The sequence below is a fragment of the Cytobacillus sp. FSL R5-0569 genome (assembly GCF_038007265.1).
GTDB lineage: Bacteria > Bacillota > Bacilli > Bacillales > Cytobacillaceae > Cytobacillus > Cytobacillus kochii.
This window is the reverse complement of sequence record NZ_JBBOWW010000001.1, coordinates 1-57,671: the sequence shown is the minus strand read 5'-3', so window position 1 is coordinate 57,671 and position 57,671 is coordinate 1. Positions and strand designations below refer to the sequence as shown.

The following is a 57,671-nucleotide window of genomic DNA, read 5'->3' as shown; positions in this document are numbered from 1 at the left end:
TCGGCGTCATGTTCAATTTCATACGAGGAGGCACCTTTTAAATCTTCAATAGTGACTACATCGTTTATCTCTAATTTAGAAATATCCACATCAATTGATTGCGGGATATTGCCAGGTGTACCGGTAACAGTAATCTCATGTAGCGCTTGTTGCAAGACCCCACCTTCTTTAACACCTGGTGAGTCACCGACCGTATTTACAGTAACTTCTGCTGTAATTTTTGTAGATTTATCTACAGATAATAAATCAGCATGTACCACTGTATTTTTTAATGGATCGGCTTGGTATTCTGTTAAGACGACATCTACTTTCTTACCATCAATATCGACTGAGAAGACTCCATTTCTACCAACTTCTTTAATCGTCTTAATAAAATCAGCCTCATTAAAGAATATTGGCTTACTCTCCATCTTCGTGCCATAAACAATTGCTGGAACATTACCATCTGCACGAATTTTAGTTAAAAATGAGTGACGAAACTCTTTTCTTTCCTTCGCTTCTAAAACAGTCATTCTAACGTCCCCTTTCAAAATTTAAGGCTTATTATTAAAAGATTCCCTAATTAACTGAAAGATAAACATCGCTCGACGTTTGTAAGCAAAATGTCCATTATTTAACTAAACGTAATGATCCGATAGATGGCATGATTTGTCAGAATTGTTTTAATCGAACAACACACTTACAGATTGCTCTTCGTGGACACGAATAATTGCTTCTCCAATAAGAGATGCAACAGATAGCTCGACGATTTTCCCTGTTTTCTTCTCTTCATCAAGAACAATAGAGTTAGTCACAACTAGCTCCTTAATTTGTGAGTTTTCAATACGGTCAATTGCCGGTCCAGATAAAACAGGGTGCGTACAGCAAGCATACACTTCTGCAGCTCCATTTTCTACAAGTGCATTTGCAGCTAAAGTGATTGTGCCAGCCGTATCGATAATATCATCAATAAGAATAGCTATTTTCCCCTCAATATTACCAACAATATTCATCACTTCTGCCACATTTGGTCTTGGACGGCGCTTATCAATGATGGCAATTGGCGCTTTTAATTGATCTGCCATCTTACGTGCTCTTGTTACACCACCATGGTCTGGAGAAACGACAACAATATCCCCTTCTACCTTGTTCTTGAAGTATTCAGATAGGATTGGTACACCCATTAAGTGATCGATTGGAATATCAAAGAATCCTTGAATTTGTGGAGCGTGCAAGTCGAGCGTAATCACACGTGTTGCGCCCGCTGTTTCTAATAAATTTGCAGCAAGTTTCGCAGTAATTGGCTCACGTGCACGCGCTTTACGGTCTTGGCGAGCATATCCATAATAAGGCATAACAATATTAATTGTTTTAGCAGATGCTCGTTTTAGGGCATCAATCATAATTAATAATTCCATTAAATGCTCATTTACTGGATTACTAGTTGATTGGATTACATACACATCACAGCCACGAATACTTTCTTCGATATTAATTTGGATTTCACCATCGCTAAAGCGCGTAACCGAACATTTACCTAATTCTACACCGATAAATTTAGCAATTTCACTGGCAAGTCCTTTATTTGAATTTAAAGTGAATACTTTTAAATTGGGATCTAAATACTGATTTGACATGATGCGCCTCCATAAATTTTTATTTCTTTTGATTTAATTGATCTACATAATTCTCTTTGTTTACTTGACGAGCACGTGCAATAGATAAGGCATTGCCTGGCACATCATCAGTAATCGTAGATCCAGCTGCAATATAAGCACCTTCACCAATTGTAACTGGTGCAACCAAGTTTGAGTTACAACCAACAAATACACCGTCTTCTATCTTTGTTAAATATTTGTTCTTTCCATCGTAGTTAACTGTTATCGAACCACAGCCTAAATTAACGTCTTTTCCGACCTCAGCATCACCAATATAACTTAAATGTGAAGCTTTACTACCCTTGCCAAACTTCGCTTTCTTTATTTCTACAAAGTTGCCAATTTTAACTTCATCATCAATTTGCGATTGCGGTCTAATATGGGCAAAGGGACCAATCTTTACTCCCGCACCAATTTCACTATCATGTGCCACTGATTGCCTTATGACCGTTTCACTGCCAACTTGACAGTTTTCAATCTGAGTAGAAGGACCAATCTCACAATCCTCACCAATAATGGTATGCCCCATCAACATAGTGCCAGGGTAAATAATTGTATCTGAACCAATCTCGACATCCACACCGATATAAGTATTTAATGGGTCAACAATTGTTACACCATTTCTCATATGATGTTCGTTGATACGTTTCTTTAAATACATCTCCGCTTGTGATAACGCCACCCGATCATTTACTCCTAAGGTTTCCTCGAAGTCAGGTGTTTGATACGCAGTAACGATTTCACCTTGGGCTTTTAAGATTTCAATGACATCAGGTAAATAATATTCACCTTGGGCATTATCATTAGATACTTGTGATAGCGCTTGGAATAAAGCTTTGTTATCAAAACAATAAGTTCCAGTGTTGATTTCTTCTATCAATCTTTCTTCTTCTGACGCATCCTTATGCTCGACAATTTTCTCTACATGACCAGCAGTATTCCTCACTACACGACCATAACCTGTCGGTTGACCAGTATGCGCTGTTAGTATAGTTGCTTTCGCAGATTGTTCTTCATGATGTTTAAATAACGCTTCCATTGTTTCTGCTTTGATTAATGGTGTATCTCCACAGATAACAAGCGTGACACCTTCTTTATCCTGCAACAAATCTTTCGCTTGAATAACGGCATGAGCCGTACCAAGCTGTTCTTCCTGCAACCGGTACTCACTCGCTTCTCCCAGCTGTGATTGAACTAGATCTGCTCCATGACCAATGACAGTTACAATATCTTTTATATCAAGTGTAGATACTTGATCAAAGACGTGCTGAACCATTGGTTTTCCACAAACAGGGTGTAGCACTTTATATAGCTTAGATTTCATCCGTGTACCCTGACCAGCAGCTAAAATGACCGCATATCGATTAGACATTTAAAGTCCTCCAATTAACCTTTTTATCCATTAAAAAATATATCCTAAATAGCATATGATTTCAAGGAATGAAAGGAAAGTACATATTTTTGTCAATTAGAATGACTTTTTCACACGTCTACACACCCCTATACATTTGAACTAATTTACACACAAAAAAAGAGCCCATACCTAAGATGTATGGACTCCTACCTGCGTGTCTATTTGTCTACGAAGCACCCGCTTCTTCAAATTCTACTTCCTCTAATTCACCTAAACGATGGTACTCTGCTAATACTGCTTCTTGGATTTTACCGCGAGTCCCGGAATTAATCGGATGAGCAATATCTCTAAACTCTCCATCCGGAGTACGTTTACTTGGCATCGCTACAAATAAGCCGTTATTACCATCAATGACACGAATATCATGAACGACAAATTCCTGATCCAAAGTAATAGATGCAATCGCCCTCATGCGGCCATCCGTATTAACGCGGCGTAATCTTACGTCAGTTACTTCCATTCTGTTCACCACCTTTTCCCAGTAGATAAAATCCTTTACTTACAATTCCACATATAATTGCAAACTCCTTCTTAATTAGAAAAAATATTTCGTAATTTTAGGACAAATGGATGATTTCCATTAAAATTCTTCCAAATACCATTTCCTTTTACTATTTCGATTTCATGAAATTCACTTTTGTCTCATAAAAAATACACCATCCTTTCAGAATGGTGTATCCCCCACATGAGATTTACTTCACAAGCGCGATAACTTCTATTTCAATTTTTGCTTCTTTTGGCAATTTTGCTACCTCTACACAAGAGCGAGCGGGTTGGTGGTTATTGAAATACTCTCCATAAACTTCATTCACAGTTGCAAAGTCGTTCATATCTTGGATGAAGACAGTTGTCTTGATGACTGTTTCAAGTGATGCACCTGCTTCTTGTAATACTGCTTGTAAATTTTTAAATACTTGATGTGTTTGATCCTTCACATCACCATCTACCATAACACCTTCTGTAGTTAATGGTATTTGTCCCGAGCTATAAAACATATTATTTACAACAATACCTTGAGAATACGGTCCAATAGCCGCTGGAGCTTCATTCGTTTGAACGATCTTCATTTCAATCTTCCTCCCTCTCCCTACTTAATTCCTTTTGAAGTAGTTTCCTTCAGTTACATTAATACGTTTTTCTCTCACATCTACATCTGCTAACTGGACGAGAGATACATACTCATCAACTAAACGTTCATCTGCATTTTCTGATTCTACTAAGACAGCAATTCCAGCTAGTGTAGCTTTAAATTCATCTAGCATACTAATCATGCCATTAATTGTGCCGCCGGCCTTCATAAAATCATCAACAATAAGTACTTTCGAACCTTCTTCTAAACTTCTTTTAGAAAGAACCATTGTCTGAATCCTTTTCGCAGACCCTGATACATAGTTAATGCTGACTGTAGATCCCTCTGTCACTCTACTATCTCTTCTGGCAATGACAACAGGAACATTAAGATAATTAGCGACTGCATAGGCAAGCGCAATTCCCTTTGTTGCAACTGTCATAACCATATCAATATTTTTATTAATATAAGCCGATGCAATTAACTTACCGCATTTTTGTACAATCATAGGGTCACCTAAAATATCAGTCATATAAAGGTAACCGCCCGGCAAGAGGCGATCAGGACTTGCAATTAACTCACATAGTTCTGCAATGATCGGTTTCGCTTCTTCATCTCGTACCTTCACCTGATATCTCACGCCACCCGCTGCCCCTGGAACTGTTTCTAATGTGCCTATTCCGCGAAGCTCAAAAGTGTCTTTTATTATCGCTAAATCTTCGCTAATTGATGATTTAGCTGAACCATATCTTTCTGAGAAAAAGGTTAAGGATACCAATTGTCTTGGATGCTCTAAAAGATAATGTGTCATATCAATTAGACGTTCACTACGACGAAATTTCATGATTGGCCCTCCTTTTAATTAAAAACCGAATATTATAACGATAATATAACATTATTATACGTCTTTAATCAAGTTTATGCTGTTCTCCAAGGAGTCTAACCGCAAAAACTTGGTCACAAAATCCTCTTAGACCATTATAAATGCGGTGCATACGAGAATCATGCTGTGCTAAACCAAATACAGTCGGGCCACTACCACTCATTAAGACTGCATCAGCACCAAATCTCTGCATCTGTTCCTTAATCTGGTTAACCTCTGGATGCATTTTTAACGTCACACTTTCAAGGACATTAGACAAATGTGCGCAAACATCGCTATAAGACTGATCTTCAATGGCCTTAATCATTGCTAAGGTTTGCGGATGTTTAATTCCCTGCTTATTTAAGCGGCGATACACCTCAGCAGTCGAAACACCGATAAAAGGTTTGGCTAAAATCACCCAGCAAGTTGGTGGAGCTGGTAAAGCTTGAATAAGCTCTCCTCTACCTGTAGCAAGGGCTGTCCCTCCATAAACGCAAAAAGATACATCAGAGCCGATTTCTGCACCGATTTCCGCTAACTCATCAATCGTTAACCCTAATTGCCACAGCTTGTTCAAGCCTCTTAACGCGGCCGCTGCGTCACTGCTTCCCCCAGCTAATCCCGCAGCAACAGGAATCACTTTTTCAATCGCAATACTAACCCCTTGCTTCACATTAAACCTGTTCTTTAGCAAATGTGCTGCCTGATAAGCTAAGTTCCTATGGTCATCTGGAACAAAGCGATTATGTGAAACAATTTTTATCTCATCTTTATCCAATAACGTTAATTCAAGACGATCTGCCAAATCAATGGTTGTCATAATCATTTCTACTTCATGATAACCATCCTCTCGTTTACCGAGGACATCTAGTGATAAATTGATTTTAGCAGGAGCCTTTACTAAAAGTTTCAAACTCTCCACCTACTTTACAAATTTCAGGACGACTCCATTTTTTGTCCTATTTTACCACAAAACAAGAAAAGTAAGACGTATGCAATAATATTATTCAATATTAAGATTAATTTTTTGACATTAGCCTGGGAACAATCAGCATTTTCACGATGAAAAATAAGTAATCGCAAAACGAAATAAAGTAAACTAAGTACTTATGCCCAAGCGGTCTTTGTTATGTACAAGCTGTGTATAACGATTGTAAGAAACAGATTAAAAGGGCGCTCGTCTTACAAATCAGGGGTGACTCTTGATTCGCATTTCCGGGGGATCGTTTTTGTAACCAACATGAAGTATAGCTTTCTGGATCGATTTTATCCGCACCCGGACTAAACTTCTGAAGTTTGTTTTTTTCGATTGGGCTTCTTTTGCCCTAATCTAACTCGATTTCACCTAACCATATCTCCTTCGTTCACCTTCCAGATTCCTGACTGTCGTTCGCCTACGCGTTTGATATTAAATACTTTCCTTCCAGAGAGTTTAAGCATAAAAAAATACTCCTCCATAGGTAGCCAGATATTTGTCTACCTATAGGGGAGCATTAGCCTGATTTCGTATTTGTTTCTTTAAAAAACACAATGAATTATTTTGTCTGATAGGATGCTAAGGCTTTTTCTACTGCTCTTTTCACCATATTGCCAGCATCCTTAGAAGTAATACCGCCCCAGCCTTCTTGTTGAACGGTTTCATAAAAGCCTAATTCTTTAGCGAGTTCTTCTTTCATTCCTTCTGACATGATTCGCCTTCTTCTGCTCATCTTGGAATCACTCCTTATTCATTGCTACTCATAGCTTTCCTCAGAAGTAATTCTTTCATGAAGGTAATTACTAGTAGTTGTTTTAACCTTTCTAAAACACAAAAAAGCAGCAAATTGGCTTGCCGCTTTTATTGATGTTATATAAGGTTAGCTTAAAGCAACTTGTCCTGATGTGTCTTCATAGAAAGTAATTTGAACCGTTTCTGTTAAAACATCCGCATAGCTGTAAGATACGCGTTCAAATGCATTTTCATCTTGATCTAACTCGATGACAAATACAGATGGATACGTTTCAGCTAAAACGCCAGACCGTTCAATTGTCTTTCTGCGTCCGCCATTAGCCTTGAGCATTAGCCTTTTACCAAGATTTGAATCAAGTGCCTTTTTGATATCCAATAATGTTTTTCCCATTCGGTCCACCTCACTATAAAAAGTATACCACTTTACCACAATTAAGTCAAGTAAAATTATTAATTATATCAATAAACAAAAACAGTTGCAACACATTTCGTTCTACTTTTTTTGCTAATTTTCTACATTCCTAACATTCCCCATCTTTTAGGAAATTATGTAAAATTATTGAGAATCTTATTTTTCCTCATAAAAAAGAAGCCCTACCAACATTGGCAAGCCCCTCTAACATCCCCTTATTTTATCATTTTCCCAAAAGGTAAACTCTCTTTTAAAATGACCCAAACGGATCAATAGATTGTTCTTCCTCTTCCTCATAATGGAACGGCATACCCGTCCTAAGCACACCTTTTGTTTCCACCCCACCTAAGCCTCTTTCACCAGATAATGTATTTCTTAACACATCCCAAACACGAATATGCTCATTGTAAGGTGTAAAACTAATCTTACTTACAATATATACGGGATCTAGCGCATGAATATTTACTCTAGAAGGAGAACTAGCAAAATTAGCTCCAGCATGAATCAGGGATTCAAAGTGAGATTGACAAGCTCCAGCAAAGATGACAAGTTGATCTAAATGAGGAACCTTCTTCCTCGCTTCTTTCACCGTTTGCACAAAATGCTTAGAATGGCGGTATGCCTCTATATCTGACTTACTACCCTTTGCCTTTGTATATGCGTCATGGCCAGTAATAACTAAAATATCCGGTCGATAATAATCAACTAACTCCCCAATAACACGAGGCATATCTTTTTCACTTAAGTGTAGTCCAGTAACTGGAATACCGATTTTCTCATAAACCGTTAAACATTTCTTTAAATAACCTGGATCACCATCAAGATGTAATACCTTCCCGGGCAATTGAAAATAATTAGCTGCTTTACTATATCCCTCTGTTACTGTATATTCTCTTTTCTCTTGCAATAGATGAACATCTTGACGGAATAATTCAAGAGATTGTTCTTCAAGTGTGCGGAATTCCTGCATAATTCTTCGCTGATCAGACTGACTCATGATGATAAGATCCTCATAAGGAGCATCTGCAATGAGCCTTATATCTTCTCCATATAATACCGCCATCCTTTTCCCATCATGCTCTCTTATGTCAATAACGCGGAACATAATATCACAATGATAGGAAACCCTCCCAACGATATCCATTAATTTTATAGTCACTGTCGTCACTCCATTTTGGGCCATTTCCCTGAGTCTGTTTCTTTAGTTAAATTATGCGCCAATGCTTGGACCTGTGCTTCTCTATAGCGCCTCTTCACCGTACAAGGAAAAATTGCAAATCCCAAAAGCCAAATAAAAAACGGACTAAACACTTTTAATAAAGTCATTAGTCCGGTTCATATGTGCTAATACCTAATAGATGTTATGAACTGAAGTGAGGTAGTAATGCGTCAGCCAAACGAGCGAATTCTTCTAACCCTAACGTTTCTCCTCTTCTCGTTGGTTCAACCCCCGCTTGATTTAGTGCCTGTAAAATGAACTCTTTTCTTTCTTTCCCCTTCTCTAACTGACTCGTTAAATTATTGAGGATGGTTTTTCTCCTTTGAGCAAAGCTTGCTCTTGTTACTTTAAAGAAGAAGGCTTCATCTTGGACTTTCACTGCTGGTTGATCTAATTTTGTTAAGCGGATAACAGCAGAATCAACATTCGGTTGAGGAATGAAGACAGACTTAGGAACAATCATAACAGTCTCTGCTTTTGTATAATATTGAATTGCAATTGAAAGGGAGCCATAACTTTTAGAGCCAGGACTCGCAGAAATACGTTCTGCGACCTCCTTTTGCAACATACATACAATACCTCTAATCGGGAGCTGATCCTCTAATAACTTCATAATAATTGGCGTAGTGACATAGTAAGGTAAATTAGCAACTACCATTAAATCATCGATATTTGCGAATTCTTGTTGTATCGCCGAAACGATATCAGCCTTTAGCACATCTTCATTAATAACTTTTACATTCGGATATAGCTCAAGTGTATCTGCCAATATTGGTAATAGTCGGTGATCAATTTCAAAAGCTAAAACCTTCTCACTTCTCTTAGCTAATTGCTCAGTTAATGCTCCAATACCAGGACCAATTTCAATTGCACCAGACTTGGATGTTAATTCAGCATGATCCACAATTCGATTTAATATATTCGTGTCTATTAAGAAGTTTTGACCTAAACTCTTTTTAAACGAAAAGCCATGCTTCTCTAAAATTGCTTTCGTTCTTATCGGTGTGGCAATATCCTTATTCATAACCAAGCTCCTTGTCCATTTTAGCTACCGCTGCCAAAAAGTCTTTCTTTGTAATTTGAAACATTGTTAAACGTTTATAAAGTTGCTTGCCATTGGCATAACCTATCTTTAAAATCTTGCCTAGCTCTTCACGGCGCTTCTTTGCGTCACTGCCACCAATTAAGCCTGCGTCCATTAAATCAGCCTGCGTCACTTCAGACACAGCCTCCTCTGTCATGACATAGGCATGGGAGAGCGCCTCTCGTATTACCTCAACAGAAGCATGCTCTACACCTACACCTTTACCATGCTTAGCTATCGCAAATTGTTTATCAATAAAAGCGTGCTTGCATTGTGGGACATGCTTTGTAATCGTATGTCTAATTTTCTCACCAGGAAAATCAGGATCTGTTAAAACAATAACACCTCTCGTTTTTTGCGCCAGTTTTATTTTTTCTAATGTCTCAAAATTTATGGCTGAGCCATTTGTTTCAATTGTATCGGCATCTAATGCCTTTTTAATCGCGACAGTATCGTCCTTACCCTCTACCACGATAATCTCTTTTATTTTCATCTTAACACCTATCCGTTCACTAAAAACTTCCAATTTATACTTATTCAGCAAACTTATTTTAAATAGAATGAATTATTTGCAAAAAAAGTGAAACATTTCTGTAATGTTAATCGTCTAAATATATATAATGATAGTACAGCAAGATTGCATGCATTTTATTATATATGAAACATCCTACGAAAGAAAATGCAAATAATTATAACAGAAAAAGAGCAGAGGATGAATTCCCCTGCTTACAAACACCATCTAATTAAGCACACGTATTTTCACTTGCTTACGTCCCCAACGATAAGCATCAGATTTACTGGAGAAAAATACGTCAATCTTATTCCCTTTAATAGCAGATCCCGTATCGGAAGCTACAGCGTAACCATAACCTTCCACATATACTTTTGTCCCTAAAGGAATAACGCTCGGATCTACCGCTATCACCTTTGCTCCTGGATTAGCTTTTAAATCTAATCCCGTCGCTGTGACACCTGAACAACCATTACAACCTGCAGTATAGGCAGTAGAGCTAACATACATTTCTTTGCCACTAGATTCATTAGTCTCGCCGCGAGATGCCACTTTTGTAACTGGTTGAGATACTTTTGTTCCAACAGCAACTATATGATTTTTTGATTCTTTTACTTTTTCTTCACTAAGTAATTTACGAGAGATTTCTTTTCCATTTTCACGAGTAATTTCAAATTCTTTTTTCAAAAGACCCTCTTGACCTTTTTCAAGAACCTTTTCACTACCCTTTTTCAAGCTATCGTCTTTTTTAGTTACGACCGCATATTCAATTGGTTCTTCCACTACATCGGTGACCTTTTCAACTCTGATGACTTTTATTACGTCATTTTCTTTGACTGTCTCATCCAACTTTGGTTCAACACGATCTAATTTTCCTAGCTTAATATCTTGTTGCGATAAAAAGTCAGCGACCGTAGTCGAAGTTGACCACACTTCTTCGGTTTTATCATTCGCACCGTCTGCTAATTCAATTTTGAACGCGCGATCAATCTTGATGTCCATCTTACCTGTAATTTTATCACCTAATTTAGGCTTTATGGCATCATGTTTACTTAATTCAATATTCTCTTCATCTATCAGCTCTTGCACAGTATCAGCTGTTGTCCATATGACCTCGGAATCTTTTTTGTCGGTAATCTTCACCTGCACTGCAGGGTTCCAAACCACTTCCATATTGTCCTTAACGGCTTTATCTACCGAGGGGTACACATAGTCTTCTGAGCGTAATCCTATATCCATTTCGTCAAATATCTCTTGAATGGTTTTTGCGTGTGTATTTATTGTTTGTTCCTCACCATCTAATGTTAGAGCAACGGTTTTCTTTGTCATTTCAAAGATTAAAAAACCGCTAGCTGTAATCGTAACGATTAGACTAGCAAAGATAACTGCCCATTTTTTCTTGCTCAAAGACTTGGATAACAGGTTTTTCATGTAATTTATCACGATGAAAATTGCCTCCTTTTCTCTCGGAGTGATTATATAGACTATCTTGCTGACTGTCAACACTCACTATCTGATTTTTTGGAGGGAAAGATAAAACGGAACATCCCCAAGTATTCCTCTTCCCCTTATAAAGAGTTCAAGAAAAGAACGTTCACCTTATCATCCACACCCCCTAAAAATACTGAATCAATCGAGCATTTCAGAAGTCAGGCAAACTGATATACCTTCTATTCTCCGAAACACTCTTTTTTCCCTCTTTCCATACAAGAAAAAATTTTTTCTGCACGTACGCTCTATTATGCAGAAAAAGCATTTTTTTGCAAAGTGAGAGATATCGACATGGTTATCCTATGAGGACAGATTCCTGTGTAGAACTTTTTGGTATAAGAAAACATTTGGACAAGCTTCTATTATTTTTGACAATATTTGCTGTCAATTTATAGCGAATAATTTTTTTGCGTTTTCGGTTGTAATTGCTGCAACTTCTTCTACTGGAATGTTTTTAATTTCAGCAATTTGTTCACAGACCAACTTCACATAGCTTGGTTCATTACGTTTGCCACGGAATGGGTGCGGAGCTAAATATGGGCAATCTGTTTCGATCAACAATTTTTCTAATGGAATCTCTGCTGCCACTTCCTTTGGTTTTCTTGCATTTTTAAAAGTAACAGGGCCACCTAATGAAATATAAAAATTCATATCAATGCATTCTTTAGCTGTTTCAGGGCTTCCACTAAAACAATGCATAATCCCACCTACTTCAGCAGCATTTTCTTCTTTTAATATTTCTACGATATCAGCTGTTGCTTCACGGTTATGAATAACAATCGGTAATTTTACCTTTTTTGCCAATTGAATTTGTTGTCTAAACACATCTTTTTGCACATCTTTTGGTGACTTATCCCAATGGTAATCTAATCCCATTTCTCCGATTGCGACTACTTTTGGATGCTTCGATAATTCTTCTATCCAAATTAAATCTCCTTCAGTCATATCAATCGCATCAACCGGATGCCAACCAATGCTCGCATAAAGGAAATCATATTGTTCAATCAGTTCCATTGCTCTTTCAATTGTAGGTCTATCAAAACCAACAACGACCATTTTTTCAACCCCAGCTTCTCTTGCTCGCTTAATCACTTCTTCCAAATCCTCGTCATATTGTTCCGCATTTAAATGAACATGTGTATCAAATAGCATCCTCATTTCTCCTTTTTTATTATTATTTTAGAAAACTAACAACTATAATATTAAATGAACATCTTCCTTCTATATATATAGATAACCTTAATAACTTTATTTAGATATATTATATAAAAATAAAAAACATAGAAATGCATCATCGTCTTTGTAACGGATCACATTTCTATGTTCTAAAAACCTTCTGCTTCCATTAATCGGATATTATTTGACTCTCGCGCCTACTGGTAATGACTCTGCAATTGTAGCTAATGATAATGCGCCATCTTCACTTCCAGCAAGAATCATTCCCTCAGATAATTCTCCACGCAATTTAACAGGTTTAAGATTGGTTACACAAATAACTTTACGGCCAACTAAATCTTCTGGTTTGTAAAACTTTGCGATACCTGAAACAACTTGACGTTTTTCATAACCTAAATCCAATTGTAATTTTAATAACTTATCCGCTTTTTTGACTGGTTCAGCCTCTATAACTTGAGCAACACGTAAATCCACTTTCATGAAGTCATCAATCGTGATTTCCTCACTATCTGGTTTCGCTTGTACTTGCTTCTCTTCTTTTTCACCTTGAGGTGCACTACCCTGCATTTTTTGCTTAATATACTCAACCTCTTCACTAATTTCAAGACGAGGGAAAATAGGGTCGCCCTTTTGTACTTTTATACCTTCGCCAATTTTACCAAATGTCTCAATGCTCTCCCAAGAGATGAGCTCTTCTTTGTTTACATTTAACTGTGTAAAGATTTTCTCTGGTGTTCTAGTTAAGAACGGTTGTAATAGAACGGCGATTCTTCTTAACGATTCTGCTAAGTGGTACATCGTCGTTGCTAATTCCTCTTGTGTACTCTCCTCTTTCGCAAGCATCCATGGCTTTGTTTCATCAATATACTTATTCGTACGACTGACCAATTGCCATACAGCAGACAACGCAACTGAAAACTCCATGTTTTCCATTGCTTCTTCATATTTTCCAACTGTCTCTTTATTCATTTGTACAAGCGCTTGATCAAATTCACCGTTTGAACCACGATAAGTTGGAATTACGCCATCAAAGTACTTATTAATCATAGCCACTGTACGATTCAAGAGATTTCCTAAATCATTGGCTAAATCAAAATTAATACGCTCGATGAAACCTTCAGGTGTAAATACACCATCAGCGCCAAACGGCACTTCGCGCAATAAGTAGTAACGTAACGCATCTAAACCATAACGATCAATTAATGTGACTGGGTCTACTACATTACCTTTAGATTTAGACATCTTTCCATCCTTCATTAATAACCAACCATGAGCGAATACTTTCTTAGGTAATGGTAAGTCTAGTGCCATTAACATAATTGGCCAGTAAATAGTATGGAAGCGCACAATTTCTTTTCCGACTAAATGAACATCTGCAGGCCAGTACTTCAAATACTTACTATCATTATCTGAGCCATATCCTAATGCAGTAATATAGTTTGATAAGGCGTCAATCCATACATAAATGACATGCTTAGGATTACCAGGAACCGGAACACCCCAATCAAATGTTGTACGAGATACAGCTAAATCCTCTAACCCAGGTTTAATGAAGTTATTAATCATTTCATTTTTCCTAGACTCTGGTTGAATAAAAGAAGGGTTGTCTTCGTAATATTGTAGTAACCGATCAGCATATTTACTTACTTTAAAGAAATATGACTCCTCTTTCACACGATGAACCGGTCTCCCACAATCTGGACAGTTACCTTCAACTAATTGTGTTTCAGTAAAATACGATTCACAAGGCGTACAATACCAACCTTCATATTCCCCAAGATAAATATCACCTTGCTCTAATAATTGAGCAAAAATCTTCTCAACTACTTCTTTATGTCTTGTTTCTGTTGTACGAATGAAGTCATCATAAGAAATATCCAACTTTTTCCATAAGTCTTGGATACCACCAACGATTTCATCCACATAACTTTGGGGAGACACGCCTTTTTCTTCCGCTTTTTCTTGAATTTTTTGGCCATGCTCATCAGTACCCGTCAAATACATTACATCATAACCTCTTAGACGCTTATAACGTGCCATCGCATCACCAGCAACGGTCGTATAAGCATGTCCAATATGTAAATTTCCGCTCGGATAGTAAATTGGAGTGGTTAAATAAAAAGTCTTTAATTTTTCCTCCATGTTTATTTCCTCCTCATCTTAAAAAACCCGCCCTTATGACGAGTCTAATCTCTCATATCTGACCATATATTTATTGTTTCTTCTTTGCATGAAAAAAAGAATATATATGAGTCATCTTAGCCTCTATCTTCCTCAAAATATACCTAAAAACTTGAATTTGTGCAACATTTCCGAAGGGAGAAGCGATGGTTTTATTGCAATCTCCGTGTTTTTTCAAAAGCCATAATCAAATTAATCGTTCGACAAAAAATAGACAAATTGATGAAATTTGTCGAATTATGTCGTTTTGTCGAAACGAGGTATGTACGTCTACTGGAAATTGGGTGAGTTTTTATCCATGACTTTTCCATCATAAACGTTGATAAATCAATATTCCTCTTCATGTTAATAATTTCCACACAAAAATAAAATAAAGTAATTGACGATTATGGCAATGGTTGGTATTATAATATCAACAATGATTTTTGTCGAATAATGACGAAAAAGATAAATAATTAGATAGATGACTGGGAGGAGCAATTAATATGAAATCTACTGGTATTGTTCGTAAAGTTGATGAATTAGGTCGTGTAGTTATTCCAATTGAACTTAGACGTACTCTTGGTATTGCAGAGAAAGACGCATTAGAAATCTATGTGGATGATGAAAAAATCATCTTAAAAAAATATAAGCCAAACATGACTTGCCAAGTTACTGGTGAAGTATCCGATGATAACATCTCACTAGCTGGTGGAAAATTAATCCTTAGCAAAGATGGCGCTGAGCAATTAATTAAAGAAATCCAAAGCAATTTTGAACTAACTAAATAAATAAACAAAGAGACTCCTATTTGCGAGTCTCTATTTTTTTACGCTTCATCAATATGATAAATCTTGTATACCTCTCGTTTACTCATATCACGGTCTAGCGCTGTTTGTTTAATGGCATCCTTACTTTTCATACCTTTTTCTTCTATATAATAAGTAATTTGCTCTTCAATAGATAACCCTTCCCACCACTTACTTTCTTCTACTGGCTCTTTGCAACCCTCAATAATTAAACAAAATTCCCCGCGAATTTCAGATTGGCCTGCCCATTCTACTGCTTCTCTTATCGATCCTCTAATAAACTCTTCATACTTCTTTGTCAGCTCCCTACTCAAAACAATTGAACGATCGCCTAAGATATCTAACATGAGCTGTAAGCTTTCCTTCAACCTATGAGGAGATTCATATAGAATGATTGTAGAAGATACTTTTGAAAGCGTCTCTAACTCTGCCTTTTTCTGCTTCTTTTGCCGATTTAAAAAGCCATAAAAGAAAAATGGCTGTGTTGGTAGCCCCGAGGCAATCAATGCTGTAAGTGCAGCATTCGCACCAGGTAACGGGACAACAGTGAGCTTCTCTTCAATGGCACTAGTAACCAGTTCATATCCTGGATCAGAAATGGTTGGCATACCTGCATCACTCACAAGCGCAATTTTCTCTCCATCTTTCAACTTCGCAATTAATTTATAGCCGCTACTCTCTTTATTATGCTCATGGTAACTAATAATGGGTGTCTCTATCTCAAAGTAGTTGCATAGTTTTTTTGTATTCCTAGTATCCTCTGCAGCGATCCAATCGGCTTCCTTTAATATTCTTAAGCTGCGATAGCTAATATCCTCTAGATTACCTATGGGTGTTGGCACTAAGTAGAGAATACCTTTTTCACTCTCCATATGGAAACTCTTCTGTTGTTGCATATTACTCACCGACCTTCTTCTCTTTGGGTATTCATCCATTCAATTTTTTTCTGTCTACTCAATCGCTTAAAACGATATTCCATTTTCTGTGCATCTGACTTACTAGAAAATATTTGATGAAAAATAAGCGTTAGCGGGGCTCTTCCCCTTGTATATTTAGCGCCTTTCCCAGCATTATGCTTTTCAATCCTTTGCATAAGATTATTTGTATATCCAGCATAGAAGGTGCCGTCTTTGCATTCGAGTACGTAAAAGTAATGAGTTTCAGTCTCCATACAACATCAACCTCATTTCCTTTGTATACTCACCCGACGTCTCATAGATATACAATGGCGGCAATATTTTTAAGTCAGGTTTTCCTTTTTTAATGCCTTCCACTAGAAGCACATTCGCTTCTTTTCCTTGCTCAGGATAAACGAGTTGAATCCTTTTTGGTTCTATCTCATACTTTCTCATGAATGTCACGATATCTAACAACCTACCTGGGCGATGAACAAAAGAAACTTTCCCTCCGTGCTTAACTAGTTGACTAGCTGACTGAATTGTATCTTCTAATGTACAGAGAATCTCATGCCGAGCAATCGCATAATGCTCATTTTCATTTTTATGTTTATTGGTATCAACTGGAAAGTAAGGTGGATTGCATGTCACCACATCATACTTAGCATACCCTAATTGCCGAGCAATGCCTTTAACATCTCCCTTTACCACCTTAACTTGATTCTCTAGTTGATTATAATGAATACTTCTATTCGCCATATCAACAAGACGATCTTGTATTTCCACCCCTGTAATCATTCCTTTTGTTCTTGCGCTTAAAAACAAAGGTATCACACCATTCCCACTACATAAATCTATGATATTTCCTTTTTGTATAGGTAAGTAGGTGAATCGAGCTAATAACACGGCATCAACCGAAAATGAAAATACGGAAGGACTTTGAATAATTCTCAATCCCTCTGCTAACAAATGATCTAACCTTTCATCACCCTTTAAAATAACCATTTCTCTTCCTCCATTACTAAAAAGCACACTTCGTATCTATTTATTTTATCGGTTGAAGCCCCTTAAGCCGAAGATTCCTCTACACTTAGAAAACGAAATTTATATCTTTAAAAAAACCTTCCTTGTTTAGAAGGAAGGTATCGATTATTTTTTATTTAAAAATGATAAACAGAACAAGCAATCCCCATCTTTTCTAGGACTACCAAAATGAAGATTACAAATATGGAACCCTTCTTGATATAGTCTAGCCAGGTTGTCATAGCCTTCCCCTATATCAAAGAGTTTTTCTTTCTCTGTTTCTTCCTTCTGCTGTTCATTTTTCTTTTCTCGGTCAGATGTAATCTTTAATCTTCTACGTAAATGTTCATTTTCCAACTTCAATGCATTATTCTCTTCTAACACCTCAGCAAGATGCTGTTTCAACTCACCAAGCTGTATATATAATTGACCGATTTGCGATTCCATATTATCTACAGAGTCAAAGATTTCTTTTTTATCCAAGCATTCCACCTCATTAATCTGTGGATTGAACTGACACGGCATTCTCATTAATTTCGTCTAACGTAAATTCTAGCACTCTTTCCTGTTCCTTTAGGTTAACTTGTAGAATTCTTTCAAGTATATTTAACCCTACTACCCTTCCAGAACCCTCCGGTGTCTTCACCCATTCCCCTACATCTGGGAGCTCTTTTTTAGCTGCTTCATACTCGTCATTTTCATATTTCAAACAGCACATTAAACGACCACATAGTCCAGATATCTTCGTTGGGTTCAAAGATAAATTTTGATCCTTTGCCATTTTAATCGAAACTGGGTCAAAATCACCTAAAAAAGTGGAACAACAAAGCATTCTGCCACATGGACCTATGCCACCAAGCATCTTTGCCTCATCACGAACGCCAATTTGACGAAGTTCAATTCTTGTCCGAAAAATGGCCGCTAAATCCTTTACTAGTTCACGGAAATCCACTCTACCATCAGCAGTAAAGTAAAAGATGACCTTATTGCGGTCAAAAGTATATTCAACATCCACCAATTTCATATCTAATTGATGCGTAGTTACTTTTTCTAAACAAACTTGATAAGCTTCTTTAGCCGCTTGTCTATTCTCTTCTACAATCATACGATCCTTTTGATCACCAATACGTAGAACTTTTTTTAAAGGTAGGACTACATCATGTTCTCCAACCTTTTTAGGAGCAATGACAACTTTACCGTATTCTACTCCTCTTACAGTCTCGACAATGACAAAGTCATCCTTTTGTATTTGAAGATCACCGGGATCAAAATAATATATTTTGCCCGCTTTTTTAAAGCGAACACCTACTACATCATACAAATGAAGATCCCTCCTGCATCTTTAACACTAACTGTTCCATTAACAGCTGCGCATTCATGTTTGCTTGCAGCTTCCTTTTTGCATCTAAAACTGCAGCCATTTGCTCTGTTAACTTTCTATTAGATGTATGAAGCGCGTGTTGTTCTAGCCAGCTTAGCTCATGCGTATAGGCGAGCCTATCACTCTTATCAAGCTGTATATATAACAAATCTTTTAATAAAAGAAGTAATAAGTCTAAACCTAAATCCAGATGTTCTTTCTCCTTAAAATGTGGAAACCACTCTTCTTGGAGAGTGACCATCGCTTGTAACGGATTTTTTTTAAGTACTTCGTATAATTTTAACACTATTTTTTGCGCTTGTACAAACCAATCATCATTACTATATGCTAAAGCATCGTCCAAATTATGGGTAATTTGCGCAAGTAATGGTGCATACTTTTCTTTCACACCATAATCTACGAATTGTTGTACTAAAAATTTTGCAGCTATTGGCTGAAATGAGATCGTTTGACATCTTGATAATATGGTAGGTAACATTCGTTGAGATTGTTCAGTCAATAGAATTGCTGTTGTATCCATATGCGGTTCTTCGAGAAATTTCAGCAAACTATTAGCTGCGTTTGTTGTCATTCGATCAGCATGAACGATAATATATACTTTTCTACTGGATTCGACGCCCCGTTTTGAAAACTCTTCCTGTAATGACCGAATCTGCTGCTTCTTTATTGATTGACCATCCGGCTCAACAAGATGTACATCCGGATGATTAAAGTGATTAATCCTTTTGCAGTTATTACATGTTTCACATGGAACATAGTTATTTATTGGAGCAGTGCAAAAAAGACTCTTTGCTAGAAGCATACCCGTATCTTTTTTTCCTGTTCCTTTCAGTCCTTCAAAAAGGTAAGCGTGGGCAAGGCGTTCCTTACTTAAACTATTTTTAAGCATCTTCAACACGACTGGCTGTAATTCTTCTATTTGATCCCATGTTTTTGTCATGCTGATCACTCACTTACGTATATAAATTTATTAATAATCCTTTGATTTCTCCGATTTTACTAAGAATATCAATGGCACTTTTCTCTTGTAAAAGTAGGTCATCGGCTAGTTGAGCAAGCTTTTCATCAATCGTTTCTACAATTTTCAATGACCTACTTTGTCCTAGTTGATTCCAACTATGGGATTGCTTAATATCCAACCCATACTCAACAGTCTCTTTCACAAAACGCTTAACCAGCATTTTGTATTTTGCTAAATCTTTAAAGCTCCTGGACTTAGCTACCCTCTGTCCAGCTGATTCTATATCACCTAAAAGCATTTGCATTTGTGTCATCTGCATTTTTTGACCACTTTTTTGCACAAGATCATTAAAACGCACTTGCGATCCAATAGGATGCTTACTGTCTTGCCTTCTATTATCTATATTAAGACGTAAATCTTGATTGATCTTCATTTATGCCTCCAAATAGGTTTAGAAGTGATGGAATTGTTCTACTGGAAGAACAAATACAGTTGCTCCACCTACTTCTACTTCAACAGGGTAAGGAATATATGAATCGGCATTACCACCCATTGGTGAAACCGGCGCAACAAGTTGCTCTCTCGATTGGCAATTATCCTTAATGACCTGTAAGCATTTGTCTACTCGAATATCTTCCGTACCAATTAAAAAGGTTGTATTACCCGACTTTAAAAATCCCCCTGTACTGGCTAATTTGGTTGCACGAAAATTATGATCTACTAATGCTTTAGATAACTTATTACTATCTTGATCTTGTATGACTGCTAATACGAGCTTCATCATACCACCCTCCTATATCTTTACTTTCTTCTATTATATCAGTTATTCTATGCACAAACAGAGATATACTGACCAAATTTTTCGCCAAGTAGCTTAATCCTTATTTTGAAGTGCTTTTCTAACAATGTCCATCGTTTGTTCAAATACTTTTTCAACAGAGGCATCGGCATTTACAGTTTGAATGCGATTAGAAGATTGCTTCCGAACAATTTCATACCCTTCATATACCTTTTGATGAAACTGTAAATCTTCTAAATCTAAACGGTTTACTTCCCTGCCCTTATTTTGATTAATTCTCTGTAACCCTCGTTCTGGTGCGATATCGAAGTACAAAGTCAATTGAGGCATGGCATTTTCAATGGCAAACTGATTGATGGACCAAACTTCCTCAATACCAATCCCTCTTGCAAATCCTTGATATGCAATAGAGCTATCAACAAATCGATCACATAGTACAATCTTACCCATTTCAAGGGCTGGTAAGACCTTTTCAACTAAATGTTGTCTTCTTGCCGCGGCATAAAGTAACGCCTCTGTTCTTGCATCCATTTTTGTATTCTTCGGATCCAGTATAACAGCCCGGATCTGTTCAGCAATAGCAATTCCACCAGGCTCTCTCGTATGTACTACATTATATCCTTCTGTTTCTAATTGTTCCTTAACCATTTCTGTAATCGTCGTTTTTCCTGCCCCGTCTGGACCTTCAATTGATATAAAGTAACCTTTAGTCATCCTTGTCCCTCGCTGTCTTATATATTTCTATGTATGATTGATTTAAGTTTTTCCTGTTTTGAATTCGTGCACCTTTATTTAAATAACCTTCCAAACTAGTGATATGCTCTTTTGTAATTCTTTCACCTTTATATATTAAAGGAATACCAGGCGGGTATGGGGTCACCATTCGTGCGCTAATTTCACCAATCGCACTTGCAAAAGGAACTGTAACAATCATTGCTCCCTCTGGTACCTCTACTAATTCTGAATGCGATGGAATTGGATTCACCTTTTCCTCTTTTTCTGCATTGGGAATGTCAGTACTAACTTCTTGCAATGCATCGATAATTTTACTAAAACGATCCTCATCGGCACACCTTAATAATGGAAGTACAAATAAAACATTTAACGGATCAGCTAACTCTGTATAAATACCTCGTTTCTCTAGCAGCTCTTGTAGTTGATAACCACTGATATGTTTAAACTGTAATCCCAGTTTCAATGGATCATCTGTTGGCATAATAGCTAGTCCAGCAATATTACTTAATTTCCCCTTCAATTCTTTTATCCGTTGGACTAAATGTTTACCATCTTCTTCTGTATATTGACTGACAAAGAATCTAGCCATATCTAATGAAGCCATAATAACATAAGATGGGCTACTCGATTGCAACATACTTAAATATTCCTGTATGCTGTCTTCATCCACCCGATCACCTTGAATATGAAGAAAGGCCCCCATTGTCAATGCTGGCAATGTTTTATGGGCAGATTGTATAACGACATCTGCTCCTAATTGTAAACTTGAGGGTGGGAAAAATCTTGTACTCGCTATAAAATGGGCACCGTGTGCTTCATCAACTAAAACTAATACTTTTTTTTCACGGCATAGTGCAATAATATCTTCTAATGGATACACTGTACCATAATAACTCGGGTAAGTAAGAATAACAGCTTTAATATCTTCATACTTACTTAATGCCTCTTCAATATGAGTATAGGAGACACCTTCATTAATGCCCCATTCCTGGTTAAATTCAGGCAGGATAAAAATGGGTTCAGCTCCAATAAGTCTCAGGCCATTTAAAATAGACTTATGACTATTCCGTTGAACAAGCACACGGTCTCCCCTTTTTAATGTGCCACAAATCATCGCTAAATTACCTACAGTAGAACCATTTATAAGAAAAAAACTTCTTTTAGACCCATATAAAGCGGCAAGCAAGGATTGAGCTTCTTTGATTACTTCTTCAGCGGAATGAAGATCATCAAACCCGCTGATTTCTGTCAAATCCAATTGTAAAAGTTGTCGAAAATAATCATCAACCTCATTCACTCCGGTGAGCAGACTCCCCCCTTTATGACCAGGTACATGATAATTCTCAGGCTTTCTTTTTATATGCTGTATTAATTTTTCAACTAACGGCATTTGTTTCTGATCCATTGAACGCAAATCCTTTTTATAAATTTACTGTATAGACATACACCTATTGGTGATTACAAACATAAACTGTTAACAACTCACTTATGAGAGTAAAATTCTAAATATTGTATATATTTTATCATCATTGGCTATGATTGAATGTACGGAGGTGACATTGTGAAAACGTTTAATGAAAAAACATGTGTAATCTGTGAACAATCACAATCTACTGGTATCCATTTATATACTTCTTTTATTTGTATGCAGTGTGAGGAACAAATCGTGAATACCGAAACAGATGATCCTCATTATAATTATTATGTCCAACAATTAAAAAGAGTCACTACACCTGAAATTTTATCTTAAATTCCCTTTTGCTTCTATACTTATCTTATGATTTTCTCTATTATTTTAACAAATATTAGGGAGTTTTTTTACTTTGGGAAACTATCTACAGTGTTGCTTTTCGTCATACGGAGCACTATGCATAAATCAACTTCTTCAAGGAATCTGTAGGTTCAATTGTTGAAAGATAAAGAGATCGTAAAAGTCCGAATTACATTCTTGCTCTTTCTTTACTCACATGTGATGAGCTAACGAAAGTTAATTTAATGCCTTTCTAAACGAGCCAACAGTTTTCTGACTAAGATAATGCTGATTTCCAAATCCTTTATATCAATTTGCCTTACTACAAGGAACAATTTATCGTGGCAGTATTGAATCAAACCACCATAGTCATTTGCGTATCACTTGAAAGCCATATTGACCACTATTAGTATCTAAAACATTACCTCATTGGGTTATAACCAAATGAGGTTCCATTCAATCATTCATTTTTTGATCTTCTATTAAACCCTCAAACTCAATAATTTATACTTAATGTTATGATTTTCTCAATGTTATTTTTTTGGGGAGCATATATTTACTAACTCATATACACAAAAAAGAGCACATACAAATGATGTGCTCTTTTATATTGCCCGGCAACGTCCTACTCTCACAAGGGGACAGCCCCTAACTACCATCGGCGCTGAGAAGCTTAACTTCCGTGTTCGGTATGGGAACGGGTGTGACCTTCTCGCTATCGCCACCGGACTATGAAATTGTAAGGGAATCGTTCCCTCAAAACTAGGTAATGTTGAAGAAGATATTTATTGAGTAATCGCCTGTTTGGTTAAGTCCTCGATCGATTAGTATTAGTCAGCTACATGTGTCGCCACACTTCCACCTCTAACCTATCAACCTGATCATCTTTCAGGGATCTTACTAGCTTGCGCTATGGGAAATCTCATCTCGAGGGGGGCTTCATGCTTAGATGCTTTCAGCACTTATCCCTTCCGCACATAGCTACCCAGCGATGCCTTTGGCAAGACAACTGGTACACCAGCGGTGCGTCCATCCCGGTCCTCTCGTACTAAGGACAGCTCCTCTCAAATTTCCTGCGCCCACGACGGATAGGGACCGAACTGTCTCACGACGTTCTGAACCCAGCTCGCGTACCGCTTTAATGGGCGAACAGCCCAACCCTTGGGACCGACTACAGCCCCAGGATGCGATGAGCCGACATCGAGGTGCCAAACCTCCCCGTCGATGTGGACTCTTGGGGGAGATAAGCCTGTTATCCCCGGGGTAGCTTTTATCCGTTGAGCGATGGCCCTTCCATGCGGAACCACCGGATCACTAAGCCCGACTTTCGTCCCTGCTCGACTTGTAGGTCTCGCAGTCAAGCTCCCTTGTGCCTTTACACTCTACGAATGATTTCCAACCATTCTGAGGGAACCTTTGGGCGCCTCCGTTACTCTTTAGGAGGCGACCGCCCCAGTCAAACTGCCCACCTGACACTGTCTCCCATCCCGATAAGGGATGTGGGTTAGAATTTCAATACAGCCAGGGTAGTATCCCACCGACGCCTCCACCGAAGCTAGCGCTCCGGCTTCTAAGGCTCCTACCTATCCTGTACAAGCTGTACCAAAATTCAATATCAGGCTACAGTAAAGCTCCACGGGGTCTTTCCGTCCTGTCGCGGGTAACCTGCATCTTCACAGGTACTATAATTTCACCGAGTCTCTCGTTGAGACAGTGCCCAGATCGTTACGCCTTTCGTGCGGGTCGGAACTTACCCGACAAGGAATTTCGCTACCTTAGGACCGTTATAGTTACGGCCGCCGTTTACTGGGGCTTCGATTCAAAGCTTCGCGTGAGCTAACCTCTCCTCTTAACCTTCCAGCACCGGGCAGGCGTCAGCCCCTATACTTCGCCTTGCGGCTTCGCAGAGACCTGTGTTTTTGCTAAACAGTCGCCTGGGCCTATTCACTGCGGCTCATCAAGGCTTTAACACCCTAATGAGCACCCCTTCTCCCGAAGTTACGGGGTCATTTTGCCGAGTTCCTTAACGAGAGTTCTCTCGCTCACCTTAGGATTCTCTCCTCGCCTACCTGTGTCGGTTTGCGGTACGGGCACCTTATTCCTCGCTAGAGGCTTTTCTTGGCAGTGTGGAATCAAGAACTTCGGTACTAAATTTCCCTCGCTATCACAGCTCAAGGTATGTGACCATGGGATTTGCCTCATGGTCCCTCTAACTGCTTAGACGCACATCCAATAGTGCGCTTACCCTATCCTCCTGCGTCCCCCCATCACTCAAACAGAATACGGTGGTACAGGAATATCAACCTGTTGTCCATCGCCTACGCTTTTCAGCCTCGGCTTAGGTCCCGACTAACCCTGAGCGGACGAGCCTTCCTCAGGAAACCTTAGGCATTCGGTGGATGGGATTCTCACCCATCTTTCGCTACTCATACCGGCATTCTCACTTCTAAGCGCTCCACCAGTCCTTACGGTCTAGCTTCAACGCCCTTAGAACGCTCTCCTACCACTGAACATCAACGATGTTCAATCCACAGCTTCGGTGATACGTTTAGCCCCGGTACATTTTCGGCGCGGAGTCACTCGACCAGTGAGCTATTACGCACTCTTTAAATGGTGGCTGCTTCTAAGCCAACATCCTGGTTGTCTAAGCAACTCCACATCCTTTTCCACTTAACGTATACTTTGGGACCTTAGCTGGTGGTCTGGGCTGTTTCCCTCTTGACTACGGATCTTATCACTCGCAGTCTGACTCCCATGGATAAATCTTTGGCATTCGGAGTTTGTCTGAATTCGGTAACCCGATGAGGGCCCCTAGTCCAAACAGTGCTCTACCTCCAAGATTCTTACGCATGAGGCTAGCCCTAAAGCTATTTCGGAGAGAACCAGCTATCTCCAAGTTCGATTGGAATTTCTCCGCTACCCACACCTCATCCCCGCACTTTTCAACGTACGTGGGTTCGGGCCTCCATCCAGTGTTACCTGGACTTCACCCTGGACATGGGTAGATCACCTGGTTTCGGGTCTACGACCACATACTCATTCGCCCTATTCAGACTCGCTTTCGCTACGGCTCCGTCTGTCCAACTTAACCTCGCATGTAATCGTAACTCGCCGGTTCATTCTACAAAAGGCACGCTATCACCCATTAACGGGCTCTAACTACTTGTAGGCACACGGTTTCAGGATCTCTTTCACTCCCCTTCCGGGGTGCTTTTCACCTTTCCCTCACGGTACTGGTTCACTATCGGTCACTAGGGAGTATTTAGCCTTGGGAGATGGTCCTCCCTGCTTCCGACGGGATTTCTCGTGTCCCGCCGTACTCAGGATCCACTCTGGAGGGAACGAAGTTTCAACTACAGGGCTTTTACCTCCTATGGCGGGCCTTTCCAGACCTCTTCGTCTATCTCGTTCCTTTGTAACTCCGTATAGAATGTCCTACAACCCCAAGAGGCAAGCCTCTTGGTTTGGGCTAATCCCGTTTCGCTCGCCGCTACTCAGGGAATCGCGTTTGCTTTCTCTTCCTCCGGGTACTTAGATGTTTCAGTTCCCCGGGTCTGCCTTCCATACCCTATGTATTCAGGTATGGATCCTATCCCATAACGGATAGGGGGTTTCCCCATTCGGAAATCTCCGGATCAAAGCTTACTTACAGCTCCCCGAAGCATATCGGTGTTAGTCCCGTCCTTCATCGGCTCCTAGTGCCAAGGCATTCACCGTGCGCCCTTATTAACTTAACCATTGTTCGGCTTGCGATAAGCTACGCATTTCGGCGTCAGCTCACTCGTCAACATCCTCATGTGCACAAGACGCACACTCCGGTGTTTCCTCGCTCGCTTCCTTGAACTGCTTGCTTCTCACAACCCTCTCGGTTGTGTTTATTAAAAAAGTTTAGTATTTTAAATCAATCTATAATATATAGAGAGAAAAAATAACTAAGGTGGCGATTACTCGGTAATCTTCTTCATTACATTATCTAGTTTTCAAAGAACGATTGAATTGAGAGATTATACTCTCAAAACTGAACGAACAGTCTAACATCAAGTTAATTCCGTATATTCCTTAGAAAGGAGGTGATCCAGCCGCACCTTCCGATACGGCTACCTTGTTACGACTTCACCCCAATCATCTGTCCCACCTTAGGCGGCTGGCTCCAAAAGGTTACCCCACCGACTTCGGGTGTTACAAACTCTCGTGGTGTGACGGGCGGTGTGTACAAGGCCCGGGAACGTATTCACCGCGGCATGCTGATCCGCGATTACTAGCGATTCCGGCTTCATGTAGGCGAGTTGCAGCCTACAATCCGAACTGAGAATGGTTTTATGGGATTGGCTAAACCTCGCGGTCTTGCAGCCCTTTGTACCATCCATTGTAGCACGTGTGTAGCCCAGGTCATAAGGGGCATGATGATTTGACGTCATCCCCACCTTCCTCCGGTTTGTCACCGGCAGTCACCTTAGAGTGCCCAACTGAATGCTGGCAACTAAGATCAAGGGTTGCGCTCGTTGCGGGACTTAACCCAACATCTCACGACACGAGCTGACGACAACCATGCACCACCTGTCACTCTGTCCCCCGAAGGGGAAAGTCCTATCTCTAGGATTGTCAGAGGATGTCAAGACCTGGTAAGGTTCTTCGCGTTGCTTCGAATTAAACCACATGCTCCACCGCTTGTGCGGGCCCCCGTCAATTCCTTTGAGTTTCAACCTTGCGGTCGTACTCCCCAGGCGGAGTGCTTAATGCGTTTGCTGCAGCACTAAAGGGCGGAAACCCTCTAACACTTAGCACTCATCGTTTACGGCGTGGACTACCAGGGTATCTAATCCTGTTTGCTCCCCACGCTTTCGCGCCTCAGCGTCAGTTACAGACCAGAAAGTCGCCTTCGCCACTGGTGTTCCTCCAAATCTCTACGCATTTCACCGCTACACTTGGAATTCCACTTTCCTCTTCTGCACTCAAGTTCCCCAGTTTCCAATGACCCTCCACGGTTGAGCCGTGGGCTTTCACATCAGACTTAAGGAACCGCCTGCGCGCGCTTTACGCCCAATAATTCCGGACAACGCTTGCCACCTACGTATTACCGCGGCTGCTGGCACGTAGTTAGCCGTGGCTTTCTGGTTAGGTACCGTCAAGGTACCGGCAGTTACTCCGATACTTGTTCTTCCCTAACAACAGAGTTTTACGATCCGAAAACCTTCATCACTCACGCGGCGTTGCTCCGTCAGACTTTCGTCCATTGCGGAAGATTCCCTACTGCTGCCTCCCGTAGGAGTCTGGGCCGTGTCTCAGTCCCAGTGTGGCCGATCACCCTCTCAGGTCGGCTACGCATCGTCGCCTTGGTGAGCCGTTACCTCACCAACTAGCTAATGCGCCGCGGGCCCATCTGTAAGTGATAGCAGAACCATCTTTCAATCTAATTATATGTATAAATAGATATTATCCGGTATTAGCCCCGGTTTCCCGGAGTTATCCCAGTCTTACAGGCAGGTTGCCCACGTGTTACTCACCCGTCCGCCGCTAATCTTTGGGAGCAAGCTCCCTCAGATTCGCTCGACTTGCATGTATTAGGCACGCCGCCAGCGTTCGTCCTGAGCCAGGATCAAACTCTCCAATAAAGTGTTTGATTAGCTCATTTGCACCTATGGTGCTTTGTTGCTGATAAATCAGCTTTTTTAGAATTACGCTTGACGTTTTACGTTCGTTCAGTTTTCAAAGAACAATCTCATTCGCTTCAGAAGCGACTTTACTAATATATCATCCTACGCATTATATGTCAATGCTTTTTTAAAAAAGTTTTTTCTTTAAAGTTTTAAAGGATGTTGTGTCGTTGTGACGACTCTTAATATATTATCAGCATGATATTAATATGTCAACAATATTTTAAAAGAAAAAATCAGTTACTAGAAATACGTAACTGATTACCTATTCCATTATACTTTGACACTTATATTACATACATTTCTATTGCCACTAGCGCGCATATACCCGGCACACCTAATATCCCACTAATGGCTACAGTAGCTATATTAATAGGCAAATGAATACCAAATTGATTTCCTACTGTATTTAGTACAAATAATAAGAGTGCACCAATGATTACTTTTATAAGGCCTTGTCCAATCCACTTAATTGGTCGAAACGAGGCACCTGCTACTAATAGAAAGAGAATGAGAATACCTAACCCTGAGATAATCCAAACTGGCTCCAAATAAAAAACCCCCTCTATTTAAGGAAACTTGTACAACCAATGTATGAACAAGCACCTAAAAAAAGACCTTGAGGAGGTATAAAAATTAATATCGAACACTAACGTTTCTTTTTTTTGCTTCCTTGAACAGATAAAAATATTTTGCCTCAGCAAGCTTAGCTTCACTAATTGCTTCTGCTGAAGGATCAAAACTTTTTTCAATTAGAGATTTTTGATTCTTCCATTCATCCTTTAATTCTTTTAACTGATCTAATAACTTCTCATCATATTCCTTACGAAGCCATCCTTTTTTACGAAAGAACATCGCATACACCTCTCACTATACTTCTCTTCTTCCCTCTAAAGCTTTTGAAAGTGTTACTTCATCAGCATATTCAAGGTCTCCTCCTACTGGTAATCCGTGAGCTATGCGGCTCGCCTTAATACCAGAAGGTTTAATGAGACGAGAAATATACATTGCTGTTGCCTCGCCCTCAATATTAGGATTGGTAGCCAAGATGACTTCTTGGACGGTTTCATCCTGTAATCGTTTTAACAAATCGGGAATATTAATATCTTCTGGGCCGATACCATCCATTGGTGAAATAGCACCATGCAAAACATGGTACAAACCATTAAACTCCTTCATTTTTTCCATGGCGATAACGTCTTTAGGGTCTTGCACAACACATATGACTGATCGATCTCTCCTTTGGTCTTCACATATATAACAAGGATCCTGATCTGTTATATGGCCACACACAGAACAATAAGATAGATTTCTCTTCGCATTCACTAATGCCTTAGCAAAATCTAGTACAGTGTCTTCTTTCATACTTAATACAAAAAAGGCCAACCGAGCGGCTGTTTTCGGTCCGATTCCTGGAAGCTTCATAAAACTATCAATCAGTTTTGATATCGGTTCAGGATAATGCATATCTGTCTCCCCCTCTTTCATCAAAGACGAGAGCATTTGACCGAGAGACGTTTAACAACAAACTCTTTCTCATATAACTCTTCTCTTTGACTCCTAGTCTGATAGTGAATGCTTTAAAAAACGCCGCTCAGGAAAACCAGCGGCGCTTCTTTTCGTTTATCCGTATTAAAACATCCCTGGCAAGTTCATACCTTTTGTGAATTGCCCCATTGTATTATTTGTTAATTCATCACATTTTTTTATCGCGTCATTTGTTGCTGCTAACACTAAATCTTGAAGCATTTCGATATCTTCAGGATCAACAACTTCCTCTTTAATATTTACTTCTAAAACTTCTTTATGACCTGAAACAATGACAGTTACCATGCCACCGCCAGCTGTTCCTTCAATTCTTTCTTCTCCTAATTCTTCTTGCGCTTGCGCCATTTTCTTTTGCATTTTTTGCATTTGCTTCATCATATTTTGCATATTACCCATACCACGCATAGTTCCTTACCTCCTAATATTTATTTAATCTTTAATTTCAATAAGATCTTCACCAAATAATTTCATTGCCTCAGATACAACAGGATCTTCTTCCTCATTTCCCATATCCTCTGCTGTATCATCTCCATTCGCCTTTTGATACTGAAGAAATGATTGGCGAATGGACTGCCATTGTTCATCTGGTAAACCTAAGACCTGAAACCTCTTTCCGCTTAGTTCAAACAAAGATTGCGTTAGGGTTTCAATAAATTTATGATTCTCCATCGCCATTTGACAATGAATTTCATATTTGAATTTTATAATAAAAACTTGATCAGATGCAGCAACAGGCTCTGCTTCGTTTAGTAATGCTGCTTGTGAGCGCATTTGATTGTGTACGAGGCGTTCTAACATTTCACCCCAATGACTTTTGACCATCATTAAGTCCTGTTTTGTTGCCTGCTTCAACACCTCATTTATTCGACCTACAGGCGCTTGATATCCTTTTTTAGATACACGCTGTGGCTTTTTCGCTTGAGGTGCTACTGATTCTTCTGATACTTTAACACCTTGCGCTTTTATTTGTGATAACTCTTTTTCTAATTGATCAATCCGTGTAATTAATGGTTGAACATCTTCAGCACTTTGCCCTTTAATTTGTTCTTGCTGACAAAGTTTCACAATTGCTACTTCTAAAAAAATTCTTGGATGATTCGTCCAGCGCATCTCTTGCTGTGTTTTATTTAATTGTTCGATCAAGTGATAAATTTGTTCTTGTGACACCTTTTCTGCTAACTCAATGAATGTTTCTTCTAAAAGAACTCTTTCCATCGATTCTTCAAGATTAGGTGCTGCTTTATATAATAGCATATCTCTATAATAAAGAATAAAATCTTCTACAAATCGTGTAGGATCTTTCCCTTGAAAAAGAAGTTCGCCTAATATTTCTAAGCCGTTAGCTGCATCATGATCAACGATAGCTGTTGCTAACTGATTAAGGAAACCTTGGGAAACAGCACCTGTAACAGCTAGAGCATCATCAACTGTTACACTCTCATCACTAAATGAAATTGCTTGATCCAATAAACTCAAGGCATCACGCATACCACCTTCAGCAGCTCTGGCAATAATTTGTAGTGCTTGGGTATCACAATGAACACTACTTTCATCTATAATCATTTGCATACGATTCACAATCGAAGTCGCAGTAATTCTTTTAAAATCAAAGCGTTGACATCTAGAAATGATTGTCAGTGGAATCTTATGCGGCTCTGTTGTTGCTAATATAAAAATAACATGCTGGGGTGGTTCTTCTAATGTTTTTAGGAGCGCATTGAATGCTCCCATTGACAACATATGCACCTCATCAACAATATAAACTTTATACTTAACCGCACTTGGTGCATATTTCACTTTATCTCTTATATCTCTAATCTCTTCTACACCATTATTAGATGCGGCATCAATCTCAATGACATCTGGTATGGACCCATCAGTAATCCCTTTACACGCATCACATTCATTACATGGTTCATTAATTGGTGCTCTTTCACAGTTTACGGCCTTAGCTAAAATTTTCGCCGCACTCGTTTTACCGGTTCCTCTTGGTCCAGTAAAAAGATAAGCATGCGAAATTTTTTCCTGAAGCAGGGCGTTTTGCAATGTTTTTGTTACATGCTCTTGCCCTACTACATCAAGAAATGTTTGTGGGCGCCATACACGATACAATGCTTGATAACTCAATTGGCACGCCCCCTTCTTTTAGTGTCGTATTTATTATAACGTATCTATTTTCTATTTTACAAAAAAGGATAGGAAAAAAACAAAAAACTCATTCTTCATGAATGAGTTTTATAATTATATGTATATAACTGCCGTGCACCTATCTTCGACTGACGCCCATAAGCGTTACTTTAGCAGTTAGCTCAGCTCAGGCAACCCTGCGGCACATGAGAGAGTCCACTTAATGCTGCTTCCTTCCGGACCTGACATGGTTCATGGGTTCCCATTGCGCAGGACCCAAGCGTCAACACCACTTACTAAAGGCAGACCCTACAGGACATCAGCCTCAGAATAGGAATTCAGTCTCGCTAGAGCGGATTGCGAGTACAGGACACCGCTACCTTCCCACCTAGCACGGCAAAATTGATACCAATATTTAAGTTGCGTCATTTCGACGCATATTCAGTATACTGTTTTTAAATTAAAATTGCAATGCCTAACATTCCTCTTGCTTCTTTTGTTCTTTTAAAAGCTTCTTTTCAGCCTTTTTTCTAGCTCGTAATTGTGAAAAAAACGTGGATAACAGTTCCCCACATGCATCACCCATTACTCCAGCAACCACCTCACATTGATGATTAAACCTTGAGTCATCTAACAAATTCATTAATGTCCCGCAACATCCACCTTTTGGATCAGTCGCTCCGTAAACCACCCGTTTCACTCGTGAAAGAACAATAGAACCCGCGCACATCGGACAAGGCTCGAGTGTAACATAAAGGGTTGTGTCCTCTAATCGCCATGTACCGAGCTTCCCACATGCTTCTTCTATCGCAAGTAATTCTGCATGCGCAGTCGCTTTTTGTGCCGTCTCCCGTAAATTATACCCACGAGCAATTATTTGTCCATCTAATACAATGACAGCACCAATTGGAACTTCATTAATCTCTCTTGCTTTTTCTGCCTCTTTTATCGCTTCTAACATAAATTGTTCATCTATACTCATTTACTTCATTCCTTTAAATACCATAGCGTTTCTTTCAGTGTAATTCTCTTTGCTTTTACAAACAATAAAAAAACGTAAAAGCTCACCTTTTATCTCAACAGGTAACGTTTCAAATCCTTATATCTTTTCTAATTAAAAGGGGTTGATTTTGATTGAATTTAATAACCGAGAAGCAAACGGCATTAATTATTATTGACATGATTAATGATTTTCAATTTAAACATGGCGAAGTACTGGCTAAAAAAGCTTTAAAAATGACCACAAGCATTAATCTTATCAGAAACCAATTTCACCAACACAAGTTACCGGTAATTTATATCAATGACCATTATCAGCTCTGGAAAGCTGATATTGAAAAGATAATGGCCTACTGCAACAATCCTATAAGTTCACCAATTATCCAAACAATAAGACCATCAAGTGACGATTACTTTCTAATCAAACCGAAACATTCTGCATTCTACGGTACTGCACTTAATACACTCTTAAATCAATTAGCCATCGATAAATTAATAATGGTTGGTTTGGCAGGAAACATTTGTGTGCTTTTCTCTGCAAACGATGCTTATATGAGAGAATATAAACTACATATACCCGCTAACTGCATTGCTTCTAATGATGACCACGATAACGAGAACGCCTTGATTATGATGAAAGATGTGTTGAAAGCAAATATTGACCCTTTGCCATGAATGTATCATGTATTGGCCACTCCCTTCATAAGTTATTTATAGTGTAATTAAATCATTAAATTATGAATGTCTGTATTTGATCTATACTGAAACATTTAGGGAGGGTTTTACTTGCAAATACATGTGGTAAGACAGAATGATTCGTTAAGTGGTATAGCGATGGCCTATAGCACAACCATACAAGATTTAATCGATGCGAATGAATTACAGAATCCTAATCAACTTGTGGTCGGTCAAACGCTTGTTATACCAATCATTGGTAGCTTTTATTGGGTACAGCCTGGCGATACACTCTATTTAATTGCACAACGATACGGCCTCACGGTGGAAGAGCTTGTAAATATCAATCAAATCTCGCAAACAAACCCATTAAGGGTTGGTCTACGTTTATACATTCCCGAGCGTCCAAAAACATCTGCCGAAATAAATGCCTATGTTGAGCCTAGAGGGGACACCGTCTCGGAAAACTTAATAGAAGCTTCAAGAGGTGCAGCACCCCATCTTACTTATTTAGCACCATTTAACTTTCAAGCGCTTAGAGATGGTTCATTGCAAGAGCCGCCTTTAGATGAATTACCTGCTATCGCTGAACAAAATCAAAATGTCCTCATGATGGTCATATCTAATCAAGAAAACGCACAATTTAGTGATGAGCTAGCAAGCATACTTCTCAACGATCAAGACATTCAAAACACATTCCTCGACAATATTGTTGCAACAGCAAAAAAATACAATTTTAAAGATATCCATTTTGATTTTGAATTCATTCGACCTGAAGATAAAGAAGCTTATAACCAATTCCTAATAAAAGCACGCGATCGCTTCCACCAAGAAGGCTGGCTCATATCAACTGCCCTTGCCCCTAAAACTAGCGCAGATCAAAAAGGGAAATGGTATGAAGGCCACGATTATAAAGCACATGGCGAAATTGTCGACTTTGTCATCATCATGACATATGAATGGGGATATAGTGGAGGACCTGCTATGGCCGTTTCACCTATTGGACCCGTGAGAGATGTCCTTGAATATGCAATAACAGAAATCCCGCCTGAAAAAATTATGATGGGGCAAAATCTATACGGCTATGATTGGACGCTTCCTTTTGTTCAAGGAACGATTGCACGTGCTATTAGTCCACAACAAGCTATACAGATTGCCCTAGAAAATAATGTGGCCATTCAATACGACCAAGAAGCACAAGCACCCTTCTTTTTATACACAGACAACGAAGGAAAAAGACATGAGGTTTGGTTTGAAGATGCCCGTTCCATTCAAGCGAAATTTGATTTATTGAAAGAGTTAAAGCTAAGAGGAGTAAGCTACTGGAAACTCGGTCTAGACTTTCCACAAAACTGGCTCCTCATTGATGAAAATTTTAATGTCGTAAAACGTTAAATCTATTTTAATCTCCTGTCTATTTTTTCATTCTTCATAGAGGTCTGACCTGTGTTAAAATGGAAGTTATGTTAGCTTAGGGGGAGACAAATAGATGAATCAAGTACCTTTTATTACAGTGGAAGGGCCGATTGGCGTAGGCAAGACCACGCTAGCTACAGCCCTTTCCACCCATTTTAACTACCATCTATTAAAGGAAATCGTCGATGAAAATCCATTTCTCGGAAAGTTTTATGAGAATATCGATGAGTGGAGTTTTCAAACTGAAATGTTTTTCTTATGTAATCGATATAAACAGCTGAAAGATATAAAAGACCGTTATATTTTGAATGATATGCCTGTCGTAGCTGATTATCATATTTTTAAAAACTTGATTTTTGCTAGTAAATCTCTTGAAGCACCTGAATATGAAAAATATGAGCAAATCTATCATATTTTAACGGATGATATGCCGAGACCAAATATCATTATTTATTTGCGGGCAAGCTTAGATACTTTACTAAAAAGAATTGAAAAGCGTGGACGCGAAATAGAAAAAAATATAAGTCCTCTCTATCTTGAACAATTATCCATTGATTACGATCTTAAAATGCAGGCATTTGAAAAACAACATCCAGATATCCCTATCCTTCACCTTGATGGTGATCAATTGGACTTTGTTCATAATAAGAATGACCTGCAATACATTATTGATATGGTAACAACGAGTATACAAACAAGGAGCACAAAAGCATGAATAGAAATAACTACGGCATACCAAATAACGCAATCATCACTGTAGCAGGAACGGTTGGTGTCGGAAAATCAACAATGACCAATTATTTAGCAGAAGCACTTAACTTCCGCACTTCTTTTGAAAAAGTGGACACAAATCCTTATTTAGACAAGTTTTATGCCGACTTTGAAAGATGGAGCTTTCATTTACAGATTTATTTTCTTGCTGAAAGATTTAAAGAACAAAAACGGATGTTCGAATATGGTGGAGGATTCATTCAAGATCGATCTATTTATGAAGATACCGGCATTTTTGCTAAGATGCATTATGAAAAAGGAACAATGTCACCAGTTGATTATGAAACATATACAAGCCTTTTCGAGGCAATGGTTATGACACCCTATTTCCCACACCCTGATATTTTAATTTATTTAGAGGGCTCCCTAGAAGATATACTGGCACGCATTAAAGAACGTGGGCGTCCAATGGAACAACAAACCTCCATTGATTATTGGAAAGAGATGCACGAGCGTTACGAAACCTGGATTGATCAATTTAGTGCATGTCCTATTTTACGATTAAATATTAATGAATATGACCTTGTCTCTAATCCATCAGACATCGATCAAGTACTCGAAAAAGTCGGCCACACATTAAAACAAACAATATAAAATATTTGCCTGTACTTAAATGGTACAGGCTGATTTTTGCTTAAAAATAAAAAAAGCCGCTACTATAAAGTAGCGACTCCATATCTCCAATTAATTATGCGCATGTTAAAAGTTATAATGGCGGAGGAAGAGGGATTCGAACCCCCGCGGGCTTTAACACCCCTGTCGGTTTTCAAGACCGATCCCTTCAGCCGGACTTGGGTATTCCTCCGTTTCGACAAGAAATAATATATCATCTATTGAAATAGAAGTCAATAGATTTTTTGCATAAATTCACAAACATGCATGTTAGAACTTTAAAAATAGGATCTGTCCTAAGAAACAGACCCTATCATCTTACTTATTTTGCTGGATTTATCACTTCTTTATTCCCCATATAAGGGCGAAGTACTTCTGGAATAACCACACTACCATCAGCTTGTTGATAATTTTCTAATATCGCAGCGACTGTACGTCCCACTGCTAACCCAGAGCCATTTAATGTATGAACATTCTCCGGCTTACCTTTAGCATCACGACGGAAGCGGATATTTGCACGTCTCGCTTGGAAAGCTTCAAAGTTACTACAAGAAGAAATTTCTCGATAATTATCGTAGCTAGGCATCCATACTTCAATATCGTACTTCTTCGCAGCTGTGAATCCTAAATCAGCAGTGCACATACTCATGACGCGATAAGGTAAACCAAGCAGTTGTAATACCTTCTCTGCATTTTTTGTTAATTTCTCCAACTCGTTATAAGAGTCTTCTGGTTTAACAAACTTCACAAGCTCAACCTTATTAAACTGATGCTGACGAATAAGACCTCTCGTATCACGGCCAGCTGAGCCAGCTTCAGAACGGAAGCACGCACTAAATGCGGCGTAATTAATTGGTAATTGATCAGCACTTAAAATTTCATCGCGATGCATATTCGTGATTGGTACCTCTGCCGTTGGAATAAGGAAATAATCCTCACTCTCAATTAAAAATGCATCCTCTTCAAATTTTGGTAATTGTCCTGTACCTGTCATACTTGCACGATTAACCATATATGGTGGTAGCACTTCTTCGTATCCATGTTCTTCTGTATGGAGGTCCAACATAAAGTTATACAATGCGCGCTCTAATCTAGCACCTAACCCTTTATAAAATACAAAACGACTGCCAGTTACTTTTCCTGCTCGTTCAAAATCTAATATTCCAAGCTCAGTCGCTATATCCCAATGCGGTTTAAATTCAAAATCAAATCCCTTTACTTCTCCCCATTGCCAAGCTAAGACATTGTCATCCTCTGTCTCCCCAACGGGTACACTTTCATGTGGGATGTTTGGAATACTGAGTAAGATAAGCTCTAATTCAGCTTCTACTTCACGTAACTCATGGTCTAAATCCTTAATTTGGTCGCCAACTTGCCTCATTTCAGCAATTAATTGGTCCGCATCTTTTTTCTCTCGTTTTAAAACAGCCACTTGCTGTGATACTTCATTTCTTTTGCTTTTAAGCTCTTCCGTTTTTACAAGTAATTCTCGGCGTTTTACATCCAAATCCTCAAACTTCTCAAGATCAGAAATATCTTCCCCACGGTGTTTTTCTAGTTTTTCTTTTACTTCAGCAAAATTAGCTCTTAAATATTTGATATCTAACATAGCCTTTCCCTCCATATTCAATTTGTGAAAACAAAAAACTCCCGTCCCCTATAAAGGGACGAGAGTTACCCGCGTTGCCACCCTAGTTAAAAGTATAGTCCATACTTTTCACTTTAAATCTTTAACGAGGTTTACCCGAGAGCTTTTACTTACAAAAAATGTGTTCCAAGCTCTACGCAAAGGATGGATTCTCAAGTGCTTTTGTCTGGTTTGCACCAACCACCAGCTCTCTATGGCAAAAGTGTACTTGATACTACTTCCTTCTTTATGCTTTCTTTTATTCAACTTATTAGTAATACATAATTTACTATAATTATAAGCCAAATGCAACTACATTATTCAAGAAAACCAACCTTTAACAGTAGATGCAACACTGTCCCAAACATCTCCAAAGAATCCACCAACACCACGCATAGATAAAACGAACCAGTTCGCTTTTTCAACCGATTCAGAAGCGATGACATCAACTCTTGTTTGGTTAGCATTTAAAAATTCAATCGCATTACCATCTTTATCTTCAACCGTTAAATAACCAACAACATCACCTTTTTTTACAGGAGCTGTTAATTGACCTTGATCATTTAATAAATCTTCATTAATCACAAGCTTTGGTTGATAATTCTCTTCTTCACCATTTTTAACAGTTAATGTAATGGCCTCTTTTGATTCAATCGCTACTGCATTTTCTTTCCCTTTTTCAACGGCAAGTTTTTCTTTATCTTTCACTTGATAGCCAGCAGGAACGATCTCTTTTTTATCAAAATTAGAGAACGCGTAATCAAACATTTTCTTTGTTTCGTCGAATCTAGCTTGATTATAACCAGAATCGCCGCCACCTTTAGCATTCATAACAACTGTTACATATCTTTTTCCATCACGTTCAGCTGTTCCTGTAAAAGAAGAACCTGCAAAATCAGTTGTCCCTGTCTTTAACCCATCTACACCTTCATAGCCGTAGACCAGTTCAGGTAACATCCAGTTCCAATTTTCCATATCAATTTTATCTTCAGTGCCTTCTCTAAATGTTTTTCTAGGAATGCTTGCTGTTTCTAAAACTTGAGGAAAATCCGTGAGGAGCGTTGTCGCTAGTTTAGCTGTTGCTCTAGCAGACATCACATTTTCTTCATCTTCATTACCTGTCGAATGGTAACCTTTTAAATCCTTGTTATTTAAACCAGAAGAATTGACGAATTTATAATCTTCTAACCCTAATTCCTCTGCTTTTTCATTCATCATTTGCACAAAGTTCTTTTCAGATCCAGCAATTGTCTCAGCAATGGCAATTGTTGCTCCATTTGCGGAATAAATAGTCATTGCTTCAAATAATTCCTTAATGCTGTATGTCCCATCTCTTCTAAGAGGAACATTCGAAAGCGCTGTGTCATGAGACACTTTCCAAACGTACTCACTTACAGCATACTCTTGATCCCATGATACTCGACCTTCATCAATAGCTTCTAATAAAAGATACTCGGTCATCATTTTTGACATACTTGCAATACCAAGCACCTTATCAATGTTTTTCCCGTATAAAACTCTACCTGTTTCTGCATCTACTAGAATAGCTGCATCTGCATTAATATTAAGTATATCTTCTTTTGCACTTGCTTTATGTACATTTGGAAGAATGCCTAACACCATAATCAACACCAAGAAACTTGCAACAACTTTACGATATCCTTTTCTTCTCAATTCCAAAGCCCTCCAACTTTTTTTTCAGCTTTTGTTATTTTATCATAAGATGTCCTTCATGGATACAAACAACCTTTTCCTAATCTTGGCGTTTTCATGAACATCCCTTTTCTTTCTCTATTCCTTAGGTCAATCCGCCTGAGAAAACATTGTGCGTTTTGCTAACAATGACGAAAGTCTGATATCTTTCCAGGCAAAAAAAAGTAAGAGGACCAGCCCTCTTACTTTTTAAAAAAAATTATAATGAATAATTTGGTGCTTCTTTCGTAATTTGGATATCATGTGGGTGACTTTCTTTAAGACCAGCACCTGTCATACGGATAAACTGTGCATTTTCTCTTAAGAATTCTAAATTTGCTGCCCCGCAGTAACCCATACCAGAGCGAACGCCACCAACTAACTGATAAATCGTATCTGCTAATGAACCTTTAAATGGAATACGTCCTTCAATGCCTTCTGGAACGAATTTCTTATTATCTTCTTGGAAGTAACGATCCTTTGATCCTTTTTCCATAGAAGTAACGGATCCCATTCCACGATAAACTTTAAATTGACGTCCTTGGAAAATTTCAGTTTCACCTGGACTTTCAGATACACCAGCTAACATACTTCCTAGCATAACTGCATGTCCACCAGAAGCTAATGCTTTCACGATATCTCCTGAATACTTAATCCCACCATCAGCGATAATCGCTTTACCATGTTTACGTGCTTCTGTTGCACAATCATATACCGCTGTAATTTGTGGCACGCCAACACCTGCTACCACACGAGTTGTACAAATAGATCCAGGTCCAATACCTACCTTTACAACATCAGCTCCAGCTTCAAACAATGCACGTGTACCTTCAGCAGTAGCTACATTACCTGCTACAACTGTCAGGTCAGGGTATTTGTCTTTAATTTCTTTTACTGTATTAATAACGCCCGCTGAGTGGCCGTGAGCCGTATCGACTACTACTACATCAACTTGAGCTTTAACAAGTAACTCTAATCTTTTCATTGTATCTTTTGTTATACCGATTGCTGCACCAGCAAGTAAACGACCTTGTGCATCTTTCGCTGAGTTAGGGAACTCAATGACTTTTTCAATATCTTTAATAGTAATAAGTCCTTTTAAAACACCATTATCATCAACAAGAGGTAATTTCTCAATTTTATACTTTTGCAGAATTTTTTCTGCTTCTTGTAGCGTTGTACCTACTGAAGCAGTTACTAAGTTTTCTTTCGTCATTACATCAGAGATCTTAATAGAGAAATCTTGAATGAAACGAAGGTCACGGTTTGTAATAATACCAACAAGTTTTTGTTCGTCAAGATTATTTACAATTGGAACACCTGATATACGATATTTGCCCATTAAATGTTCAGCATCATACACTTGTTGTTCGGGAGTAAGGAAAAACGGATCAGAAATAACGCCACTCTCAGAGCGTTTGACTTTATCAACTAAATCTGCCTGTTGCTCAATGGACATGTTTTTGTGAATAATACCTAATCCACCCTGGCGTGCCATTGCAATAGCCATTTCAGCTTCAGTTACTGTATCCATACCAGCACTGATAATTGGAACATTCAATTTTACCTTTTCAGACAGTCTCACCGACAAATCGACATCTTTCGGCAATACCTCAGATTTAGCAGGGACAAGTAGTACATCATCAAAAGTTAAACCTTCTTTTTCAAATTTAGTTTCCCACATTTTTTTGACCTCCTGAACATGAAAATATTATTAGTAGGTTATCAATTGGACAAAATACTGTCAAGGACACTGCTATAAGTTGGATTTTTCAGATTATTTGGAGGTTGTATATTTTGAAGCATTCTTACAACAATTGGCAATCATATTTACCCTTTTTTTCAACAGAAACAACCAAAGCATTTTTAGAAAAAAGTTATCAAAACGAAGGAATTGAACAAGCATCACAAAAGAGTTTTGAAAATACTTATCCGTTTATATATTACATTGAACACGGTAAGGTTTACTATGAACAAGCCGCCGCTGCCCCGTTAATCATTAAACCTATTCTTTATTTCTACGGCCTAGTTCATCTAATAAAAGCTTGTATTTTAACTATTGACCCTCTTTATCCAGATACGACCTCCGTACTGGCTCATGGTGTTTCGACAAGAAAAAAGAAAAAGCAGCAATACCTCTTTTTAAAAGATGAAGTGAAACTACAAAAGAGTGGCTTATTTCCATATATGGCAGAAAAAATGTTCCATATGAAACATCTAGAAGGGGATAAATTTTATATGGTTGATTTATTGAGACAAATCCCAGAGATGGAAATAATGTTTCAGTCTATCCAAAAAGAAAAAACATTTATTGATATAAAAAAAGAAAAAGATAACTTCTTTGTCCCAATAACCATTCTTAATCATTATCATATGACTGAATCGAGATTTTCTACTTTTCTTTCCGAAAAACTACAAGTGGATAAAAAGGATATTCTCTATACGAAGGAACATATAAAATTTCCTCAAAACAAAGAGATCAATCGATATTTCAAATATAATATTGTAAATAAAAATTATTCATTACCTATCGAAAGAAGTCCATTAAATGATTATCCAGAATTATTTTCCCATTACTTATTACTCTATAATTTAAGCATGATTGCAAGATATGAAACAGAATGGTGGAATGAATGCATTAAGTTAATGACAAATAATGATTATCCATTTATTCACCAGTTCCTCGATTTGACGGAACAGAAAAGCCCATTTCTCATTTATAATTTTCTTGAATCAAGAAAATTTCATTGCCAAGGAAATAAAAAGAGATGATAGAAGATTCACATTGGAAATAAAAAATCACAAAAAAGAGCACATACAAATGATGTGCTCTTTTATCTTGCCCGGCAACGTCCTACTCTCACAAGGGGACAGCCCCTAACTACCATCGGCGCTGAGAAGCTTAACTTCCGTGTTCGGTATGGGAACGGGTGTGACCTTCTCGCTATCGCCACCGGACTATGAAATTGTAAGGGAATCGTTCCCTCAAAACTAGGTAATGTTGAAGAAGATATTTATTGAGTAATCGCCTATGCGTTGCTGACGCGACTACTTACGTAGTGCTGTCTAGCTGCGGCGCCTAGGTGCTCGAGGTCATAAGCCAAATTTGTCATGAGGTTAAAGAACAACCTCCTGTCAAATTTGGCTTATGCTTGTCGCACCTGGGCAAGGCGCCTCCGCATTTCGAATTGGTTAAGTCCTCGATCGATTAGTATTAGTCAGCTACATGTGTCGCCACACTTCCACCTCTAACCTATCAACCTGATCATCTTTCAGGGATCTTACTAGCTTGCGCTATGGGAAATCTCATCTCGAGGGGGGCTTCATGCTTAGATGCTTTCAGCACTTATCCCTTCCGCACATAGCTACCCAGCGATGCCTTTGGCAAGACAACTGGTACACCAGCGGTGCGTCCATCCCGGTCCTCTCGTACTAAGGACAGCTCCTCTCAAATTTCCTGCGCCCACGACGGATAGGGACCGAACTGTCTCACGACGTTCTGAACCCAGCTCGCGTACCGCTTTAATGGGCGAACAGCCCAACCCTTGGGACCGACTACAGCCCCAGGATGCGATGAGCCGACATCGAGGTGCCAAACCTCCCCGTCGATGTGGACTCTTGGGGGAGATAAGCCTGTTATCCCCGGGGTAGCTTTTATCCGTTGAGCGATGGCCCTTCCATGCGGAACCACCGGATCACTAAGCCCGACTTTCGTCCCTGCTCGACTTGTAGGTCTCGCAGTCAAGCTCCCTTGTGCCTTTACACTCTACGAATGATTTCCAACCATTCTGAGGGAACCTTTGGGCGCCTCCGTTACTCTTTAGGAGGCGACCGCCCCAGTCAAACTGCCCACCTGACACTGTCTCCCATCCCGATAAGGGATGTGGGTTAGAATTTCAATACAGCCAGGGTAGTATCCCACCGACGCCTCCACCGAAGCTAGCGCTCCGGCTTCTAAGGCTCCTACCTATCCTGTACAAGCTGTACCAAAATTCAATATCAGGCTACAGTAAAGCTCCACGGGGTCTTTCCGTCCTGTCGCGGGTAACCTGCATCTTCACAGGTACTATAATTTCACCGAGTCTCTCGTTGAGACAGTGCCCAGATCGTTACGCCTTTCGTGCGGGTCGGAACTTACCCGACAAGGAATTTCGCTACCTTAGGACCGTTATAGTTACGGCCGCCGTTTACTGGGGCTTCGATTCAAAGCTTCGCGTGAGCTAACCTCTCCTCTTAACCTTCCAGCACCGGGCAGGCGTCAGCCCCTATACTTCGCCTTGCGGCTTCGCAGAGACCTGTGTTTTTGCTAAACAGTCGCCTGGGCCTATTCACTGCGGCTCATCAAGGCTTTAACACCCTAATGAGCACCCCTTCTCCCGAAGTTACGGGGTCATTTTGCCGAGTTCCTTAACGAGAGTTCTCTCGCTCACCTTAGGATTCTCTCCTCGCCTACCTGTGTCGGTTTGCGGTACGGGCACCTTATTCCTCGCTAGAGGCTTTTCTTGGCAGTGTGGAATCAAGAACTTCGGTACTAAATTTCCCTCGCTATCACAGCTCAAGGTATGTGACCATGGGATTTGCCTCATGGTCCCTCTAACTGCTTAGACGCACATCCAATAGTGCGCTTACCCTATCCTCCTGCGTCCCCCCATCACTCAAACAGAATACGGTGGTACAGGAATATCAACCTGTTGTCCATCGCCTACGCTTTTCAGCCTCGGCTTAGGTCCCGACTAACCCTGAGCGGACGAGCCTTCCTCAGGAAACCTTAGGCATTCGGTGGATGGGATTCTCACCCATCTTTCGCTACTCATACCGGCATTCTCACTTCTAAGCGCTCCACCAGTCCTTACGGTCTAGCTTCAACGCCCTTAGAACGCTCTCCTACCACTGAACATCAACGATGTTCAATCCACAGCTTCGGTGATACGTTTAGCCCCGGTACATTTTCGGCGCGGAGTCACTCGACCAGTGAGCTATTACGCACTCTTTAAATGGTGGCTGCTTCTAAGCCAACATCCTGGTTGTCTAAGCAACTCCACATCCTTTTCCACTTAACGTATACTTTGGGACCTTAGCTGGTGGTCTGGGCTGTTTCCCTCTTGACTACGGATCTTATCACTCGCAGTCTGACTCCCATGGATAAATCTTTGGCATTCGGAGTTTGTCTGAATTCGGTAACCCGATGAGGGCCCCTAGTCCAAACAGTGCTCTACCTCCAAGATTCTTACGCATGAGGCTAGCCCTAAAGCTATTTCGGAGAGAACCAGCTATCTCCAAGTTCGATTGGAATTTCTCCGCTACCCACACCTCATCCCCGCACTTTTCAACGTACGTGGGTTCGGGCCTCCATCCAGTGTTACCTGGACTTCACCCTGGACATGGGTAGATCACCTGGTTTCGGGTCTACGACCACATACTCATTCGCCCTATTCAGACTCGCTTTCGCTACGGCTCCGTCTGTCCAACTTAACCTCGCATGTAATCGTAACTCGCCGGTTCATTCTACAAAAGGCACGCTATCACCCATTAACGGGCTCTAACTACTTGTAGGCACACGGTTTCAGGATCTCTTTCACTCCCCTTCCGGGGTGCTTTTCACCTTTCCCTCACGGTACTGGTTCACTATCGGTCACTAGGGAGTATTTAGCCTTGGGAGATGGTCCTCCCTGCTTCCGACGGGATTTCTCGTGTCCCGCCGTACTCAGGATCCACTCTGGAGGGAACGAAGTTTCAACTACAGGGCTTTTACCTCCTATGGCGGGCCTTTCCAGACCTCTTCGTCTATCTCGTTCCTTTGTAACTCCGTATAGAATGTCCTACAACCCCAAGAGGCAAGCCTCTTGGTTTGGGCTAATCCCGTTTCGCTCGCCGCTACTCAGGGAATCGCGTTTGCTTTCTCTTCCTCCGGGTACTTAGATGTTTCAGTTCCCCGGGTCTGCCTTCCATACCCTATGTATTCAGGTATGGATCCTATCCCATAACGGATAGGGGGTTTCCCCATTCGGAAATCTCCGGATCAAAGCTTACTTACAGCTCCCCGAAGCATATCGGTGTTAGTCCCGTCCTTCATCGGCTCCTAGTGCCAAGGCATTCACCGTGCGCCCTTATTAACTTAACCATTGTTCGGCTTGCGATAAGCTACGCATTTCGGCGTCAGCTCACTCGTCAACATCCTCATGTGCACAAGACGCACACTCCGGTGTTTCCTAGCTCGCTTCCTTGAACTGCTTGCTTCTCACAACCCTCACGGTTGTATGTTTTTAAAAAAAGTTTAGTATCTCTACTCTATTATATAGAGAGAAAATAACTAAGGTGGCGATTACTCGGTAATCTTCTTCATTACATTATCTAGTTTTCAAAGAACAATTTGTTGGTGGAGCCTAGCGGGATCGAACCGCTGACCTCCTGCGTGCAAAGCAGGCGCTCTCCCAGCTGAGCTAAGGCCCCGTATTAAAGTTAAAATGGTGGGCCTAAATGGACTCGAACCATCGACCTCACGCTTATCAGGCGTGCGCTCTAACCAGCTGAGCTATAGGCCCACATAACTTCACGGTAAAGTATTTAATCATATCAAAGAGATTGCACTCTCAAAACTGAACGAACAGTCTAACATCAAGTTAATTCCGTATATTCCTTAGAAAGGAGGTGATCCAGCCGCACCTTCCGATACGGCTACCTTGTTACGACTTCACCCCAATCATCTGTCCCACCTTAGGCGGCTGGCTCCAAAAGGTTACCCCACCGACTTCGGGTGTTACAAACTCTCGTGGTGTGACGGGCGGTGTGTACAAGGCCCGGGAACGTATTCACCGCGGCATGCTGATCCGCGATTACTAGCGATTCCGGCTTCATGTAGGCGAGTTGCAGCCTACAATCCGAACTGAGAATGGTTTTATGGGATTGGCTAAACCTCGCGGTCTTGCAGCCCTTTGTACCATCCATTGTAGCACGTGTGTAGCCCAGGTCATAAGGGGCATGATGATTTGACGTCATCCCCACCTTCCTCCGGTTTGTCACCGGCAGTCACCTTAGAGTGCCCAACTAAATGCTGGCAACTAAGATCAAGGGTTGCGCTCGTTGCGGGACTTAACCCAACATCTCACGACACGAGCTGACGACAACCATGCACCACCTGTCACTCTGTCCCCCGAAGGGGAAAGTCCTATCTCTAGGATTGTCAGAGGATGTCAAGACCTGGTAAGGTTCTTCGCGTTGCTTCGAATTAAACCACATGCTCCACCGCTTGTGCGGGCCCCCGTCAATTCCTTTGAGTTTCAACCTTGCGGTCGTACTCCCCAGGCGGAGTGCTTAATGCGTTTGCTGCAGCACTAAAGGGCGGAAACCCTCTAACACTTAGCACTCATCGTTTACGGCGTGGACTACCAGGGTATCTAATCCTGTTTGCTCCCCACGCTTTCGCGCCTCAGCGTCAGTTACAGACCAGAAAGTCGCCTTCGCCACTGGTGTTCCTCCAAATCTCTACGCATTTCACCGCTACACTTGGAATTCCACTTTCCTCTTCTGCACTCAAGTTCCCCAGTTTCCAATGACCCTCCACGGTTGAGCCGTGGGCTTTCACATCAGACTTAAGGAACCGCCTGCGCGCGCTTTACGCCCAATAATTCCGGACAACGCTTGCCACCTACGTATTACCGCGGCTGCTGGCACGTAGTTAGCCGTGGCTTTCTGGTTAGGTACCGTCAAGGTACCGGCAGTTACTCCGATACTTGTTCTTCCCTAACAACAGAGTTTTACGATCCGAAAACCTTCATCACTCACGCGGCGTTGCTCCGTCAGACTTTCGTCCATTGCGGAAGATTCCCTACTGCTGCCTCCCGTAGGAGTCTGGGCCGTGTCTCAGTCCCAGTGTGGCCGATCACCCTCTCAGGTCGGCTACGCATCGTCGCCTTGGTGAGCCGTTACCTCACCAACTAGCTAATGCGCCGCGGGCCCATCTGTAAGTGATAGCAGAACCATCTTTCAATCTAATTATATGTATAAATAGATATTATCCGGTATTAGCCCCGGTTTCCCGGAGTTATCCCAGTCTTACAGGCAGGTTGCCCACGTGTTACTCACCCGTCCGCCGCTAATCTTTGGGAGCAAGCTCCCTCAGATCCGCTCGACTTGCATGTATTAGGCACGCCGCCAGCGTTCGTCCTGAGCCAGGATCAAACTCTCCAATAAAGTGTTTGATTAGCTCGTTTGCACCTGTGGTGCTTTGTTGCTGATAAATCAGCTTTTTTTAGAATTACGCTTGACGTTTTATGTTCGTTCAGTTTTCAAAGAACAATCTCGTTCGCTTCAGAAGCGACTTTATTAATATAACATATCGTGTCATCTGAGTCAACATCTTTTTTTGATGTCAATCAATCTTTCATGTCTTCCTCTTGCTGACTTGAATAAGTATATCAGCAGTAACCACTATTTGCAAGCATTATTCATCAATTATTTTTATAAAATAATTTATTGACCATTTCATTCATAGTTAACACCAAAAAATACTTCCATTGATACTCCTAAAAGAATCTATAAACCCCTATTAGTATAGTCTGTAGTAGTGTGCTAAAGGTAGTCATTAAAATTATCTCATCCTAATAAAAAAGCCGAACACAATTCAATTTTGAAACTTGAATTGTGTCGGCACTCATTTGATTTAAACGATTTGTTTATTCTCTTTCATCTTCACTGTCGATAGATCCTTCAGGCAATTCCTCTGCAGTTTCAAGTGGCTTTGCTCGCTCTTCTCCATCTTTTTCTTCTTCCTTTTCAACCTTTGCTACAGTAGAGACGAATTCATTCACACTTTCATCGATTCGAATAAGTCTTACACCTTGCGTGTTTCTTCCCATAGTTGAAATATCTTCTACTCCCATACGGATAATGACACCGCCAGTAGTAATCAACATGATGTCTTCCTCACCACGTACAGCTTTCATCGTAACGAGATCACCAGTTTTTTCAGTAATATTGGCCGTTTTAATTCCTTTACCACCACGACCCTGAATACGATAATCATCAGCTGGTGTTTGTTTACCATAACCTTTTTTCGTAACTACTAGAATGTTGTCCCCTTCTTCTAGAACTTCCATTCCAACCACTTCATCTTCTTCACTCAGAGTGATCCCTTTTACACCAGTAGCTGTACGTCCCATAGAACGGACCGCATCTTCAGGGAAACGAATAAGGAGACCATTTTTTGTACCGATGATAATTTCTTTATCTCCATTTGTAAGACGTACAGAGATTAATTCATCTTCTTCTTTTAAACCTAAAGCAATTAAACCGTTTGTACGGATATGAGCAAATGAAGATAACGGTGAACGTTTAGAAATGCCTCGTTTTGTTGTGAAGAACAAGAACCAATCATCCACAAAATCCTCTATCGGAATAACAGCATTAATCCATTCATCCTTTTCAATACCTAACAAGTTAATGATAGGAATCCCCTTCGCTGTTCTACTAAATTCAGGAATTTCATACCCTTTAGCTTGATACACTTTTCCTTTATTCGTAAAGAAAAGGAGATGATCATGCGTTGAGGTAGTCAATAGGTGTTCAACAAAATCATCTTCATTTGTTCCCATTCCTTGTATCCCTTTTCCACCTCGTTTTTGGGCACGATAAGTAGATACCGGTAATCGCTTAATATAGCCTTTATGTGTAAGTGTAATAACAATGTTCTCTTGAGGAATCAAATCTTCATCTTCTAGATGCTCAAGACCACCGGAAACAATTTCTGTACGGCGTTCATCATTAAAACGGTCTTTTAGTTCTGTAAGTTCTTCGCGAATAATGTCTAATACTTTTTCATCACTTGCTAAGATTGCTTTTAAATCTGCAATTAATTGAATAAGACTAGCATATTCTTCTTCGATTTTCTCACGCTCTAAACCAGTTAAACGCTGTAGACGCATATCCAAAATCGCTTGCGCTTGCTTCTCCGAAAGGTCAAATTGTGTCATTAAACCTTCTTTGGCAATATCTGTAGTTCTTGACGCTCTGATTAATTTAATGACTTCATCTAAATGATCTAAGGCAATTCGTAAACCTTCTAAAATATGCGCTCTTGCTTCCGCTTTCCGCAATTCGAATTCTGTTCTTCTTCTTATAACGACAACTTGATGGGCTAAATAATATTCTAAGCATTGTTTTAAATTCAATACTTTAGGTTGTCCATCCACTAAAGCAAGTAAATTAATACCGAAGCTTGTCTGTAGTGCCGTATGTTTATATAAATTATTTAAAAGCACATTTGCATTGGCATCTTTACGGACTTCAATAACAATTCGTAAACCATCTCTGTCAGATTCGTCACGTAAATCTGTAATACCATCAATCTTCTTATCACGTACAAGGTCAGCAATTTTTTCAATCAATCTTGCTTTATTCACTTGGTATGGGATTTCATTAACAATGATAACTTCTTTCCCATTTGATTTCTGTTCGATTTCAACCTTTGCTCTAAGAGTAATAGAGCCTCTTCCTGTTTCATAAGCTTTCCTAATTCCACTACGGCCTAAAATAAGTCCTGCAGTCGGAAAGTCTGGTCCAGGAATGATTTCCATTAACTCTGGAATCGTAATTTCCGGATTTCTACTTAATGTAAGTACACCATCAATGACTTCGCCTAATTGATGAGGAGGGATATTGGTAGCCATTCCTACAGCAATACCTGATGTACCATTTACAAGCAGATTAGGGAACCGAGCAGGAAGCACGACCGGTTCCTTTTCCTCTCCATCATAGTTGTCTTGATAATCGATGGTATCTTTATTAATATCTCTTAACAATTCCATTGATATTTTTGACATACGGGCCTCTGTATAACGCATGGCAGCAGCAGAGTCGCCATCAATTGATCCAAAGTTACCGTGTCCATCAACAAGCATATATCTATAGTTAAAGTCTTGTGCCATTCTTACCATTGTTTCATATACTGCTGAATCACCATGTGGGTGGTATTTCCCGATAACATCTCCAACAATACGGGCAGACTTTTTAAACGGTTTATCTGAGTGCATGCCAAGATCATGCATTGCATAAAGTATTCTTCTGTGCACAGGCTTTAGCCCGTCACGTACATCAGGTAGGGCTCGGGAAACGATAACACTCATTGCATAATCCAAGAATGACGTTCTCATTTCCTCACTTATATTAATTTCTTTAATTTGGGACTTAGGCGTATCAGCCATCTATAGGTACCTCCCTATCGCACAAAGCTTATTGCTTAGGCTACATTTTATTGACAATATCTATGTAAAAGCAGGATAGAACCAACTCTATCCTGACTTTCATTAAATATCTAAATTCTTCACATACTGCGCATTTTCTTCGATAAAGTTACGGCGTGGTTCTACTTTATCTCCCATAAGGATTTCAAACGTTTCATCTGCTTCAATCGCATCTTCTAAGCTTACTTGTAAGAGCGTACGCGTTTCCGGATTCATTGTCGTTTCCCATAATTGATCTGGGTTCATCTCACCTAAACCTTTGTAACGTTGGACATTTGGTTTCGGCGTAGCCGGAAGCTCTTTCATAATCTCGTCTAATTGGCGATCGTTATAAGCATATGAGATTTTCTTCCCTTGTTGAACTTTATACAAAGGTGGCTGCGCAATATATATATAGCCCGCATCTAAGATTTGTCTCATATAACGATAAAAGAATGTGAGTAATAGTGTTCGAATATGCGCCCCATCTACATCGGCATCTGTCATAATAACGATTTTATGATATCTTGCTTTCGTAATATCAAAGTCTTCACCGATTCCTGTTCCAGACGCAGTAATCATTGCTCGTACTTCATTATTAGATAATATTCGATCTAACCGTGCTTTTTCTACGTTTAGGATTTTTCCTCGAAGTGGTAGAATTGCTTGGAAATGCCTGTCTCGTCCTTGCTTAGCTGAACCACCCGCTGAATCACCCTCAACGATATATAGTTCCGAAATAGACGCATCTTTTGAAGAACAATCAGCAAGCTTACCAGGAAGACTAGAAACTTCTAAAGCACTCTTTCTTCTTGTTAGCTCTCTCGCCTTTTTAGCTGCTGCTCGAGCTCTTGAAGCCATCATACCTTTATCGACGATTTTCCTTGCAACAGATGGATTTTCCAATAAGAATTTTTCAAAGGCTTCCGAAAAAGCCGTATCTGTTGCCGCTCTTGCTTCTGAATTGCCTAATTTCGTCTTCGTTTGTCCTTCAAACTGAGGGTCAGGATGTTTAATTGAAACAATCGCTGTTAAACCTTCCCTGACGTCTTCACCTGTAAGGTTGGCATCATTATCTTTAAACACGCCATTCTTACGAGCATAATCATTAATCACCCTCGTCAGCGCTGTTTTAAATCCAGATTCATGTGTTCCACCTTCATACGTATGAATATTATTGGCGAAAGAATAGATATTACTTGTATAGCTATCGTTGTACTGCATTGATATTTCAACAGAAATACCATCTTTTTCGCCTTCAATATAAATCGGCTCTTCATGAAGTACTTCTTTATTTTTATTTAAATGCTCTACATAAGACCTAATACCACCTTCATAGTGGAATTCTTTGGTCTTATTCTCTTCACGTTCATCTGAAAGAGTAAGCTTTAATCCTTTATTTAAAAAAGCTAATTCGCGGACCCTCGTTGCTAATGTATCAAAATCATATTCTAATGTTTCAGTGAAAATCTCACCATCCGGCTTAAAAATTGTGGTTGTGCCAGTTACTTCTGATTCACCGATTACTTTTAAGTCTGCGCTCGGTACACCACGTTGATATTTCTGATAGTAGATTTGCCCGTCACGATGAACATAGACTTCTAACTGAGTAGAAAGAGCATTAACAACAGATGCACCAACACCATGAAGACCACCAGAAACTTTGTAGCCTCCGCCACCAAATTTTCCTCCGGCATGTAAAACAGTCATAATGACTTCTACAGCAGGTCTTCCCATTTTTTCTTGTATCCCAACAGGAATCCCCCGTCCATTATCAACGACCTTAATACTATTATCCTCGAGAATACTTATATTAATTTCATCACAATATCCAGCAAGTGCCTCGTCAATACTATTATCGACAATTTCCCATACTAAATGATGTAATCCTTTTCCACTCGTTGATCCGATATACATACCTGGACGTTTTCTAACTGCTTCAAGACCTTCTAATACTTGTATCTGGTTCTCATCATAGGATTGTTGCCCCATTGCTTCCTGATCCATTGACACATCGATCACCTACACTTTCCATTTTGCATATCATTCTTTTTCACTCTATTAGCTCATCATCGACATTAAACAATCAATTTCCTCGTCCTCTTTTTTAAAGTAGACGAAGCAAGAGGAGAGTAATATATATGATCGGTTGTAATCACAACTGATTTGTACACACCTTTAGCCAAATTGGTATAAGAAGCGTCATCACGCTGCAAAAACTCTTCTGCATTTATAGAAGAGCCGACACTTTCTTTATCAATAATGGCTACCAAATCTTTTGTACGTATTAATACATCCTCGCCAATATGAATATACAAGGCCTCACCTCATTGAATTTTTTTAAGGCTGCCCGCCTTCACTTCATACGCAGCTGCTTCTTTTAAAGTCTGATGATCTATTCCATCGACACTAGTGGTCGTTACAAATGTTTGTACTTTTCCTTGTATCGTATTAAGCAAATGCGATTGCCGGTAATCATCCAATTCCGATAGTACATCATCTAATAAAAGAATAGGGTATTCTCCAATTTCAGCGTGAATCAGTTCGATCTCAGCAAGTTTCACTGATAATGCTGTGGTTCTTTGTTGACCTTGAGAACCAAAAGTTTGCACATCTCGCCCATTCACTTGAAATAACAAATCATCTCTATGAGGGCCGAACAATGTAACGCCTCTTTCAATTTCTCTTGTTTTTGTTTTTTCATACTTTTCTAGGTATATATTCTTCATTTTCGACAAATCTTGTTCTTCTGATACATCAACAGAAGGCTTATACTGAATTTTTAACGTTTCAAGTCCCCTAGAAATACCTTCATGGATTGGCATTGCCCACTTTTCTAGCAAATAGATGAACTCGAATCTCTTAGCGATTATTTTAACAGCCATCTCAATAAATTGTTCAGTTAAAATATCAAGCATAGCCTGATCAGTCTGTTTACGTGACTGTAGCAACTTTAAATAATGATTTCGTTGTTGGAGTATTTTCTGAAACTGATTAATGTCATGAAGATAAACGGCGGATACTTGTCCAATTTCCATATCAATAAAACGACGCCTTACTTGAGGGCTCCCTTTTACTAAATGGAGATCTTCAGGCGCGAACATCACAACATTCATATTACCGACATATTGGCTAAGCTTTTGTTGTTCAATATGGTTACACTTTGCTTTTTTACCCTTTTTAGATATCACAAGCTGCATAGGTAGAGAACCATGTTTATTTACTACTCTACCTTCTATTTTAGCATACTCCTGATCCCAACGAATAAGATCTTTATCATTTGAGGTGCGATGAGACTTAGCCATGGCTAAAACATAAATAGATTCCATCACGTTTGTCTTACCTTGTGCATTCTCACCTAATATGACATTGACCTTATTATCAAACTGTACCGACAGTTCATTGTAATTGCGATAATCCTTTATTTGTAATTGCTCTATATACATAGGCGGTTACATCCTTAATTGTTCGAAATTGTAAATGTGCCATGATCAGGTATTTCGATTACATCGCCTGCTCTTAGCTTTCTCCCACGACGCTGATCTTGTTCCCCATTAACAAATACAACATATTCACCTAAAAACCATTTCGCCATTCCCCCTGACTGAATTAAATCAGCTACTTTGAGAAATTGCCCTAAAGTAATATATTCCGTTTCAATTTGTATTTTGTTCATCATTGCACTCTTTCTAGTTATTTGACATCGTACTTCTCTATTTTTTAGTATCTAATAGTTTATTTTACTAAATTATTGTGTGATACACAAAGTAAATCTTTTATTAAGTATTGAAGTCATTTATTGCGAAAATTCTGGAAGTAAATTCAAAACAGAATGAGTTAAATAAAAAAATCCGAACACACTCTTCCTTGAATGATTGTTCGGATTTCTATTTACCTAAAGCTTTAGTATGTTCTAACTGGCAAAATCAATTGCAAGATTGAATCATCATTAAGTGGTGTGATAATAAATGGTCTCATCGCACCCGTAAAGCTAATTTTTATTTCTGTACCCTCTAATGTTTTTAAAGCATCCATCATAAATTTCGCGCTAAACGAAATTTTAAGGTCTTCTCCTTCTTTCGAAATGCTCGGAAGCTCCTCGATAACTTTACCGATTTCTGGAGAATTAGATGAGATCTCAATGACTTGATCATCAACAGTAGAAAGTTTAACGACATTATTTTTACCTTCTCGTGCAAGTAAAGAAGCACGATCAATGGCTTGTAAAAATGCTTTCGTAGTAACAACGACATCCGTCTTACTTTCATTTGGAATCAATCGTGATGTATCTGGGTAATTTCCTTCTAGTAATCTAGAGAAGAATAATAAATTTTTCGCTTTAAATAAAACTTGGTTCTCTGTAATAACAATTTGAATTGTATCGTTGTGATCGTCGAGAATTTTGCTAAGTTCACTCAAACTTTTCCCAGGAATAACCACATTATAAGATGCTTCTGATGCTGTTTCGATCGTTGCTTTTCTCAATGCTAAGCGGTGGCTATCTGTTGCAATACAGGTTAAAGCACTTCCTTCAATCTGCCAGTTTACACCTGTCAAGATTGGGCGTGTTTCTGAGGTGGACACTGCGAAAACTGTCTGCCTAACCATTGCTTTTAGAAGGTCAGTCGGAATAGAAAAAACATTATCTTCTTCAATTTGCGGTAAATGAGGATATTCATCAGCATCAATACCGTTTAGATTGAATTGAGATTTACCAGAAGTAATAACTGTTTGTAAATGATTTTCTACTTGAATTTCTACTTGGTCTGTTGGCAATTTCTTTACGATTTCACTAAAGAACTTTGCTTGTAACACAATTGAACCTGGTTGTTCAATGTTAACTATGACCTCATCTTCTTCTGTTTTAGGAATAAATGACTCAATAGAAATATCAGAGTCACTACCTGTTAAAGCTACACCTTCGTCAGATGCAACAATTTTAATTCCAGTTAAAATGGGAATTGTTGTTCTACTAGTAACTGCCTTCATAACATCTTGAACGCTTTGAACTAAGCGATCTCTCTGAATCGTAAATCGCATGATTAACCTCCAATGTATATACATATATTTTTTATTTTAAAATAATAGAAGTATTAGTAGGGCTTGTTAACATGTGGATAACTAGAAAAATGAATGGAAACACAGCCTATCCACATGTGGACAGACTGTGCATAATCATTCGGTAGTTATTCACAATTATACTTTAAGTAATTCATTAATTTCTTTTAATTGCTGTTGAAATTGTGTGTCTGCATGAAGTAATTTAGAGATTTTTTCGTGGGCATGAATCACTGTTGTGTGATCTCGGCCCCCGAATTCCTCACCGATTTTCGGTAGAGAGAAATCGGTTAATTCTCTAGATAGGTACATAGCAATTTGCCTAGGAAAAGCAATAGACTTTGTCCGTTTTTTCGCACTAAAATCTTCTAATTTAACGTTATAATAGCCTCCGACAACCTTTTGAATCTCATGAATAGTAATAACTTTAGGTTTTGAACTCGGAATAATATCTTTTAATGCTTCTGCAGCTAAATCTGCATTAATATCTTTATTTATAAGTGATGAGTAGGCAACAACACGAATAAGTGCTCCTTCTAATTCACGAATATTAGAATCAATTTGATTGGCAATATATAACATGACTTCATTAGGAATGTCTAACCCTTCAGCTTTTGCCTTTTTACGTAAAATCGCAATTCTTGTTTCTAAATCTGGTGGGGTAATATCTGTAATCAGTCCCCATTCGAAACGAGAACGCAGGCGATCCTCAAGTGTCGGAATCTCTTTTGGAGGTCGGTCACTCGAGATGACAATCTGCTTTGATTCTTCATGTAATGTGTTAAACGTATGGAAAAATTCCTCTTGGGTTGATTCTTTTCCGGCAAGGAATTGAATATCATCTATTAATAGCACGTCTACTTTTCTATATTTATTGCGGAAATCAATGGTTTTATTATCTCTAATAGAGTTAATAAATTCATTGGTAAATTTCTCAGAAGATAAATAGACAACTTTCGCATTTGGATTATGATCCAATACATAGTGACCAATTGCATGCATTAAATGTGTTTTCCCTAAACCAACACCACCATAAATAAACAGTGGATTATAGGCCTTAGCAGGTGCTTCTGCTACTGCGAGTGAAGCAGCATGGGCAAATCGATTCCCAGAACCAATAACAAATGTATCAAAAGTATTTTTCGTATTTAACAT

The 57,671-nt window shown here is 39.4% G+C and carries 48 protein-coding genes, 3 tRNA genes, 6 rRNA genes, 1 other RNA gene and 1 other annotated feature (1 of these 59 running past the window's edge); of the genes, 7 read left to right on the top strand and 51 right to left on the bottom strand.

What is annotated here, in order from left to right:
* The 15 genes from MKX78_RS00290 to metG all read right to left on the bottom strand — a co-directional run.
* On the bottom strand, positions 1-512 hold the 5' portion of the coding sequence (locus tag MKX78_RS00290) for a 50S ribosomal protein L25/general stress protein Ctc (RefSeq protein WP_095371282.1). Its footprint begins 97 nt before the window's first position; 512 of the gene's 609 nt are visible here — the first part of the coding sequence; the start codon lies at positions 510-512; its stop codon lies beyond the left edge, outside the window.
* 150 nt (positions 513-662) lie between these two features.
* On the bottom strand, positions 663-1,616 hold the full coding sequence (locus tag MKX78_RS00285) for a ribose-phosphate diphosphokinase (RefSeq protein WP_095371283.1): 954 nt from the start codon (positions 1,614-1,616) through the stop codon (positions 663-665).
* A 19-nt stretch (positions 1,617-1,635) separates the two neighbouring features.
* Positions 1,636-3,009, bottom strand: coding sequence for a bifunctional UDP-N-acetylglucosamine diphosphorylase/glucosamine-1-phosphate N-acetyltransferase GlmU (gene glmU / locus MKX78_RS00280; protein WP_095371284.1), 1,374 nt, complete (start codon positions 3,007-3,009; stop codon positions 1,636-1,638).
* 208 nt (positions 3,010-3,217) lie between these two features.
* Positions 3,218-3,511 (bottom strand): septation regulator SpoVG, encoded by a 294-nt coding sequence (spoVG, locus tag MKX78_RS00275; RefSeq protein WP_095371285.1) that lies wholly within the window; start codon positions 3,509-3,511, stop codon positions 3,218-3,220.
* Between the two features lie 232 nt (positions 3,512-3,743).
* On the bottom strand, positions 3,744-4,118 hold the full coding sequence (locus MKX78_RS00270; protein WP_307319225.1) for a RidA family protein: 375 nt from the start codon (positions 4,116-4,118) through the stop codon (positions 3,744-3,746).
* A 24-nt stretch (positions 4,119-4,142) separates the two neighbouring features.
* On the bottom strand, positions 4,143-4,964 hold the full coding sequence (gene purR / locus MKX78_RS00265) for a pur operon repressor (protein WP_095371287.1): 822 nt from the start codon (positions 4,962-4,964) through the stop codon (positions 4,143-4,145).
* 64 nt (positions 4,965-5,028) lie between these two features.
* A complete protein-coding gene (gene ispE, locus MKX78_RS00260; RefSeq protein ID WP_442342021.1) occupies positions 5,029-5,907 on the bottom strand; it encodes a 4-(cytidine 5'-diphospho)-2-C-methyl-D-erythritol kinase in 879 nt (292 codons plus the stop codon).
* A 613-nt stretch (positions 5,908-6,520) separates the two neighbouring features.
* Complete coding sequence (locus MKX78_RS00255) at positions 6,521-6,694, bottom strand: small, acid-soluble spore protein, alpha/beta type (protein ID WP_307319231.1); 174 nt, start codon at positions 6,692-6,694, stop codon at positions 6,521-6,523.
* 147 nt (positions 6,695-6,841) lie between these two features.
* Positions 6,842-7,105, bottom strand: coding sequence for a biofilm formation stimulator Veg (gene veg, locus MKX78_RS00250; protein ID WP_095371290.1), 264 nt, complete (start codon positions 7,103-7,105; stop codon positions 6,842-6,844).
* A gap of 271 nt (positions 7,106-7,376) precedes the next feature.
* Entirely contained in the window at positions 7,377-8,285 is a 909-nt protein-coding gene (yabG, locus tag MKX78_RS00245; protein WP_095371291.1) for a sporulation peptidase YabG, read from the bottom strand.
* A 202-nt stretch (positions 8,286-8,487) separates the two neighbouring features.
* Complete coding sequence (rsmA, locus tag MKX78_RS00240; RefSeq protein WP_341049291.1) at positions 8,488-9,369, bottom strand: 16S rRNA (adenine(1518)-N(6)/adenine(1519)-N(6))-dimethyltransferase RsmA; 882 nt, start codon at positions 9,367-9,369, stop codon at positions 8,488-8,490.
* Entirely contained in the window at positions 9,362-9,922 is a 561-nt protein-coding gene (gene rnmV / locus MKX78_RS00235; protein ID WP_095371293.1) for a ribonuclease M5, read from the bottom strand. Before rnmV ends, rsmA begins: the two co-directional genes overlap by 8 nt.
* 246 nt (positions 9,923-10,168) lie before the next feature.
* A complete protein-coding gene (locus MKX78_RS00230) occupies positions 10,169-11,371 on the bottom strand; it encodes a G5 and 3D domain-containing protein (RefSeq protein ID WP_307319253.1) in 1,203 nt (400 codons plus the stop codon).
* A 444-nt stretch (positions 11,372-11,815) separates the two neighbouring features.
* On the bottom strand, positions 11,816-12,583 hold the full coding sequence (locus MKX78_RS00225; protein WP_307319236.1) for a TatD family hydrolase: 768 nt from the start codon (positions 12,581-12,583) through the stop codon (positions 11,816-11,818).
* Between the two features lie 204 nt (positions 12,584-12,787).
* Positions 12,788-14,749 (bottom strand): methionine--tRNA ligase, encoded by a 1,962-nt coding sequence (gene metG / locus MKX78_RS00220; protein WP_095371296.1) that lies wholly within the window; start codon positions 14,747-14,749, stop codon positions 12,788-12,790.
* A gap of 518 nt (positions 14,750-15,267) precedes the next feature.
* Between metG and MKX78_RS00215 the strand changes: the two genes are divergently transcribed.
* Entirely contained in the window at positions 15,268-15,558 is a 291-nt protein-coding gene (locus MKX78_RS00215) for an AbrB/MazE/SpoVT family DNA-binding domain-containing protein (protein ID WP_180317054.1), read from the top strand.
* 38 nt (positions 15,559-15,596) lie between these two features.
* On the opposite strand, the gene rsmI is transcribed toward MKX78_RS00215, so the two are convergent.
* From rsmI to MKX78_RS00165, 10 genes are all read right to left on the bottom strand, one after another.
* Positions 15,597-16,472, bottom strand: coding sequence for a 16S rRNA (cytidine(1402)-2'-O)-methyltransferase (rsmI, locus tag MKX78_RS00210; RefSeq protein ID WP_095371299.1), 876 nt, complete (start codon positions 16,470-16,472; stop codon positions 15,597-15,599).
* Between the two features lie 5 nt (positions 16,473-16,477).
* Positions 16,478-16,747, bottom strand: coding sequence for a GIY-YIG nuclease family protein (locus MKX78_RS00205; RefSeq protein WP_095371300.1), 270 nt, complete (start codon positions 16,745-16,747; stop codon positions 16,478-16,480).
* A complete protein-coding gene (locus tag MKX78_RS00200) occupies positions 16,737-17,477 on the bottom strand; it encodes a tRNA1(Val) (adenine(37)-N6)-methyltransferase (RefSeq protein WP_307319242.1) in 741 nt (246 codons plus the stop codon). Before MKX78_RS00200 ends, MKX78_RS00205 begins: the two co-directional genes overlap by 11 nt.
* 144 nt (positions 17,478-17,621) lie before the next feature.
* On the bottom strand, positions 17,622-17,978 hold the full coding sequence (gene yabA / locus MKX78_RS00195; protein WP_095371302.1) for a DNA replication initiation control protein YabA: 357 nt from the start codon (positions 17,976-17,978) through the stop codon (positions 17,622-17,624).
* Positions 17,979-17,991: 13 nt separating this feature from the next.
* Complete coding sequence (locus tag MKX78_RS00190; protein ID WP_341049287.1) at positions 17,992-18,816, bottom strand: PSP1 domain-containing protein; 825 nt, start codon at positions 18,814-18,816, stop codon at positions 17,992-17,994.
* Complete coding sequence (holB, locus tag MKX78_RS00185) at positions 18,809-19,816, bottom strand: DNA polymerase III subunit delta' (protein ID WP_095371304.1); 1,008 nt, start codon at positions 19,814-19,816, stop codon at positions 18,809-18,811. Before holB ends, MKX78_RS00190 begins: the two co-directional genes overlap by 8 nt.
* A 13-nt stretch (positions 19,817-19,829) precedes the next feature.
* A complete protein-coding gene (locus tag MKX78_RS00180) occupies positions 19,830-20,270 on the bottom strand; it encodes a YaaR family protein (RefSeq protein WP_095371305.1) in 441 nt (146 codons plus the stop codon).
* A gap of 18 nt (positions 20,271-20,288) precedes the next feature.
* Positions 20,289-20,618: a cyclic-di-AMP receptor gene (locus MKX78_RS00175; protein WP_095371306.1), complete on the bottom strand. Its 330-nt coding sequence runs from the start codon at positions 20,616-20,618 to the stop codon at positions 20,289-20,291.
* A 93-nt stretch (positions 20,619-20,711) separates the two neighbouring features.
* Positions 20,712-21,350: a dTMP kinase gene (gene tmk / locus MKX78_RS00170; RefSeq protein ID WP_095371307.1), complete on the bottom strand. Its 639-nt coding sequence runs from the start codon at positions 21,348-21,350 to the stop codon at positions 20,712-20,714.
* On the bottom strand, positions 21,343-22,776 hold the full coding sequence (locus MKX78_RS00165; RefSeq protein WP_341049283.1) for an aminotransferase class I/II-fold pyridoxal phosphate-dependent enzyme: 1,434 nt from the start codon (positions 22,774-22,776) through the stop codon (positions 21,343-21,345). The genes tmk and MKX78_RS00165 overlap by 8 nt, the downstream gene beginning before the upstream one ends.
* 156 nt (positions 22,777-22,932) lie before the next feature.
* Here MKX78_RS00165 and MKX78_RS00160 point away from each other — a divergent pair, with 156 nt between their 5' ends.
* Positions 22,933-23,121 carry a sigma factor G inhibitor Gin gene (locus MKX78_RS00160; RefSeq protein ID WP_233435334.1) on the top strand — a complete coding sequence of 63 codons (189 nt, stop codon included), beginning with the start codon at positions 22,933-22,935 and terminating at the stop codon, positions 23,119-23,121.
* Between the two features lie 612 nt (positions 23,122-23,733).
* Here the strand turns inward: MKX78_RS00160 and rrf (MKX78_RS00155) are convergent.
* From rrf (MKX78_RS00155) to tadA, 10 genes are all read right to left on the bottom strand, one after another.
* A 5S ribosomal RNA gene (gene rrf, locus MKX78_RS00155) occupies positions 23,734-23,850 on the bottom strand.
* A gap of 75 nt (positions 23,851-23,925) precedes the next feature.
* Positions 23,926-26,858, bottom strand: a 23S ribosomal RNA gene (locus tag MKX78_RS00150).
* A 326-nt stretch (positions 26,859-27,184) separates the two neighbouring features.
* A 16S ribosomal RNA gene (locus tag MKX78_RS00145) occupies positions 27,185-28,733 on the bottom strand.
* The 16S, 23S and 5S rRNA genes sit together here, the layout of an rRNA operon.
* A gap of 329 nt (positions 28,734-29,062) precedes the next feature.
* A complete protein-coding gene (locus tag MKX78_RS00140; protein ID WP_095371310.1) occupies positions 29,063-29,326 on the bottom strand; it encodes a pro-sigmaK processing inhibitor BofA family protein in 264 nt (87 codons plus the stop codon).
* An 85-nt stretch (positions 29,327-29,411) separates the two neighbouring features.
* Positions 29,412-29,630 carry a YaaL family protein gene (locus MKX78_RS00135; RefSeq protein ID WP_095371311.1) on the bottom strand — a complete coding sequence of 73 codons (219 nt, stop codon included), beginning with the start codon at positions 29,628-29,630 and terminating at the stop codon, positions 29,412-29,414.
* Positions 29,631-29,645: 15 nt separating this feature from the next.
* Positions 29,646-30,242 carry a recombination mediator RecR gene (recR, locus tag MKX78_RS00130; protein ID WP_224939297.1) on the bottom strand — a complete coding sequence of 199 codons (597 nt, stop codon included), beginning with the start codon at positions 30,240-30,242 and terminating at the stop codon, positions 29,646-29,648.
* 165 nt (positions 30,243-30,407) lie between these two features.
* Positions 30,408-30,728, bottom strand: coding sequence for a YbaB/EbfC family nucleoid-associated protein (locus tag MKX78_RS00125; RefSeq protein ID WP_095371313.1), 321 nt, complete (start codon positions 30,726-30,728; stop codon positions 30,408-30,410).
* A gap of 24 nt (positions 30,729-30,752) precedes the next feature.
* Positions 30,753-32,450: a DNA polymerase III subunit gamma/tau gene (dnaX, locus tag MKX78_RS00120; RefSeq protein WP_307319479.1), complete on the bottom strand. Its 1,698-nt coding sequence runs from the start codon at positions 32,448-32,450 to the stop codon at positions 30,753-30,755.
* Positions 32,451-32,581: 131 nt separating this feature from the next.
* An RNA gene (gene ffs / locus MKX78_RS00115) (signal recognition particle sRNA large type) lies at positions 32,582-32,847 on the bottom strand.
* A gap of 78 nt (positions 32,848-32,925) precedes the next feature.
* A complete protein-coding gene (tadA, locus tag MKX78_RS00110; protein ID WP_307319482.1) occupies positions 32,926-33,432 on the bottom strand; it encodes a tRNA adenosine(34) deaminase TadA in 507 nt (168 codons plus the stop codon).
* 161 nt (positions 33,433-33,593) lie between these two features.
* On the opposite strand from tadA, the gene MKX78_RS00105 reads away from it, so the two are divergent.
* The 4 genes from MKX78_RS00105 (at position 33,594) to MKX78_RS00090 (ending at position 36,905) form a co-directional block, all read left to right on the top strand.
* On the top strand, positions 33,594-34,124 hold the full coding sequence (locus tag MKX78_RS00105) for an isochorismatase family cysteine hydrolase (RefSeq protein ID WP_095373566.1): 531 nt from the start codon (positions 33,594-33,596) through the stop codon (positions 34,122-34,124).
* Positions 34,125-34,235: 111 nt separating this feature from the next.
* Positions 34,236-35,519 carry a glycoside hydrolase family 18 protein gene (locus MKX78_RS00100; protein ID WP_307319485.1) on the top strand — a complete coding sequence of 428 codons (1,284 nt, stop codon included), beginning with the start codon at positions 34,236-34,238 and terminating at the stop codon, positions 35,517-35,519.
* A gap of 94 nt (positions 35,520-35,613) precedes the next feature.
* Positions 35,614-36,255 carry a deoxynucleoside kinase gene (locus MKX78_RS00095; RefSeq protein WP_251163652.1) on the top strand — a complete coding sequence of 214 codons (642 nt, stop codon included), beginning with the start codon at positions 35,614-35,616 and terminating at the stop codon, positions 36,253-36,255.
* Positions 36,252-36,905 (top strand): deoxynucleoside kinase, encoded by a 654-nt coding sequence (locus tag MKX78_RS00090; RefSeq protein ID WP_095371318.1) that lies wholly within the window; start codon positions 36,252-36,254, stop codon positions 36,903-36,905. Before MKX78_RS00095 ends, MKX78_RS00090 begins: the two co-directional genes overlap by 4 nt.
* Before the next feature lie 118 nt (positions 36,906-37,023).
* Here MKX78_RS00090 and MKX78_RS00085 read toward each other — a convergent pair.
* From MKX78_RS00085 to guaB, 4 genes are all read right to left on the bottom strand, one after another.
* A tRNA-Ser gene (locus MKX78_RS00085) sits at positions 37,024-37,116 on the bottom strand.
* Positions 37,117-37,245: 129 nt separating this feature from the next.
* Positions 37,246-38,532, bottom strand: coding sequence for a serine--tRNA ligase (gene serS, locus MKX78_RS00080; RefSeq protein WP_307319491.1), 1,287 nt, complete (start codon positions 38,530-38,532; stop codon positions 37,246-37,248).
* A gap of 51 nt (positions 38,533-38,583) precedes the next feature.
* Positions 38,584-38,809, bottom strand: a binding site (T-box leader).
* Between the two features lie 62 nt (positions 38,810-38,871).
* Positions 38,872-40,173, bottom strand: a complete 1,302-nt coding sequence (locus MKX78_RS00075) for a D-alanyl-D-alanine carboxypeptidase family protein (RefSeq protein WP_307319499.1) — start codon at positions 40,171-40,173, stop codon at positions 38,872-38,874.
* Positions 40,174-40,462: 289 nt separating this feature from the next.
* Entirely contained in the window at positions 40,463-41,926 is a 1,464-nt protein-coding gene (gene guaB / locus MKX78_RS00070; RefSeq protein ID WP_095371321.1) for an IMP dehydrogenase, read from the bottom strand.
* A 113-nt stretch (positions 41,927-42,039) separates the two neighbouring features.
* On the opposite strand from guaB, the gene MKX78_RS00065 reads away from it, so the two are divergent.
* Positions 42,040-43,014 carry a YaaC family protein gene (locus MKX78_RS00065; protein WP_341049278.1) on the top strand — a complete coding sequence of 325 codons (975 nt, stop codon included), beginning with the start codon at positions 42,040-42,042 and terminating at the stop codon, positions 43,012-43,014.
* A gap of 69 nt (positions 43,015-43,083) precedes the next feature.
* Here MKX78_RS00065 and rrf (MKX78_RS00060) read toward each other — a convergent pair.
* From rrf (MKX78_RS00060) to dnaA, 12 genes are all read right to left on the bottom strand, one after another.
* Positions 43,084-43,200 (bottom strand): 5S ribosomal RNA (gene rrf / locus MKX78_RS00060).
* A 230-nt stretch (positions 43,201-43,430) separates the two neighbouring features.
* Positions 43,431-46,363: ribosomal RNA gene (locus tag MKX78_RS00055) — 23S ribosomal RNA — on the bottom strand.
* 253 nt (positions 46,364-46,616) lie between these two features.
* Positions 46,617-46,692, bottom strand: a tRNA-Ala gene (locus MKX78_RS00050).
* 15 nt (positions 46,693-46,707) lie between these two features.
* A tRNA-Ile gene (locus tag MKX78_RS00045) sits at positions 46,708-46,784 on the bottom strand.
* A gap of 99 nt (positions 46,785-46,883) precedes the next feature.
* Positions 46,884-48,432 (bottom strand): 16S ribosomal RNA (locus tag MKX78_RS00040).
* Between the two features lie 482 nt (positions 48,433-48,914).
* Positions 48,915-51,440, bottom strand: a complete 2,526-nt coding sequence (gene gyrA, locus MKX78_RS00035) for a DNA gyrase subunit A (protein WP_095371323.1) — start codon at positions 51,438-51,440, stop codon at positions 48,915-48,917.
* Between the two features lie 102 nt (positions 51,441-51,542).
* Positions 51,543-53,465: a DNA topoisomerase (ATP-hydrolyzing) subunit B gene (gene gyrB / locus MKX78_RS00030; protein ID WP_281203007.1), complete on the bottom strand. Its 1,923-nt coding sequence runs from the start codon at positions 53,463-53,465 to the stop codon at positions 51,543-51,545.
* A 71-nt stretch (positions 53,466-53,536) separates the two neighbouring features.
* A complete protein-coding gene (gene remB / locus MKX78_RS00025) occupies positions 53,537-53,776 on the bottom strand; it encodes an extracellular matrix regulator RemB (RefSeq protein WP_341049274.1) in 240 nt (79 codons plus the stop codon).
* 9 nt (positions 53,777-53,785) lie between these two features.
* The gene (gene recF, locus MKX78_RS00020; RefSeq protein ID WP_095371326.1) at positions 53,786-54,904 is read right to left on the bottom strand and encodes a DNA replication/repair protein RecF; all 1,119 of its coding nucleotides are present in this window, start codon (positions 54,902-54,904) and stop codon (positions 53,786-53,788) included.
* Positions 54,905-54,918: 14 nt separating this feature from the next.
* Complete coding sequence (yaaA, locus tag MKX78_RS00015; protein ID WP_095371327.1) at positions 54,919-55,137, bottom strand: S4 domain-containing protein YaaA; 219 nt, start codon at positions 55,135-55,137, stop codon at positions 54,919-54,921.
* Positions 55,138-55,361: 224 nt separating this feature from the next.
* Positions 55,362-56,498, bottom strand: a complete 1,137-nt coding sequence (dnaN, locus tag MKX78_RS00010; RefSeq protein ID WP_328199670.1) for a DNA polymerase III subunit beta — start codon at positions 56,496-56,498, stop codon at positions 55,362-55,364.
* Between the two features lie 156 nt (positions 56,499-56,654).
* Positions 56,655-57,671: chromosomal replication initiator protein DnaA (dnaA, locus tag MKX78_RS00005; RefSeq protein WP_289432540.1), on the bottom strand; the 1,017-nt coding region annotated here is incomplete at its 5' end.

What these genes read in the sequence shown, in the direction of transcription:
- MKX78_RS00285 (WP_095371283.1), bottom strand. Translation starts at nt 1,616, where the DNA reads ATGTCAAATCAGTATTTAGATCCCAATTTAAAAGTATTCACTTTAAAT.
- glmU (WP_095371284.1), bottom strand. Translation starts at nt 3,009, where the DNA reads ATGTCTAATCGATATGCGGTCATTTTAGCTGCTGGTCAGGGTACACGG.
- spoVG (WP_095371285.1), bottom strand. Translation starts at nt 3,511, where the DNA reads ATGGAAGTAACTGACGTAAGATTACGCCGCGTTAATACGGATGGCCGC.
- MKX78_RS00270 (WP_307319225.1), bottom strand. Translation starts at nt 4,118, where the DNA reads ATGAAGATCGTTCAAACGAATGAAGCTCCAGCGGCTATTGGACCGTAT.
- purR (WP_095371287.1), bottom strand. Translation starts at nt 4,964, where the DNA reads ATGAAATTTCGTCGTAGTGAACGTCTAATTGATATGACACATTATCTT.
- MKX78_RS00255 (WP_307319231.1), bottom strand. Translation starts at nt 6,694, where the DNA reads ATGAGCAGAAGAAGGCGAATCATGTCAGAAGGAATGAAAGAAGAACTC.
- veg (WP_095371290.1), bottom strand. Translation starts at nt 7,105, where the DNA reads ATGGGAAAAACATTATTGGATATCAAAAAGGCACTTGATTCAAATCTT.
- rsmA (WP_341049291.1), bottom strand. Translation starts at nt 9,369, where the DNA reads ATGAATAAGGATATTGCCACACCGATAAGAACGAAAGCAATTTTAGAG.
- rnmV (WP_095371293.1), bottom strand. Translation starts at nt 9,922, where the DNA reads ATGAAAATAAAAGAGATTATCGTGGTAGAGGGTAAGGACGATACTGTC.
- MKX78_RS00230 (WP_307319253.1), bottom strand. Translation starts at nt 11,371, where the DNA reads ATGAAAAACCTGTTATCCAAGTCTTTGAGCAAGAAAAAATGGGCAGTT.
- MKX78_RS00225 (WP_307319236.1), bottom strand. Translation starts at nt 12,583, where the DNA reads ATGCTATTTGATACACATGTTCATTTAAATGCGGAACAATATGACGAG.
- metG (WP_095371296.1), bottom strand. Translation starts at nt 14,749, where the DNA reads ATGGAGGAAAAATTAAAGACTTTTTATTTAACCACTCCAATTTACTAT.
- rsmI (WP_095371299.1), bottom strand. Translation starts at nt 16,472, where the DNA reads ATGCAACAACAGAAGAGTTTCCATATGGAGAGTGAAAAAGGTATTCTC.
- MKX78_RS00205 (WP_095371300.1), bottom strand. Translation starts at nt 16,747, where the DNA reads ATGGAGACTGAAACTCATTACTTTTACGTACTCGAATGCAAAGACGGC.
- MKX78_RS00200 (WP_307319242.1), bottom strand. Translation starts at nt 17,477, where the DNA reads ATGGTTATTTTAAAGGGTGATGAAAGGTTAGATCATTTGTTAGCAGAG.
- holB (WP_095371304.1), bottom strand. Translation starts at nt 19,816, where the DNA reads ATGACAAAAACATGGGATCAAATAGAAGAATTACAGCCAGTCGTGTTG.
- MKX78_RS00180 (WP_095371305.1), bottom strand. Translation starts at nt 20,270, where the DNA reads ATGAAGATCAATCAAGATTTACGTCTTAATATAGATAATAGAAGGCAA.
- MKX78_RS00175 (WP_095371306.1), bottom strand. Translation starts at nt 20,618, where the DNA reads ATGAAGCTCGTATTAGCAGTCATACAAGATCAAGATAGTAATAAGTTA.
- tmk (WP_095371307.1), bottom strand. Translation starts at nt 21,350, where the DNA reads ATGACTAAAGGTTACTTTATATCAATTGAAGGTCCAGACGGGGCAGGA.
- MKX78_RS00165 (WP_341049283.1), bottom strand. Translation starts at nt 22,776, where the DNA reads ATGGATCAGAAACAAATGCCGTTAGTTGAAAAATTAATACAGCATATA.
- MKX78_RS00135 (WP_095371311.1), bottom strand. Translation starts at nt 29,630, where the DNA reads ATGTTCTTTCGTAAAAAAGGATGGCTTCGTAAGGAATATGATGAGAAG.
- recR (WP_224939297.1), bottom strand. Translation starts at nt 30,242, where the DNA reads ATGCATTATCCTGAACCGATATCAAAACTGATTGATAGTTTTATGAAG.
- MKX78_RS00125 (WP_095371313.1), bottom strand. Translation starts at nt 30,728, where the DNA reads ATGCGTGGTATGGGTAATATGCAAAATATGATGAAGCAAATGCAAAAA.
- tadA (WP_307319482.1), bottom strand. Translation starts at nt 33,432, where the DNA reads ATGAGTATAGATGAACAATTTATGTTAGAAGCGATAAAAGAGGCAGAA.
- MKX78_RS00095 (WP_251163652.1), top strand. Translation starts at nt 35,614, where the DNA reads ATGAATCAAGTACCTTTTATTACAGTGGAAGGGCCGATTGGCGTAGGC.
- MKX78_RS00090 (WP_095371318.1), top strand. Translation starts at nt 36,252, where the DNA reads ATGAATAGAAATAACTACGGCATACCAAATAACGCAATCATCACTGTA.
- serS (WP_307319491.1), bottom strand. Translation starts at nt 38,532, where the DNA reads ATGTTAGATATCAAATATTTAAGAGCTAATTTTGCTGAAGTAAAAGAA.
- MKX78_RS00075 (WP_307319499.1), bottom strand. Translation starts at nt 40,173, where the DNA reads ATGGTGTTAGGCATTCTTCCAAATGTACATAAAGCAAGTGCAAAAGAA.
- guaB (WP_095371321.1), bottom strand. Translation starts at nt 41,926, where the DNA reads ATGTGGGAAACTAAATTTGAAAAAGAAGGTTTAACTTTTGATGATGTA.
- gyrA (WP_095371323.1), bottom strand. Translation starts at nt 51,440, where the DNA reads ATGGCTGATACGCCTAAGTCCCAAATTAAAGAAATTAATATAAGTGAG.
- gyrB (WP_281203007.1), bottom strand. Translation starts at nt 53,465, where the DNA reads ATGGATCAGGAAGCAATGGGGCAACAATCCTATGATGAGAACCAGATA.
- recF (WP_095371326.1), bottom strand. Translation starts at nt 54,904, where the DNA reads ATGTATATAGAGCAATTACAAATAAAGGATTATCGCAATTACAATGAA.
- yaaA (WP_095371327.1), bottom strand. Translation starts at nt 55,137, where the DNA reads ATGATGAACAAAATACAAATTGAAACGGAATATATTACTTTAGGGCAA.
- dnaN (WP_328199670.1), bottom strand. Translation starts at nt 56,498, where the DNA reads ATGCGATTTACGATTCAGAGAGATCGCTTAGTTCAAAGCGTTCAAGAT.